Annotated in this window: 44 protein-coding genes (1 of these 44 running past the window's edge); 22 read left to right on the forward strand and 22 right to left on the reverse strand. The window is 64.9% G+C overall.

The window, feature by feature from the left end:
• Positions 1-165: 165 nt before the first annotated feature.
• The gene (locus tag WC509_05350; GenBank protein ID MFA5006869.1) at positions 166-561 is read left to right on the forward strand and encodes a cytochrome b5 domain-containing protein; all 396 of its coding nucleotides are present in this window, start codon (positions 166-168) and stop codon (positions 559-561) included.
• Between the two features lie 55 nt (positions 562-616).
• Here the strand turns inward: WC509_05350 and WC509_05355 are convergent, their stop codons facing one another.
• The 17 genes from WC509_05355 to WC509_05435 form a co-directional block, all read right to left on the reverse strand.
• Positions 617-1,099: a hypothetical protein gene (locus WC509_05355; protein MFA5006870.1), complete on the reverse strand. Its 483-nt coding sequence runs from the start codon at positions 1,097-1,099 to the stop codon at positions 617-619.
• Complete coding sequence (gene msrB / locus WC509_05360) at positions 1,100-1,540, reverse strand: peptide-methionine (R)-S-oxide reductase MsrB (GenBank protein ID MFA5006871.1); 441 nt, start codon at positions 1,538-1,540, stop codon at positions 1,100-1,102. It lies immediately after the preceding gene.
• A gap of 88 nt (positions 1,541-1,628) precedes the next feature.
• Positions 1,629-2,873 (reverse strand): MFS transporter, encoded by a 1,245-nt coding sequence (locus WC509_05365; GenBank protein ID MFA5006872.1) that lies wholly within the window; start codon positions 2,871-2,873, stop codon positions 1,629-1,631.
• A 100-nt stretch (positions 2,874-2,973) separates the two neighbouring features.
• Entirely contained in the window at positions 2,974-4,371 is a 1,398-nt protein-coding gene (locus WC509_05370) for an MATE family efflux transporter (GenBank protein MFA5006873.1), read from the reverse strand.
• A gap of 36 nt (positions 4,372-4,407) precedes the next feature.
• Positions 4,408-5,067 (reverse strand): rhomboid family intramembrane serine protease, encoded by a 660-nt coding sequence (locus tag WC509_05375; protein MFA5006874.1) that lies wholly within the window; start codon positions 5,065-5,067, stop codon positions 4,408-4,410.
• Positions 5,068-5,164: 97 nt separating this feature from the next.
• Complete coding sequence (locus tag WC509_05380; protein MFA5006875.1) at positions 5,165-6,898, reverse strand: sialate O-acetylesterase; 1,734 nt, start codon at positions 6,896-6,898, stop codon at positions 5,165-5,167.
• A 115-nt stretch (positions 6,899-7,013) separates the two neighbouring features.
• Entirely contained in the window at positions 7,014-7,901 is an 888-nt protein-coding gene (locus WC509_05385; protein MFA5006876.1) for a metallophosphoesterase, read from the reverse strand.
• Positions 7,898-9,223 (reverse strand): family 1 glycosylhydrolase, encoded by a 1,326-nt coding sequence (locus tag WC509_05390; protein MFA5006877.1) that lies wholly within the window; start codon positions 9,221-9,223, stop codon positions 7,898-7,900. The genes WC509_05385 and WC509_05390 overlap by 4 nt, the downstream gene beginning before the upstream one ends.
• Positions 9,223-10,293, reverse strand: coding sequence for a glycoside hydrolase family 88 protein (locus tag WC509_05395; GenBank protein ID MFA5006878.1), 1,071 nt, complete (start codon positions 10,291-10,293; stop codon positions 9,223-9,225). Before WC509_05395 ends, WC509_05390 begins: the two co-directional genes overlap by 1 nt.
• Positions 10,274-12,106: a hypothetical protein gene (locus tag WC509_05400; GenBank protein MFA5006879.1), complete on the reverse strand. Its 1,833-nt coding sequence runs from the start codon at positions 12,104-12,106 to the stop codon at positions 10,274-10,276. The genes WC509_05395 and WC509_05400 overlap by 20 nt, the downstream gene beginning before the upstream one ends.
• Positions 12,107-12,144: 38 nt before the next feature.
• Positions 12,145-13,581, reverse strand: a complete 1,437-nt coding sequence (locus tag WC509_05405; GenBank protein ID MFA5006880.1) for an MFS transporter — start codon at positions 13,579-13,581, stop codon at positions 12,145-12,147.
• Complete coding sequence (locus tag WC509_05410; GenBank protein ID MFA5006881.1) at positions 13,563-14,345, reverse strand: sugar phosphate isomerase/epimerase; 783 nt, start codon at positions 14,343-14,345, stop codon at positions 13,563-13,565. Before WC509_05410 ends, WC509_05405 begins: the two co-directional genes overlap by 19 nt.
• Before the next feature lies 1 nt (position 14,346).
• Complete coding sequence (locus WC509_05415) at positions 14,347-16,539, reverse strand: hypothetical protein (protein MFA5006882.1); 2,193 nt, start codon at positions 16,537-16,539, stop codon at positions 14,347-14,349.
• Positions 16,540-16,678: 139 nt separating this feature from the next.
• Positions 16,679-17,812 carry a class I SAM-dependent RNA methyltransferase gene (locus tag WC509_05420; protein MFA5006883.1) on the reverse strand — a complete coding sequence of 378 codons (1,134 nt, stop codon included), beginning with the start codon at positions 17,810-17,812 and terminating at the stop codon, positions 16,679-16,681.
• Positions 17,813-17,882: 70 nt separating this feature from the next.
• On the reverse strand, positions 17,883-19,268 hold the full coding sequence (amrA, locus tag WC509_05425) for an AmmeMemoRadiSam system protein A (GenBank protein MFA5006884.1): 1,386 nt from the start codon (positions 19,266-19,268) through the stop codon (positions 17,883-17,885).
• Positions 19,269-19,287: 19 nt separating this feature from the next.
• Positions 19,288-20,160 (reverse strand): AmmeMemoRadiSam system radical SAM enzyme, encoded by an 873-nt coding sequence (gene amrS, locus WC509_05430; GenBank protein MFA5006885.1) that lies wholly within the window; start codon positions 20,158-20,160, stop codon positions 19,288-19,290.
• 114 nt (positions 20,161-20,274) lie between these two features.
• Positions 20,275-22,791, reverse strand: coding sequence for a vitamin B12-dependent ribonucleotide reductase (locus WC509_05435; GenBank protein MFA5006886.1), 2,517 nt, complete (start codon positions 22,789-22,791; stop codon positions 20,275-20,277).
• A gap of 470 nt (positions 22,792-23,261) precedes the next feature.
• Here WC509_05435 and WC509_05440 point away from each other — a divergent pair, with 470 nt between their 5' ends.
• The 13 genes from WC509_05440 to WC509_05500 all read left to right on the forward strand — a co-directional run bounded on the left by WC509_05440 (position 23,262) and on the right by WC509_05500 (position 44,509).
• Positions 23,262-24,500 carry a glucoamylase family protein gene (locus tag WC509_05440; protein MFA5006887.1) on the forward strand — a complete coding sequence of 413 codons (1,239 nt, stop codon included), beginning with the start codon at positions 23,262-23,264 and terminating at the stop codon, positions 24,498-24,500.
• 7 nt (positions 24,501-24,507) lie between these two features.
• A complete protein-coding gene (locus WC509_05445; protein ID MFA5006888.1) occupies positions 24,508-25,467 on the forward strand; it encodes a LacI family DNA-binding transcriptional regulator in 960 nt (319 codons plus the stop codon).
• A gap of 129 nt (positions 25,468-25,596) precedes the next feature.
• The gene (locus WC509_05450) at positions 25,597-27,984 is read left to right on the forward strand and encodes a hypothetical protein (GenBank protein MFA5006889.1); all 2,388 of its coding nucleotides are present in this window, start codon (positions 25,597-25,599) and stop codon (positions 27,982-27,984) included.
• A gap of 40 nt (positions 27,985-28,024) precedes the next feature.
• Positions 28,025-29,524: a hypothetical protein gene (locus WC509_05455; GenBank protein ID MFA5006890.1), complete on the forward strand. Its 1,500-nt coding sequence runs from the start codon at positions 28,025-28,027 to the stop codon at positions 29,522-29,524.
• Between the two features lie 35 nt (positions 29,525-29,559).
• Positions 29,560-32,502: an extracellular solute-binding protein gene (locus tag WC509_05460; GenBank protein ID MFA5006891.1), complete on the forward strand. Its 2,943-nt coding sequence runs from the start codon at positions 29,560-29,562 to the stop codon at positions 32,500-32,502.
• Positions 32,499-33,458, forward strand: a complete 960-nt coding sequence (locus WC509_05465; protein ID MFA5006892.1) for a sugar ABC transporter permease — start codon at positions 32,499-32,501, stop codon at positions 33,456-33,458. Before WC509_05460 ends, WC509_05465 begins: the two co-directional genes overlap by 4 nt.
• Entirely contained in the window at positions 33,455-34,330 is an 876-nt protein-coding gene (locus WC509_05470; protein ID MFA5006893.1) for a carbohydrate ABC transporter permease, read from the forward strand. Before WC509_05465 ends, WC509_05470 begins: the two co-directional genes overlap by 4 nt.
• Before the next feature lie 10 nt (positions 34,331-34,340).
• The gene (locus tag WC509_05475) at positions 34,341-36,371 is read left to right on the forward strand and encodes a YIP1 family protein (protein MFA5006894.1); all 2,031 of its coding nucleotides are present in this window, start codon (positions 34,341-34,343) and stop codon (positions 36,369-36,371) included.
• The gene (locus tag WC509_05480; GenBank protein MFA5006895.1) at positions 36,358-38,637 is read left to right on the forward strand and encodes a DUF5696 domain-containing protein; all 2,280 of its coding nucleotides are present in this window, start codon (positions 36,358-36,360) and stop codon (positions 38,635-38,637) included. Before WC509_05475 ends, WC509_05480 begins: the two co-directional genes overlap by 14 nt.
• Positions 38,630-39,523 carry a sugar ABC transporter permease gene (locus WC509_05485; protein ID MFA5006896.1) on the forward strand — a complete coding sequence of 298 codons (894 nt, stop codon included), beginning with the start codon at positions 38,630-38,632 and terminating at the stop codon, positions 39,521-39,523. Before WC509_05480 ends, WC509_05485 begins: the two co-directional genes overlap by 8 nt.
• Positions 39,520-40,443: a carbohydrate ABC transporter permease gene (locus WC509_05490; GenBank protein ID MFA5006897.1), complete on the forward strand. Its 924-nt coding sequence runs from the start codon at positions 39,520-39,522 to the stop codon at positions 40,441-40,443. Before WC509_05485 ends, WC509_05490 begins: the two co-directional genes overlap by 4 nt.
• A gap of 5 nt (positions 40,444-40,448) precedes the next feature.
• On the forward strand, positions 40,449-41,879 hold the full coding sequence (locus tag WC509_05495) for a glucoamylase family protein (protein ID MFA5006898.1): 1,431 nt from the start codon (positions 40,449-40,451) through the stop codon (positions 41,877-41,879).
• A gap of 59 nt (positions 41,880-41,938) precedes the next feature.
• Positions 41,939-44,509 carry a hypothetical protein gene (locus WC509_05500; GenBank protein MFA5006899.1) on the forward strand — a complete coding sequence of 857 codons (2,571 nt, stop codon included), beginning with the start codon at positions 41,939-41,941 and terminating at the stop codon, positions 44,507-44,509.
• Between the two features lie 59 nt (positions 44,510-44,568).
• Here the strand turns inward: WC509_05500 and WC509_05505 are convergent, their stop codons facing one another.
• Positions 44,569-46,698 carry a glycoside hydrolase family 3 N-terminal domain-containing protein gene (locus WC509_05505; protein MFA5006900.1) on the reverse strand — a complete coding sequence of 710 codons (2,130 nt, stop codon included), beginning with the start codon at positions 46,696-46,698 and terminating at the stop codon, positions 44,569-44,571.
• A gap of 157 nt (positions 46,699-46,855) precedes the next feature.
• On the reverse strand, positions 46,856-47,539 hold the full coding sequence (locus WC509_05510) for a hypothetical protein (GenBank protein ID MFA5006901.1): 684 nt from the start codon (positions 47,537-47,539) through the stop codon (positions 46,856-46,858).
• Between the two features lie 142 nt (positions 47,540-47,681).
• On the opposite strand from WC509_05510, the gene WC509_05515 reads away from it, so the two are divergent.
• Positions 47,682-48,083, forward strand: a complete 402-nt coding sequence (locus tag WC509_05515; GenBank protein ID MFA5006902.1) for a VOC family protein — start codon at positions 47,682-47,684, stop codon at positions 48,081-48,083.
• Positions 48,084-48,180: 97 nt separating this feature from the next.
• Here the strand turns inward: WC509_05515 and WC509_05520 are convergent, their stop codons facing one another.
• Both WC509_05520 and WC509_05525 read right to left on the reverse strand, forming a co-directional pair.
• Entirely contained in the window at positions 48,181-49,191 is a 1,011-nt protein-coding gene (locus tag WC509_05520) for an alpha/beta hydrolase (GenBank protein ID MFA5006903.1), read from the reverse strand.
• A gap of 4 nt (positions 49,192-49,195) precedes the next feature.
• Positions 49,196-50,176, reverse strand: coding sequence for a tocopherol cyclase family protein (locus WC509_05525; GenBank protein ID MFA5006904.1), 981 nt, complete (start codon positions 50,174-50,176; stop codon positions 49,196-49,198).
• A gap of 159 nt (positions 50,177-50,335) precedes the next feature.
• On the opposite strand from WC509_05525, the gene WC509_05530 reads away from it, so the two are divergent.
• A complete protein-coding gene (locus WC509_05530; protein ID MFA5006905.1) occupies positions 50,336-50,755 on the forward strand; it encodes a PPC domain-containing DNA-binding protein in 420 nt (139 codons plus the stop codon).
• Positions 50,756-50,899: 144 nt separating this feature from the next.
• Positions 50,900-51,691 (forward strand): heliorhodopsin HeR, encoded by a 792-nt coding sequence (heR, locus tag WC509_05535; protein ID MFA5006906.1) that lies wholly within the window; start codon positions 50,900-50,902, stop codon positions 51,689-51,691.
• A gap of 47 nt (positions 51,692-51,738) precedes the next feature.
• On the opposite strand, the gene WC509_05540 is transcribed toward heR, so the two are convergent.
• Positions 51,739-52,737: a hypothetical protein gene (locus WC509_05540; GenBank protein ID MFA5006907.1), complete on the reverse strand. Its 999-nt coding sequence runs from the start codon at positions 52,735-52,737 to the stop codon at positions 51,739-51,741.
• Between the two features lie 223 nt (positions 52,738-52,960).
• On the opposite strand from WC509_05540, the gene WC509_05545 reads away from it, so the two are divergent.
• The 5 genes from WC509_05545 to WC509_05565 all read left to right on the forward strand — a co-directional run.
• The gene (locus WC509_05545; GenBank protein MFA5006908.1) at positions 52,961-54,523 is read left to right on the forward strand and encodes an MFS transporter; all 1,563 of its coding nucleotides are present in this window, start codon (positions 52,961-52,963) and stop codon (positions 54,521-54,523) included.
• Entirely contained in the window at positions 54,520-55,665 is a 1,146-nt protein-coding gene (locus WC509_05550) for a hypothetical protein (protein ID MFA5006909.1), read from the forward strand. Before WC509_05545 ends, WC509_05550 begins: the two co-directional genes overlap by 4 nt.
• Before the next feature lie 112 nt (positions 55,666-55,777).
• On the forward strand, positions 55,778-56,734 hold the full coding sequence (locus WC509_05555) for a DMT family transporter (protein ID MFA5006910.1): 957 nt from the start codon (positions 55,778-55,780) through the stop codon (positions 56,732-56,734).
• Positions 56,735-56,823: 89 nt separating this feature from the next.
• A complete protein-coding gene (locus WC509_05560) occupies positions 56,824-57,201 on the forward strand; it encodes a RidA family protein (GenBank protein ID MFA5006911.1) in 378 nt (125 codons plus the stop codon).
• A gap of 137 nt (positions 57,202-57,338) precedes the next feature.
• Positions 57,339-57,671, forward strand: the 5' portion of a protein-coding gene (locus WC509_05565; GenBank protein MFA5006912.1) for a PAS domain-containing protein. 312 nt of this gene lie beyond the right edge of the window; only the first 333 of its 645 coding nucleotides appear in the window; it begins with the start codon at positions 57,339-57,341; the stop codon falls past the right edge of the window.

The raw sequence follows: 57,671 nt of genomic DNA on the forward strand, positions 1-57,671 counted from the left end.
TCTCGCTTCGCATGCCGGAGACCGCCGCGGAGTACGAGGCGGTCGCCGGCGCCGCGGTCGGCTTCTCCGTGGTCTTCGAGCGCCGTCCCGCCTGAGCGTCCGCTGAGCGTCCCGAAACGGGTTTCGCCGAATTCGTTTTATAATGGATACGAAGAGGTGAAATCCATGAAATCACGCATCGTCCGCAGCCTCGCGCTGCTTGTCGCCCTGTCCTTCCTCGCCGCATGCGGCGTCGAAACCACCACCGCCGCCACCACCGCCGCCACGACCGCATCCACCGGCACCGTCACCACGACGTCCGGCTCGACCGCCGCGGTCACCACCACGCTCCGCTCGTTCACCCTGACCGAACTCGCCCAGTACAACGGCAACGGCGGCTCGACCGCCTACATCGCCGTGAACGGCATCGTCTACGACGTCACCCACGTCAGCGAATGGACCAACGGCTGGCACAAGGGCATGCATCTCGCCGGCACCGACGCCACCGCCGCGTTCGCCGACAGCCCCCACTCGGCCTCGTTCCTCAACCAGCTGACGAAGGTCGGCACCCTCGCCAGCTGACGAAGGCGCAAGAAAAAGTCCGGATTCCCGCAAGGGATCCGGACTTTTTTCGCTTTCAGCCGTCCTTCCGCCGCACGCGGCAGCGGCCGCGACGCACCTCGAGGACGAGCAGGACGACGCCGAGGACGACGATCCCGAGGGCGATGAGCTTGTATGGAAGTCCCGCGAACGGCAGGACCGCGACCGAGAGGGCGATCCCGATCGCCGCGAAGAACGAGACCACGCACGAGGTGCAGCCGTACGTGAGCATTCCGAAGAAGACGGCCGCGGACCCGAGGAACGTGCCCTTGCCCTCCCGGCCGGAGAGCTTCACGTACGCCGTCGAAAGCGTCATCATGAAGGCGGTGAGCCCGGCCATCGCGACGTTCAGGGCGACGTTCACGGCGACGAGCCAGCCGCCGTAGGCCGCGGCCATCGCCGCGTAGCCGCCGTTGAGCCGGTCGAGGACCAGGTAGATGACGGAGAAGAGGATGAAATAGGCGGCCGCGCCGAGGACCATCGGACGCTTCCGCATCATCGCCATGGCTTCACGGAGCATTCATTCCCCCTCCTTCTTCCCGAAGAGGCCGCGGTACGCGCCGTAGCCTTCGGCCTCGAGACGGTCTTCGGGGACGAAGCGGAGCGCGGCCGAGTTGATGCAGTAGCGCCGTCCGCCGCGTTCTTCGGGGCCGTCGTCGAAGACGTGCCCGAGGTGCGAGTCGGTCCCCCTGGCGCGCACTTCCGTCCGCACCATGAAGAAGGACCGGTCGGTCCTCGTCGTCACGGCGCCGAGCGGCTTTGCGAAGCTCGGCCAGCCGCAGCCGTGGTCGAACTTGTCGAGCGAGGAGAAGAGCGGTTCGCCGGAGATCCGGTCGACGTAGATGCCGGGGGCGAAATGGTCGTGGTATTCGTTGCGAAACGGCGGTTCGGTGCCGTTCTCGCGCATGACGCGGTATTGCAGCGGCGTCAGGACCTCCCTGAGCCGACGTTCGTCTTCCATGTCGATCACCCCTTCCATGATAGCACGGATCGAAACGGAATGCGGCCGTGACGCATCGGGGATGGACGCCCGGCCGTGTCGGCCGTCTTCAGGCTTGCGCGCCCTCGCGGCCGACGGCGTTGTAGATCTTCCGGAACGAGGCGCGCATCCGGATCGGGAACAGGAAGATCGCCGTGACCGAGACCAATGCGACCGAGGCGATGATCGTGCGGTAGCCGATGCCCGAGAATTCCGCGACCATTCCGACGGCGAGGCAGCCGACGATCGTGCCGACGTTCATGAGGAGGCCCTGCGCGGCGTTCAGCCGTCCGCGCATCGCGGCCGGCAGGTACGCCTGCGTCGCCGACATGCGGATGTTGAAGGAGGTGACCGCGAGCAGGCCGGAGAGGAAGTACATCCCGACCATCACGGGATAGGGCATGAAGAGGAAGCTCGCGCTGATCGCCTCGATCGCGAAGTAGACGGCGACGGCGATCGCCAGCCGCCGCTTCGGCGGATAGACGAAGGCGTAGTGGACGATCCCGCCGACGATCCGTCCGATCGAGCTCGCGGTGATGAGCCACGAGAAGTGCTGGAGCGTGAACGTCTCGTGGGTCATGAAGTACGGCATCAGAAGCAGGTCGGGTCCCGCCCACGCGATCGAGAAGAACATGAAGAGCAGCCCGATCCCGAGCAGCCCCCGGTCGGTCTTGTAGAAGCGGAATCCCTCGCGCGCGTCATGGATGAACTGGAAGCGTTCGACCGGCTTCTCGTTCAGCGTCTCGCGGATCCGCATCCGTGTCTCGAAAATCGCCGCGGTCAGGTACGTCGCGGCGTTGAACGCCATCAGGATCGCGATCCCGTGGACGTAGGTGTCGACCATGTAGGCCGCGATCGGCGTCATCACCGCGGCCGTGACCGGCCAGATCAGGCTCGAGATCGAATACGCCCGCGCGAACTGACCGTCCGGGATCGTATCCGGAAAGAGGCTCATGAAGGCGAGCTGGTAGACGGTATCGATGATTCCGAAGAAGGCCGCGAGGAGGGTGAAGACGACGACGTCGAAGAAACCGAGGAAGAGGATCAGGGCGACGAGGGTGAAGCAGGTCGCGGAGAGGAAGTCGAGGGAATAGATGATCTTCGCGCGCGAGTGGCGGTCGACGAACGGTCCCGCGAGGAACGACGTGAGCATGCGAGGGACGATGTTCGCGACCGTGAAGAGCGCGAGCGTGAGCGGCGACCCGGTCTTCTGGTAGACGAGGAAGCCGAAGCCGATGCCGGCGCAGGCGGCGCCGAGGGCGGAGATGAACGATCCGAGGGTGAGGATCGTGAAATTCCTGTTCCAGAGGCGCATCGTCCTCCCCCCTTCCTTCCGTACCGCTCTCCATTATACCGCGTTCTCCCGCGGAAACATCCCGGAACCAGGAAAAAACCGTCCGGAGACGGTTTGTCGTTCAGACGTCCGAAAGCGACATCTCGCGGTAGCCGAAGTTTTTCACCCGGCGGTGGAAGAGCGCGATCATGAAAAGCGCGATCAGGGCGGTGCCGGTGTTGGAGACGAACATCGCGTAGCCGAACGCCACCGGTCCGACGCCCAGCTTCAGGGCGACGAGGAGGGTCGGGATGCGGAGGAAGAACAGCCTGATCAGGTTCAGGATGAACGTGACCTTCGTGATCTTGAAGCCGAGGAAGAAGCCGGCGGTGATGACGATCACGGCGGAGGTCACGACCGAGAACCGCTCCCACGCGAAGATCGTCGAAACGAGCGGGACGAGGCTTGCGTCGCCGCCGGTGAAGAGAAGGGCGAAGTCCTCGAGGAAGAACGTGAGGACGAACACCCCGGCGAAGCCCAACAGGGCGGAGAGCGTCATCGCCACCCCCCACGTCGAGAAGGCACGGCGGAGCTTCCGCGCCCCGAGGTTCTGGCTCGTGATCGCGGTCGTCGGATCCTCGAACACGGATGCGAGCGATCCGGCGGCGCTGCCGGTCTTCATCGCGAGCGAGAAGGCCGCGAGCGCCGAGGTGCCGTAGGCGGTCCCGATCGCGTTCACGAAGACGCGGCCGAGGCTGAAGAGCATCTTCCCGCCGATGACCGGCAGGGCGACCCGGAAGATCGGGAGCGAATAGTCCTTCGCGTAGCGGACGTCGCGGGCGCGGACCGCGATCGAGTTGCCTCGGCGGAATAGGGCGACCGCGGCGAGGATCGAAAGCAGTCCCTGGGCGATCAGGGTCGCGACCGCGACGGCGGTCATCCCGAAGCCAAGGCCGAGGACGAACCAGGCGGACAGGGCCATCTTGACGAGCATCGCGACGACGTTGAGCGCGAGGATCATGGCGGTGTTGCCCTTGGCCCGCTCGACGCCCATGTAGACCGAGTTGAAGGCGAGGACGACGGTCGAGGCCATCTGCACGAGATAGTACCCGAGGCCGCTTGCGACGACCTCGTCGGGCGTGCTCAGGACCGCGAGCAGGGGCTTCCAGAAGACCATCACGACGATCGCGAAGACGGTGCTCGCGACGAGCGAAAGCCAGAGCATCGCGCCGGCGTGGCGGCGCGCCTCCTCGTACTCGCCGGCGCCGTAGTGGCGCGCGACGAAGACCGTGCCGGCGGCGGCGATGCCGATGCCGATCGCCGAGACGACGGCCTTGATGTCGTCGAAGATGAGGAGCGACGCGACCGCGTCGGAACCGATGCGTCCCGCGAGGATCGTGTCGAAGAAGGCGTAGAGGTAGTTGAAGACGGCGTAGACCGCGAGCGGGAAGGTGATCGTCGCGACCACGCCCCAGAGGTTGCCGCTCAGGATGAAGGATCGCCGTCGCTCTTCGCGCGGCGACAGGTTCGTCGAATCCATCGGGGCCTCCTTTCGATCGCGGGTCGGGGGGGGGGATCAGGCGGACGGATACCCGTCGTCGTCATCGTCCTCCGGTTCGACGCGCCGGCGGCGCGCGAAGTAGGGAACCTTCGGAATCAGCGCGACGGCCGCAAGCAGGCCGCAGCCGAAGCCGGCGAGATGGCCGATGACGCTGATGTTGGGGATCAGGAAGGTGATGGCGAAGTTGATCACGATCATCCGGCGGATCGCCGCGACCGACCCCGGCGTGTACCAGTGCGGGCGGACGAGGGTGATGTAGAACATCGCGGCCATGATGCCGTAGAGGGCGCCGCTCGCGCCGATCGTGAGGACGTAGGGTTTTCCGAAGAAGGCGATCACGAGGTTTCCGCCGATGCCGGCGAACAGATAGAGCGCGAGCTGGCGCGTCGGTCCGAGCGCGCGTTCCATCGCCGTGCCGAGATAGTAGAGCGCGACCATGTTCATCGCGAAGTGGAGGATGCCGCCGTGGAGAAACATCGCGGCGAGGACCCGGAGCCATTCGCCGCCGTCGGTGACGTAGGCGGGTACGAGGCCGCCGAGGCGGACGAGGTTCTCCGTCGAGAAACCGCCGAGCAGAAGCGTGGCGACGAACATCGCGACGTTCAGGACGATCAGGTCGGCGGTCACCGGCGTCTGCCGGAACAGGCGTTTCAGGAATTCGAAGATGCGTTCCATGTCATCCTCCTTTCGCGCGACCATCGCGCGACAAGAACATTATACTACGAAGCGAGCGCCGATGCACGCGCACGCTCCGGAACGCGTCCGGCCGCGCTCAGGCCAGCGGCAGGCGGAAGGGCAGCGCCGGGATCCCGTAGCCCGAGGCGAGGTTGGCGTCCTCGTTGCGGCTCCGGTATCCGTACGCCACGGCGGCGACCTGCGTCGTGTCGATCCCCTCGATGCGGATTTCGTCCTTGTCGAGGATCGTGCAGGCGACGTCCGTGCGGATGCCGTTCTTCAGGATCACCTCGACGGTCGCGACGGAAGCGGCGCTCCCGATCAGCCTGAGGCCGCGCGCGACGTGGTCGAACGCGATCGTGATCGTGGTCGCGTCGTACGCGATCGAGGCGACCGTCGGCGGCAGGAAGTCGACCGCGCCGTAGAAGAACGCGGTGTAGGCCTCCTTGCCGGCGCGTTCGCCGACGGGGATCTTCGCGACCGGATGGATCGGATCGGCCCAGGCGAACTGGCCGGCGGGAACGTTCCACGCGAGGCTCACGTCGTGGATCGGCACGAGCACCGTCGTCGCCGCGTAGCGGGGGTCCATGAGGACTTCCAACTGGGCCTGGCGGTGGTAGGCGAAGAAGACCTGCTTCGGGTTGGCGGCGGGTCCGAGGGTCGGATCGGCCCCGTCGTAGGGGGCGAGCTGGATCATCGCGAACGGCAACAACGTGCCGTCGCGGTTGAACCCGGCGCTCCAGGACTCGATCAACAGCGGGATCATCGCCAGGGAGGCGTCGTAGACGGGATCGCTCTCGCCCTGGTACCAGAGCACGCCGCCGATCGCGAATCCGAGAAGCGGCGCGATCTTCTGGTTGTAGAGCGCCGACGGCTGGTTGTAGTTGTCCCAGCCGAATTCGTTCCAATGCGCGCGCGAAAGCGTCCATCCGAGGTCGTCGATGCGATCGAGCGCGGCTTCCGAAGCCTGCATCGTCTCCCGCGGGAGCCACGAATGGAGATACGATCCGCCCTTGGCGGTGTTCAGGATCGCGACCGGCATGTCGAGGTGTTCCTCGCCGAGGAGCCGCTTCAGCTCGCGGGCGAAGGCGTAGCCGATCGCCGAGCAGTCGAGGACGCCCGCGGCGGAATCGGCGACGGTCCAGGCGCCGCCCGCGACGTCGGCCGCCGGCGAAGACGGATACGACCCGTCGTGGTCGCCGATGGCCTGATCGAAGATGCGGATGCGGGAATCGTCCGCGGCGTCCGCGAGCGCGACGCCGCCGTCCGCCTCCCGCACGGTCATGGCCATGTTCGACTGGCCGCCGGCGATCCAGACCTCGCCGACGAGGACGTCGACGATCCGGATCTCGCGGACGGTGTCGGAGACGGTGAGGACGTAGGCGTCGAACGATCCGGGGAGCGCCGCCAGTTCGAGCGCGAAGGTGCCGTCGGCGGCGACGATCGCCGCGGCCGTCTCGAAGACCGACGGATCCTGCGCAAGGACGAGCTTGGCGAGCGCGATCCCGCCCGGGGTTCCGGTCCCGAAGACGCGGATCGGCTTGTTCCGCTGGAAGACGAGATGGTCCGCGAAGATCGAGGGCAACGCGATCGGAACCGTCGGCGCGAGGTAGTCGTATTGCGAAAGGTCGAAGTCGAGGGCGATGTCGGACGTCTCGTCCGCGCGGGTCGTGCGGACCGTCGTCGACAGCGCCGTGGGAAGCGTCGTGGTCGTCGCGACCGGCGTCCCGATCGTCGTCGATGCCGTCGTCGTCCCGAGGGTCGTCCCGGGGACGCAGGCGGAAAGGGCCAGGACCAGGGCGGAAAGCGCAAATGCCAGCAGTCTTCTCATGATGTGCCTCCGTGCGCGCCGTCGGACGCGCCGCTTGTTCCATTATACCGCGAAAGCGGCGGTTGCGCGCCTCTGATTCGACGCGAAAGAAAGGACGGACCGGAGTCCGTCCGCATCACCGCGATGCGGCGTCGCGGTGCTGGAGGATGAAGGTGTCGACGGACCCGTCCTCGTGGAGGTCGACGATCCGGCCGCCCTTGGGAAGGACGGGGGCGCAGTAGTCGTAGTCGCCGGTGCAGCGGCCGAAGGCGTATTCCACGCCGTCGCGCTCGAAGGCGAAATCGTTCACGTGGTCGTGACCGTAGAAGACGGCCACGGTACGGCGGCGGACGAGCGCCTCCTCGAAGCCGAAATCGACCGGCGTGCAGGAGACGTTCTCGTTTCTCTCGCCGTGGAACCGCGTCGACCCCGGCTCATGGAACCGGCGGGCGGCGACGGGTGGAATGTGCTGGAAGACGACGCTTCCGACCGCGGTTCCGGCGGCTTCGAGGACGTCCTCGAACCATTTCACCTGATGAGGACGGACGCCGTCGTAACCCCAGGTCGGCTTCCCGTCGATCGCATAGGTCGCGTCGACGCGGGTGTCGAGCCCGAAGACGATCCAGCGCGACCCGACCTCGAGGTAGAAGTCGGTTTCGCCGCGCTCGCCGTCGACCGCGGCGACGCGAATGTTCTTCGCCCGCGCGGCGATGTCGAAGAGCGCCTTCCGCGAGACGCCGTGCTCGGCGTCATGGTTTCCGAAGACGAAGGTCCAGGGGACGCCGAGGGCGTCCATCGCGTCGGAAAGCCGCGCGTAGACGACCCTTGAGGATGCGGACATCGCCTGGTCGCCCGTGAGGAAGACGAGGTCGGGCTTCGCGAACGCGACGAGGTCGCCGATCCGGGCGAGGACGGCTTCGTCGCCCGAAACGTCCATGAGGTGCAGGTCGGTGAGCTGGAGGATGCGGAAGGGACGGCCGACGGGTGGATCGAGCCGGCCGGCAAAGCCGGGACGGACGTTCATTCCTCCACCCCCCGGCGGCGGATCACGTCGGCGTACCAGCGCCCGCTCTTCTTGACCGAGCGTTCCAGGGTGGCGAAATCGACCTTGACGATCCCGAACTTCATCTCGTAGGAACCCCATTCGAAGTTGTCGAAGAGGCTCCACGCGTAGTAGGCGGTCACGTCGACGCCATGACGGATGGCGCGTTCGAGCGCAAGCAGGTTTCCTTTGTAATAGGCGAGGCGGTCGTCGTCCCGGACGATCCCGTCGACGACGTTCTCGTCCTTGAAGGCGGCGCCGTTCTCGGTGATCTGGACCGATAGGCCCGGGAACCGCGCCTCGAGGTCGACGAGCAGGTCGTAGAGCGATTCCGGACGGACTTCCCAGCCCATCTCGGTCCGGACCGCGTCCTCGGGACAGGCGTCGCGGCTGTTCAGAAAGGGATCGTCCGGGTCGTACGCCTGGACTCCGCGCGAATAGACGTTGATTCCGAGGAAATCCGACGGATGGTCGGAAAGAAGCGCCATGTCGCCCTCGGCGACGGGCGGCTTCGCGCCGAGTCGCGCGTAGCGTTCGATCATGTCGGCGGGGTAGCGTCCCCGCAGGACGGGATCGAGGAACCAGCGGTTCAGGAAGCCGTCGACGTTCCGCGCCGCCTCGACGTCGCGCGGATCGGGGGACGCCGGATACTGGCGCGCGAGATTGAGCACGATCCCGATCTTCCCGTCGCCGTGCGGCGAGCGGCGGTAGGCCTGCACGGCGAGCGCGTGGGCGACGAGCAGATGATGCGCGATCGCCAGCTGGCGGGGCAGCGGACCGTCGTTCAGGAAGGACTCGCACCACGGTTCGTTATGCGTGTACCAGGTCTTGACGCGGTCGCCGAACCGCTCGAACAAAAAGGTCGCGTAGGCGACGTAGCGGAAGATCATGGCTCGCTCCGCCCAGCCGCCGTTCTTGGCGAAGGCGTAGGGGAGATCGCCGTGCCAGATCGTGACCGCCGGGACGATCCCGGCGGCGAGGAGTTCGTCGATCAGGGCGTCGTAGAAGGCGACGCCCTCCTCGTTGACCTTGCCTTCCCCTTCGGGGAAAATCCGGACCCATGAGATCGAGAAGCGGTAGGTTTCGAGGCCGAGCTCCTTCATCAGGCGGACGTCCGAGCGGAAACGGTGGTAGTGGTCGCAGGCGACGTCGCCCACGGGGCCGACGATGTTTCCGTCGGCGTTACGGCCGCGTTCGACGTCCCAGGCGGTCCGGCCGCGGCCGCCTTCCGCGAAGGCGCCCTCGATCTGATAGGCCGAGGTCGAGGCGCCGAACCTGATGCGTGCGGGAAACGATCGAAACATCATGCGTCCTCCCTGGCCGCCATCGTGGCGGCGCGGTCGTACTCGACTGCCGCGAAGAGGGTCGCGGCGATCCCGTAGGACCAGTCCCGATGGCGCGGGACGAGCGCATATCCGAGGTACGGGAACAGCGGCAGCGGAATCGTCGGATCGCTCACCTCGGGAAGCGAGGGTCCCGACGGCGTCTCGACGAAGGCGCCGACGACCGCCTCGAAGGCGCGGGCGCCCGCGTCGCGGTAGCGTCCGTCGAGCAGGCCGAGGCGGCTTCCCGCGAGGAAGCCGGAGGCGAACAGGGCCGTCGCCGACAGTTCGCGATAGGTGTGCGGGTGGCCGAGAACGGTCGAAAACGTGCCGTCGGACCGCTGGAACGGGAGAACCGCCGCGCACGTCTTCCGGAAGACATCTTCGATCGTCGCGCGTTCGGGATGGTTCCCGACGGTTTCGAGGATCATCGGCAGCGCAGCCACGACCCAGGCGTTCCCGCGCGCCCAGAAGATCGGCCGGCGCGGGTAGTGCGTCTTTTGCCGCACCCAGTAGCTGTGGTACCAGAGACCCCGGTCCGGATCCATCATGTACTTGGCCATCACGCGCGGCTGGCGCGCCGCGATCGCCATCAGGCCGTCGTCGCCGGTATCCCGGGCGACGATCGCCGGGAACACCGAGAACATCATGATCGAGTCGACCCAGATCGACTTCGGGTAGATCTTCCCGACGAAGCTGTTTCCGAGGTGGTTGACCGAATCCTCGATCAGGCGCGGTTCGTTCCTGACGTAGTCGAGGACCTTGTCGGCGAGGGCGCGGTGACGCTGATCGCCGGTCTTCTTCGCCACCGCCCAGGCGATCAGTCCGGGAGCGGCGGTGTCGCTCTGGTCGACGATGGGCGGGTGCGCCGCGTAATGGTCGCAGTACGCCTTCAGGAACGCGGAAAACTCGTCCGTTTTGGCATGCTCGTCGAGACGCGCGAGGGAAAACCCGAGGAGGGCTTCCCCCCACATCCATTTCATCTTCGGCGGAAACGTGTCGCGGACGCGTCGCGCCAGCGCGACCGCCCGTTCATAGTGACGATGGTCCATCGAGGGGTTCCTCCTTGCGTGTTCCGTGTATGAAATCGAGGGTGAGACGGTGGCCGCCGGCGGCGACGGACATCGTTTCGGGTTTTCTCGGCGCCGACCCGTAGGGGGACGAAAGACGCGGATAGCGGTGATCCTGCCTTACGCCGTCCACGCGCAGGCCGCCCCGACGCGACAAATCGAGCACGGGGCCGTCCGGTCCGCGCCGGAAGGTCGTACGACCGCCGCGGACCACGAGCGTCGCGGCGCCGATCGCGGCGCGGAACGCCGCGAAGGAACCGTACCCGTCCACATCGCCGACGACGACCGCGAAATGCGAACGCCGGCCGCGGAAGATCAGGTCGTGGTCGTCGGCGAACGCGCCGGGAACGTCCGACCGGATCGCCAGATAGGCGTCGCCGAGGCGGCCGATGAACCCGCGCGGGGTCGTTTCGGACTCGTCGAAGCGCGTGCGCGGGACGTGGAAGTGGACGAAATCCTGCCGCTTCCGCTCGAGGTACCCCCGCCGGACGCGCAGGTCGTAGGCGAGGAGGACGACGTCGCCGGTCGAGGCGACGTGCGGGTTGATGCCGTTGCCGACCCAGTAGGAGGGGCTGAAGTTGCGCGCCGGGTCGTCGAACATCGGACTTCCCGGGTGCGTCGAGAAGACCGCGACGCCGCCCGGCAGGGTGGCCTGCCAGAGATGCTGCTGGTCGCCGAAGAAGCCGGGTCGGTATTCCTGCGCCGCGGAGACCATGAAGCGGGCCGTCCGGTAGGTGAGGGTGTTCGCGCGCTCGATCGCGACGCCCTGGGTCGCCGGGTTCAGGATCCGGACCAGGAGCGGCAGAAGCCCGAGTCTCCTGAGGATCGGGATGTCGATCGTCTTCAGGTCGCGGAGGAAGTTGTTCTCGCGCAGGTTCCAGGCGGAGAACATCGCCATCGTCGTCGCGATCGACTCGACGTTGGTGAAGGCCTCCATCGCCCAGAAGTAGAGGCCGAGGTCGTCGAACGCCCTGTTCTTCAGCTCGCGCCGGACCTCGCGGAGGGAGAGCCCCATCGAGTCCGTCACGCGGACCGGCCCGCGATCGTTCGCAATCGCGCGGACGGCCGCGGGAATCCGGTACGACCGCGTCAGGAAGAAGAGCGCCGACAGCCGGGTCCAGTCGGGGTCGACCCGATCCTGCAGGAGGGCGTCCATCAGATCGTTCACGTCCGCGGTCGCGGGATCGCGCTTCGGTAGCTCGTAACAGCGGCCGCTGGCGGCGACGAACCGTCCCTCGAAGGAATGCAGGGCCATGTCGAGGAAGAGCAGGTCGAGGACGATCCCGGCCCGAGCCGCGACCTCGCCGTCGGCGTGGTCGGAGAGGACCGAAAGCGGTGCGACGTCCTCCTCGTAGTAGGTGTTCGAATGGAACTCGTTGAAGCCGTAGGTGAAGCGGTATCCCATCCAGCGGAGGAGCAGGACCCGCGCCTTCGCGCGGTGGACCGCTCCGGTCCGGCCGTCGTTTGAGAACGTCCGCTCCGGGAAGAGGCCGCCGGCGAGGTATTCGCAGGCGGCGAAGATCAGCTGGTGGTTCTCCGACCAGAAGCACATCCCGTCGGTTCCCGGCTCGTCCATCGCGTACTTGAAGGAAAGGATCGACGACTCGATCCGGGCGGCGGTCGGCGCGGACAGAAGGGCGCGGTAGTCGAGGAAGGTCTTGAGGAGGACGATCATGCGGAAGTCGGCGCAGTCGTGGCGGGCGTCGACGAAATCGCACAGGTCGAGGACCTGCGCTTCGTCGATCGGCTTCCCGGCGGCGAGGTCGCGGATGCCCGGGAAACACTTCGAGTTCATCTTGACGGCCATCCCGACGTCGTCGCGGACCGCCACTTCTAGAAGAGGACCTTTCCGAGTTCGGCGAGTTCCGCCTTCTCGACGGTCGAGAGGCCTTCCGGACCGACCCGGTTGCGGACCTTGAGGAGTTCGCGGACGCGCCTGCTCAGGGCGTTGGTGAGGACGTAGCGGCGCGCGAGGAACCAGCCGAGCCCCATCAGGAGGATGAAGCTGCCGGCCATCGCGATCCGGATCCCGATCAAAGCCTCGGGCAGCTGGTCCGGGATCGGGTTCGTCTCGGTCGGGTTCTGGTACCCCGTGAGTGAGAGCATCAGGCCGAACACCTGGATCGCGATCGCGGAGGAGATCTTGCGGATGAAGGTCATGATCCCGCTGTAGGAACCGGTGGCGCGGTCGACGTCCTTGAGTTCGCCGACGTCGACGGCGTCCGGGAAGATGATCCAGCTCACGAGCTGGGCGCCCGCGAAGCCGATCGCGGTGACGGCGGTGAGGGCGTAGGCGCCGGCGATCGGCCAGGCCGCCGGATAGAGGCCGACGCCGGCGAAGCCGACGAGCGCGAGCGGCAGGCCGAAGGAATAGATCGTCTTCTTGTCGACCCTGTCGACGATCTTGTGGATGATCGGGAACATGATCAGCTGGACGCCGATGAAGATCCCGAGGAAGACGGTCGAACTGCCCGACTGGAGCACGTACTTGGAGAAATAGATGATGCCCGAGCCGAGGATGTCCATCGAGATCGACTGGCAGAGATAGAGGTAGACGAGCCCGCGGAAGGCCTTGACGCGGAGCGGCCGTACGAACGCCGCCACCTCGATCTTCGTCTTCGTCTCGGTGATCGCGGCGCGTTCCTTCGTGAACAGGCCGATCAGCACGAGCGGGATCACGAAGAAGATCCCGAAGCCGACGGCGATCAGGACGTAGAACGTCGAAAGGCCGATGGCGCGGTCGGTGTAGGCGTCGAGGATCATCGTCGGCACGAGCGTGCAGACGGCAGAGGCCACCGTCGAGAAGGCGAGGCGGAGGATGTTCACGCCGTTGCGCTCGTGGATGTCGGTCGAGATCTCGGCCGAGAGCGAACTGTAGGGGATCGCCACGAAGGTGTCGACGGTGTTGTAGAAAAGCAGGGTGAGGAGCGCGTAGGCGCCGCGCGCGGCGACGCTCGTCCAGCCCCCGGTCGGCACCCAGAGCAGGCAGAAGCCGATCAAAACGGCGATCGAACCGAAGAGAATGAACGGACGGCGCCTTCCCATGCGGGTGCGGGCGTTGTCCGTGATCGCGCCGACGAGCGGGTCGCAGACCGCGTCCCAGAACTTCGAGACCATCACGATCGCGCCGGCGAACGCCGGATCGAGACCGACGATGTCAGTCAGGAAGATGAGGTAGAGGACGCTGATCAGCGCCTGCGCGCCGCCTCCGAAGACGTCCCCCCAGGCGAAGATGAGCTTCTCGCCGGTTTTCATGCGTGCGTTGTCCATCGTGAAACCTCCTCAGGGTCGATGTGCGGATTGCCAAGGGTGCGAAGATGGGCGATGCTCTTCGCCAGGTCGGCGAAGGGATCGGAACTGTTCTGTTCGATCGCGGCGTAGGCCGCGTGCGGTGCGGCCGCATCGAGCACGGCCGTGAAGTCGACGATCCCGTCGCCGAGCGCCGCGTCGACGGTGCGGATCCCGCGTTCCTCGGCGCAGTCGCGCAGATGCAGACCGGCGAGACGCGGACCGAGCCCGCGGATCCATTCCGCCGGATCGACGCCCGACCGCGCGGTCCAGTAGGTATCGACGACGATGCCGACCGCCGGTCCGGTGCGCTCCAGGAGCAGGTCGAACTTGCGTTTTTTCCCGATGCGGGCGAATTCGAAGGAATGATGGTGGAAGGCGAGCTTCAGCCCCTGGGCCGCATAGAGTTCCGCGAGGCCGTTCAGGAATCCCGCGAACCGTCCGAGCGCGGCCGCGCCGCCGAGGATCGCGCCCGTCGAAAGGACGCTCGCGACGATCAAGGGACAGCCGACGTCCTTGGCGAACGCGGCGATCGCGAAGGGATCCTCGCGGAGCCGCGACGGCTTGACCTGCATCGAGGTCACGGCGAGGCCGCTGTCGACGACGAGGCGGGCTTCCGCCGGAGTGAAGCCGATGCGCGCGAGCTCGACCGCGCCGACGCCGAGGCCGCGGATGCGGCGGAGGGTTCCGGCGAAGTCGTCCATCAGTGCGCGGCGCACGGTGTACGTCTGGATCGAGAGACGCATCTCACTCATCCTCGGTCCGGAGGTTCTCGGAATAGTTCAGGGTAAGCGTGTGGCCGCCATAGGCGAAGACGATTTCGGTAGCCTTGCGTGCGATCGATCCGCCCTGGACGTAGGCGCTCTCGAAGCGGTCGTACTCGAGGTCGACGGTCCCGCCGCCGACTTGGAAGGATGTGCCGTAGACCGCCTCGAGGAGGGTCTCGGAAACGTCGCCGTCGAGGATCGTCGCGTAGGAGACCGACGCCGCGTCGAGATCGACGGAAAGGTCGTTTCCGGCGACGCGGGCCTTGAACGCGGAGAACGTCTCGACGTCCGTCGACGAGAGTTCGATCACGAAATAGTGCATCCCCGGTCCGGACTGGACGAGGTCGTAGTCCGTCGAAAGCACGTCGGCGGCCGAGCCGCGGACGAGCATGTCGTCGCGGTTCCCCTCTGCGTCCGAGGTCGCAAAAGGAACGAACGCGAGCGGATGGCGGGAACGGATCGCGACGTGGGTCGCGCCGACGTTCCCGAAGACGAGGCCCTCGTCGAGCATCGTGAGGTCGACCTCGTCGAAGAGTTCGATCGGGAAAAAGGCGTGGGTCGTCTCGGGAATCACCATCAGCTCCATGAAGCCCGCCTTTTCGGGCGGGAAGTAGATCGCGATCGAGACGTTCTTCTCCTGGACGGCATAGGGGTTGCGGCCGTTGCCGGTCCAGTAGGTCGGGGTGCCGCTCCGGCGCGGGATCTTCGCCGGCTGGGTGGTGAAGATCGACAGGTCGTTGGTGAGGTTGATCGACTGCACCGCCTGCTGGTCGGCATAGCCTCCGGCCTCGTGGGCCTGGGCGGTGTGCATCGAGTAATGGTCGTTCACGTAGGTATAGACGTTCGCGCGTTCGATCGCGACGCCGTCGGTCGACGGCTTCAGGAGACGGCTCACCGAATCGAGCAGCCGGAAGGCGCGGAGCACCCAGACGTTGACGAGCTTGAAGTCGTTCAGAAACTCGTTCGTGAACATCCCGTGCTTCCCGATGTAGGCGATCGTGTTATCGATCGCCTCCGGATTGGTGAAGGCCTCCATCCCGAACTGCATCATGATCTGCTTGTCGGCCTGCCCGAGCAGACCCTCGCCGGCGAGTTCGGAGACGTCGAGCGACTGGCTCGACTTCACGACCTTCGCGCCGGCGGGGGCGTCGAAGATCGAAAGGATCGCGGCCGGCACGCGGTAGAACGGATGGCCGTCGCCGTCGACGGCCTCCATCATCTGCCGGAAGCAGTTGAAGAAGCCGTTGGTCGAGGTCTTCCAGCCGCCGGCGAGGTCTTCCGTCGCGGCCGGTTGGACGACGTAATCGACGTAGTTGCGCATCCGGTTCCCGACATCGTCGGAGACGCGGTTGTCGGAATACATGCGGCCGCTCGAGGAGAGGAACACGTAGTAGGTGCGTGGGTCGCCCTCGGCGTCTTCGCCCTCGTAGCGGTAACTCTGGCTGGCGAGGTCGTACCAGAGGAGGTCCATCACCATCTTCATGCGGTTGACCATCGTCGGGTCGTCGGCGAACTGGATGAAGTTCGCCATCGGTCCGACGTCCTCGGGATAGTAGTTGTTGGAATACCATTCGGTGAAGCCGTAGTCGAAGCGCAGCTCCATCCACGCGTTCACGCGCGCCGCCGCCATCGCCTGATGCGCGGCGCCGGTCTTCCCGTCGACGGCGAAGACGCGGTCGGGGAAGGTCTGTCCGACCAGATATTCGGAAACCGAGAACAGGATCTGGTGGTTCTCCGACCAGTAGCACATCGAATCCTCGCCGCCCTGGTCCATCCAGTACTTGAAGCCGAGCAGGACGCGTTCGAGTTCCGTCCGTGACGATGCCGGCAGAAGATCGCCGTACGCGAGGTACAGGCGGACGAGGGTGTTGACGCGGAAGTCGGCGACGTCGTAGCGCGCGTCGACGTAGGCGATCGATCCTTCGAGCTGCGCGTTCACGAACGTCTCGGTCAGTTCGATCCCCGCCGGCAGTCCGTCGCCGTGTTCGCGGGCGTCGTAGTAGGAAAGCAGGCGTTCGCCGCCGCCGGTGTCAAACGACGTCTCCGGCCCCGAGGGGAGGGGATCGATCCCGAGGTTGACGGCGACCTGGATCCCGACGCTGGCCAGCACCAGGACGAAGACGAGGACGAGGGAGAGGACGATGCGCTTGACGGTCTTGCGGTTTCGCTTCATGGACGGACTCCGTTCACGCGCGCCCTGCGGACTCGGTCCCAGGCGCGCCTGAGGACATTCTACCACAGGTCGAAACGCTTTCAAAGGGTGCGCGCGGAAAATGCGCGCGGAAAAAAGGGACACGCCGGCGACGTGTCCCTCAGGCGCCCGGTTTCGGGCCGTAGTACTGGTAGTAGTGGACTTCGATGTTTCCGTTGTAGAGCTTGCGCTCGCGGTCGGGCTGCCGCTTCATGAGACCGGAAAATCCCGGGTGCGAGGTCAGGATGTAGAGCGACCAGGACCCGAGCGGACCGAACACCGTCTTCATGTCGCGATAGAGGCCGTCCTGGTTCGGATCCCCGGCGAGGCGCTCGCCGTAGGGCGGATTCGAGATCAGGACATGGCGCTCGCCCTTGAAGGCGACGTCGCGGAAGTCGGCGACCCGGAAGACGATGTCCTCCGCGACGCCCGCCGCCGCGGCGTTCCGGCGCGCCGCCTCGACGGCAGCGGGATCGATGTCCGAGGCGAAGATCGAAAGGGGCGAAGACCGGTCGACGGCCGCCTCGGCCTTCGCGGTTTCCTCATCCCAGAAACGGGGGGCGAGCCAGGGCCAGTGCCGGAAGGCGAAATCGCGGCGGAGTCCGGGGGCGACGTTGCGGGCGATCATCGCGGCTTCGATCGGAATCGTCCCGGAGCCGCAGAAGACGTCGTAGAGGACGCGGTCCTTGCGCCAGTAGCTGAGGAGGACGAGCGCCGCCGCAAGCGTCTCCTTGAGCGGCGCGGCGACGGGTGCGACGCGGTAGCCGCGCTTGTGGAGCGCGATGCCGCTCGTGTCGACGGTGAGGGTCGCGACGTCGGAAAGGAGCGAGACGAGCACCTGGAAGTCGGCTCCCGTCTCGGCGAAGCGCTCGACCGGGTGGATCGTACGCAGACGTTCGACGATCGCCTTCTTGACGATGCCCTGGCAGTCGGAGATCGAGAAGAGCTTCGACTTCACCGACTTCCCGTCGACCGGGAAGCGCCCGTCGGCGGGAATGAACGTCTCCCAGGGAAGGGCCTTGGTGCGTTCGAAGAGCTCGTCGAAGGTCTCGGCGCGAAACGTACCGACTCGGAGGAGGATGCGGTCGGCGGTCCGAACCCAGAGGTTGGCGCGGACGATGCCGGCGGCGTCGGCTCTAAAGACGACCTTGCCGTTCTCGGTGGAAAGGATCTCGAAGCCGAGGTCGAGCAGTTCGCGCTTGGCGACGGCCTCAAGTCCGAAGGTGGTGGTGGCGATCAGTTCGAAACGGTCCATGGGATGTCCTCGTACGGATGACGTATCTATGATTGTAACACGAACGGACGGTTTTCCCTTCGCGTTTCGATCAATGGTGCCGGACGACCTCGAAGCGCTCGAGGGCGTAGCGTTCGCCCGGATCGATCCCGCCCTTGCGGAGCGCGATCGCGACCTGGTCTGCGACCGTGTCGACGCCCTCGAGGTCGGGGAGCAGGAGTCCGCTCCGTCCGCCCTTGCGGACGATCACGCCGTAGCGCTTCGGGTCGAGCGCCTCCGGACCCGGGATCGGCTCGGAGGGTCCGAGGACGTCGACGCCGTAGACGAGCGACGGCAGTTCGGCTTCGTTCACCGGGTCGAAACGCGGATCGCGGGTTCCTGCGGAAATCGCGTTCTGGATGATCTCGTCGGCGATGCAAGGGGTCGTCGGCGCCGTCGTGCCGATGCACCCGCGGAGCCTCCCGTCCTTCTTGAGGGTGACGAAGACGCCCGCTGCGCGGTCGGTCAGACCGGCAGGCAGAGGGTTCGGGCGCGGGATCCGGCGTCCTTTGCCCACGTACGCCTCGAGGGTTTCGCGCGCCAGCCGGACGTAGGGATCCTCGCCGTCCTTGACGGCGGCGAGCCGAAGCGTCTCGGAGCGTGCGAACGCGTCGCCGAAGGCGCGGGCGGGATCGTCCCCGACGACGTCGTAGGCGGCGACGGCGTAACCGACGCCGAACGGACCCTCGTAGGAGAGCAGTCCGCCCTTGACGGCCTTGCGGTCGAGCGCCCCCGCCATGATCAGAAACGAGCGGAGTCCACATTCGCCGGCGGCGTCGCAGAGCGAATCGTCGAACGCGAGAAAACGGCCGAAATCCGCGGATGCCATGGCTTCGGTCACGGCGTTGTCGAAGACCGGTCCCTCGGGTGCGAAGCCGTAGGGCCCGTCCTCCTTCAGCTTGTGCGAGAGGTCGCCGCTCGCGATCAGGACGACGTTTCTGCCGGTCGCCTCGACGGCGTCCCGGACGCAGGTGCCGAAGCGGTAGTGCTCGAGCGGAGACAGTCCGGAAAGCGAGATCCGGACGAGACGACAGCCGGGGTACGCGCGGTCGACGAACCAGAGCGGCACCATCGTACCGTGGTCGAGCGTCCGGCGCTTCTCGCCGAGTGGACCTGCAGGAATCCCTTCTTTCGAGGCGGCGGCGCCGATCGCGGACGCGAGCGTTTCGTCGTAACTGACGCGGAAGCGGACCGATTTGGCGCCGAACTGGCCGAGGTCGCCTTCGGCTTCGGCGCCGGGCGAGACATGGATGTAGTCGGCGTAGTTCACCGAATGGGGCGAGATGAGGACAATCGTCTCGGGTTTCAGACGTGCAATCCTTGACGCGACGTCCCCGTAGCCGGCGACGGTCGACGCGATCTTGGCTTCCTCCCCCCTCCCGACGGCGGGGACGATCAGGGGCGGATGCGGGACGATGTAGGCGGCAAGCAAAGGCATGGGGTTTCTCCTTTCGCGTTCAGACGTTTCCGAGGTGGATCGTCGTGAGGCCGGCGGCGCGGCCGATCGCCTCGGCGCGGCGGAGGGTCGCAAGCGGCGTGGGCGGCGTCGCGAACATCTTCCACGCCGGGAAGAAGCGCGTGACGTGCCAGGGGATCGCGGGGCCGGCGGTACGGACGAGACCGTCCGCCACGGCCTTGAGGTCGGCGTCGGAATCGTTCACGCCGGGGACGACGAGGGTCGTCGCCTCGACGTGCACGCCGGCCGCTCGCATCGCCCCGACGACGTCGAGGACGGGTTCGGCGGCGGCGCCGCAGTACTGCTCGTAGACGCGGGAGGCGGGTCCCTTGACGTCGACGTTGGCGGCGTCGAGCCACGGCAGGATCGCCGCGAGCGTCTCCGGCGTCATGTAGCCGTTCGTCACCCAGACGTTCCTGAGGCCGGCCTCCCGGGCGAGCTTCATCGTGGCCAGGGCGTATTCGACGAAGATCGTCGGTTCGGCGTAGGTGTAGGCGATCGAGGGACATCCCGCCGCCAGCGCGCGGCGGACGTGTTCCGCGGGTTCGACGGGTTCGCCGGCGATCGGACGGGCCGGCTTGGGGTTCTGCGAGAGGTCCCAGTTCTGGCACCAGGCGCAGCGGAGGTTGCAGCCGACGGTGGCGAAGGAGTAGATCCGCGTTCCCGGCAGGAAATGAAAAAGCGGCTTCTTCTCGATCGGATCGACCGCGGCGGCGGCGGTGAGACCGTAGTTGAGCGCATCGAGCGTCCCGCCGCGGTTCTCGCGCACGCCGCAGACGCCGCGCCGGCCCTCCGCGATCGTGCAGCGGTGCGGACAGACGCCGCAGCGGACGGATCCGTCCGGCAGTTTATCGTACAGCATCGCTTCGACCATCGTCCTCGCCTCCCCCTCCATTATAGCGCGGCCGACGCCGTTTTCAACCGTCCGGACGGAAATGCGCCGACATGGTAAAGAAAGGCGGGAAGTCCGAAGACTCCCCGCCGCGGTTCACAGGCCGCACTTGAGCTGCGCGTTGCAGTTGGAACAGGTGTTGCAGCCGCCGATGTCCTCGACGGTCCCCTCGCCGCAGATCGGGCAGATGTCGCCGATCTCGACACCGATGTTCCTGCCGGCCTTCGAGCGGAGATGGATCTGCGAATCGGATTCGACGGGGACGTCGCGCTTTTCGACCTGCACGCCGAGATCGGCGAGGTCGAGCTGGACGTTCTGCGGTTCGTCCTTGTAAAGGGTGAGGACCTGGGCGTCGCGACTGCCGTCGACGTAGACGGTGCCGCCCTTCGCGCCGTGCTTGTAGAGGTAGGTGTAGAGTTCCTCGACCTGTTCGACGCTGTAGCCCTTCGGGGCGTTCACCGTCTTCGAGATCGACGAGTCGACCCAGCGCTGGATGATGCACTGCACCGTCGCGTGTTCCCTGGCGGAGAGTTCCATCGCCGAGACGAACGTGTTCGGCAGCTTCTTCCCGCGCCATTCGGGGTGGAGGGTAAGGTAGTGCTCGACGATCGGCGCGTCGACTTCCATGAACTTGCCGAGGCGTCCGCTGCGGAAGTACTTGAAGGCGAAGTACGGTTCGAGGCCGGTCGAGACGCCGACCATCGTGCCGGTCGAACCGGTCGGGGCGATCGTCAGGAGGTGGCTGTTGCGGATGCCGTACTTGAGGACGCCCTCGCGGATCTCCGGCGGCATCCGCCGCATGAATCCCGACTCGATGAACTTCTGGCGCGAACCGTACTGGTCGAGGAACGGGAAGCTGCCCTTCTCGCGGGCGAGCTCGATCGAGGTCCGGTACGCGTTCACGGTGATGAAGCGCATCAGCCGGTCGACGAACTCGTTGCCCTTCGGACTGCCGTAGCGGACGTCGCAGTAGATGAGCAGGTCGTGGAGACCCATGATGCCGAGGCCGACGCGGCGTTCGCCGAGCGCCTGCTTCTTGTTCTGCGCGAGGAAGTAGGTGGTGCGGTCGATGACGTTGTCCTGCATCCGGACGGAGACGGCGATCGTCGCGGCGAGCCTGTCCCAGTCGACGTCGCGGGTTTCGTGGTTCGCCATGTTGGCGAGGTTGATCGCGGCGAGGTTGCAGACGGCATAGGGGGCGAGCGGCTGCTCGCCGCACGGATTCGTGCATACGACCTTCTGGCCGTAGCCGACGGCGTTGGTCATGTCGTTGGCGTTGTCGATGAAGAAGATGCCCGGCTCGGCCGAATAGGTGGCGCAGATGTTGATGAGATTCCACAGTTCGCGGGCGCGGATCGTCTTGTAGACGCGCACGCCGTAGCCCATCTTCGCCCATTCGCGGACGTCGCCGACCTGATGCCACTTCTCGTCGTACGCGGCCTTCTCGCCGGCCGAATAATGGTCGATGTCGGGATAGCGCAGGTCGTAGTCGAGGTCCTTCTCGACGGCTTCCATGAAATCGCGGGTGATCGCCACGGAGATGTTCGCGCCGTTGAAGTACTCGGGGTTCTTGACTTCGTAACGGCCGCCCGCAAGGTACAGTTCCCGCACGCGGTTCGCGGTCGCGGGCTTGAGGCGTCCGGCCGATTCCTGCTCGACGTCGCGAAGCGTCTGGAACATCTCCATCTCGTCGTCGGTGAACGGGATGAACTTCAGCTTGTTCTTCGCCTCGCGGACGATGTCCTCGTCCTTGATGTTCTTGATCAGGAAGTGGAGGATCTGGACATTCTGCATCTTCGAAACGATGAACTCGATGATGTCCGGATGCCAGCAGGCCATCATGATCATCTGCGCGCCGCGGCGCGAGCCGCCCTGTTCGACGAGGTTGGTGAGCTGCGAAAGGTCCTGCAGCCAGCTGACGGCGCCGGAGGACTTGCCGTTCACGCCCTTGGCGAGCGAGTTCTTCGGGCGGAGCGTCGAACCGTTCGTGCCGACGCCGCCGCCGCGGGACATGATCTCCATGACCTCCTGGCGGTGTTCCGAGATGCCAGAGCGGGAATCCCGCACGTAGGGCATCACGAAGCAGTTGAAATAGGTGACCGCGCTCTGCGAGCCAGCGCCGAAGAGGACCCGGCCGGCAGGGACGAGGTTGAGTTCGGCGATCTCCCTGTAGAAGGCCTGGAAGGATTCTTCGGTCTCGCCCTGGCCGAGATTGGCGGCGACGCGTTTGGCGACCTGCTCGAAATAAAGCTCCATCGGCTTGTCCACGGTGTTCTTGAGGCGGACGACGTCCCCCGCCTCGTTCGCGTCGATCGCGATCGGCGCGTACTCGTCTTCCAGACGGATGTGGACGTGGTCGCCCTCGATCCGGGTGACGAAGCCGATGCCACGGGTCGGAAACTTCGGATCGTCCTTGACCACGCAGACGACGAGGTCGCCTTCTCCGAGGGTGATGTGGTTGATGTCCTTCTGGGTGTAGCGGTCGAGCATCACCAGGCGCGACACGCCTTCGAAGGTGCGGGACATCGACGGATCGATCAGGAAGAGATGCGGAAAGAGCGCACGGATGTCGCGGTTCAGTTTCTCGATCAGGGAGGCCGGGTACGAGTGCATGGTTGGGTTCCTTTCCAAGGCGGCGTGGTTTGGGGAGCGGCGTCGTGGTCGCTATCCGTGAATTGAGGAAAAGGCGACCTTTTTTCGCACGTCGAGATCGATGAATGGAGGGTGCTCGTCGACGGTGGCGGGCGTATGGATAGAATTATACTACGACCGTTCAACGGCGACAACAAGAAAGCGCGAAAAAAGCCGATGAAACAGAAGACAAAAAATACGGATGCCCTCTATAAGAGGCATCCGTCGGAATCCGACTGGTGTGCCCACCGAATCCCGTCCGCGAAAGGTCACGATCGCGGTGGCGGCCGGTCCCGCCCCCTCCTCATCCGCATGTCGTCCGTCGCGTCGGGACGGACGGCATGTCGTCGGAACGGGGAGCGCGCGAATCGCCCGCATTCTCGTCAAGGTAGTTGCCGTCTTGAAGAAAATGGAGTAGAATGAAAGCATCGAAACGTTTCGGAGGCCCTCACATGAATCTGATCGAACGCGAACTCAGGCAATCCTTCGACTTCTTCTGGGAACAGGCGAATCGCGATCCCGACAGTCCCGGTTACGGACTCGTCGTCGACGACACCGGCAAACCCGACATCGCCTCGATCGCATCGGTCGGTTTCGGGCTTTCGGCGATCGTGATCGGCGTCGAGAACGGCTACATCACCCGCGCCGAGGGTCTCGACGCGGCGCGTCGGACGCTTTCGACCTTCGTCTCGACGATCCCCGAATTCAAGGGGTTCTTCATGCATTTCACGATGATCCGGACCGGTCTTCCCCGCCGAAAATGCGAGTATTCGACGATCGATACGGCGATCTTCCTGAACGGCGCCTTGACATGCGACGCCTATTTCGACGACGCCGAGATCCGTCGCCTCTTCCGCCTCGTCTATGACCGCGTCGACTGGAACGCGTTCGTCTTCGACTACAAGGGCAACCCGACCTTCCGCATGGCCTACAACCCCGAGGAGGGCGGGGACTACCGCCAGCACAGCCGCGATCCCTGGATCTGGCAGTGGGAAATGACCGCGGAACAATTGTCGCTATACTTCCTCGCCGCCGGGTCGGACGCCGTTCCGGCGACGCTCGCCAAGGCCCTTTACGACGGCTTCCGCAAGCCGCGCGGCAGCTACGCCGGCATCGAGTACGTCTATTCGCCCGGCAACGCGCTCTTCGTCTACCAGTATTCGCACGCCTGGATCGACTTCTCCAGGATCCTCGACGCCGACGGCTTCGACTGGGCTGAAAACACCCGCCGCGCGACCTACGCCAACCGCGAATGGTGCATCCGCCACGCCGACCGCCATCCGATCTTCGGCGAGGACATGTGGGGCATCACCGCCTGCCTCACTCCGAAGGGATATCGGAACCAGGGCGCCCTGCCGACGGACCTGCTCGACCATCCGGACGGACATACCGAAGGCGTCGTGCCGCCGTCGGGTCCCGCGGGATCGATCTGCTTCGCTCCCGAAATCGTCATCCCCGCCCTCGAGCACATGGCGAAGACGTATCCCGCCGCCCTCGGACGGTACGGCTTCACCGACGGCATCGCCCTGACGAAGGACGGACCCTGGGTCGCGAAGGACTATATCGGCATCAACAAGGGCATCACCGTCCTGATGCTCGACAACTACCTCCACGGCACGATCTGGAAACTCACCATGAACCATCCGCTGATCCGCCGGGCGATCGCCAAGCTCGGCTTCACGGAGCGGTGACGGCGCCATGGCCACGATCAAGGACGTCGCGAAAGCGGCCGGAGTGTCGATCTCCACGGTCTCCTACGCCCTCAACGCCGACCCCCGCATTCCGGAGAAGACGGCCGCCGTGATCCGCCGGATCGCCGGCGACATCGGCTATTTTCCGAGCGCCGCCGCGCGCAACCTGAAGAAGCGGACGACGCAGACGATCCTCGTCGCGATCTCCGACTTCGGCGGACCGGTCTACCACAACCTCCTCGACGGGATCCACCACGAACTCGCCAAATCGAACTACACGATGATCGTCTCCACCGGCGTCTCCTCCGAGAACCTCCTCAAGGAACGCTCGGCGGACGGCGCGATCATCGCCGACATCCACATCGCCGACGAGACCCTCGCCAAGGTCGCGATGAACTTCCGCCCGATCATCGTCCTCGACCGTCGCATCGACGTGCCCGGCATCGTCGACATGACGATCGACAACGAACGCGCGATGGCCGACCTGACGCACGAGGCGATCGCCCGGGGCTACCGGCGGATCGCCTACGTCCACGGCGTCCGCGAGACCTACGACGACACCGACCGCTTCGCCGGCTTCCGCCGGGCGATGCGCGCCGCCGGCGCCGGAATCTTCGCCGAATACTGGGGAACCTTCACGAAATCGTCCGGCCACGAGGTCATCGCCGCCCTGCTCGAGGCGAAGGCGACGCTGCCCGACATGTTCGTCTGCGCCAACGACGAAATGGCGATCGGCATCATGGACGGCCTGTCCGAAGCAGGACTGCACGTCCCCGAAGACGTCGGCGTCTCCGGCTTCGACGACATCGAACTCGCCTCGTATTACCGCCCCGGTCTGTCGACGATCCGCATCGACCATTCCGCCTGGGGACGTGCGATCGCGGCCACCGCGGTCGCGATCCTGCAGGGCAAGGACGCCGACGTCCACAAGCAGCAGGGCGTCATCATCCTCCGCGAATCCTTCTGACCGGCTTTTAAAAAGCCGGTGTTTTTTTCGTTTGAAAAGCGTTGAAAGCGCTTGTAAATCTCCAATCGATATGTTATAATTTAATCGAAATGTTATCGAAACGTTTCGATAAACGAGGAGGCAAGGACATTGCTCGCGAATAAATACGGCCACTTCACCGCCGACGGGAAAGAATACGTCATCGTCAACCCCAGGACGCCGAGACCCTGGGTCAACGTCGTCTCCAACGGCGACTACGGCTTCGTCGTCTCGCAGACGGGCGGCGGCTTCTCCTGGCGGGGAAACGCCGAGCAGAACCGCCTGACCCGGCTCTACCAGGACCTGATCAAGGACAACTACGGCAAGTACTTCTACCTTCGCGACCGCGACAGCGGCCGCTTCTGGTCGCTTTCGTGGATGCCGACGCAGACGCCTTACGAGACGTTCTCGGTGCGTCACGGCGTCGGCTACTCGGTCTTCGAATACCAGGTCGAGGAGGTCCATTCGACGATGCGCTTGTTCGTCGTCCCGAACCAGCCGCTCGAGATCGTCGAGATCGCCGTCACGAACCGGTCGTCCCGTCCGAAGCGCCTGGATCTGACGAGCTACTTCGAGTGGGAGGCGGCGATCCATCCCGACGCCCATCGCGAATTCCACAAGCTCTTCATGGACACCGCCTTCGATCCGTCGCTGAACGCGATCAAGCTGAAGAAGTACATGTGGGGCTTCGGGGACAAGAAGGGCCTCCACAACAACGTCGACTGGGACTACACCGGCTTCCACGCGGTCTCCGAACCGGTCTCGTCGTTCGATACGGACAAGGAATCGTTCCTCGGGATGTACGGCCGCGAGGATTCGCCCAAGGCGATGCGGGAAGAACGGCTCGCGAAGAACCAGGGCCGCTTCGGCGATCCCGTCGCCTCGCTGCGAAACGACCTCGCCCTCCAGCCGGGCGAGACGAAGACGATCGTCTACACGATCGGCTGCACGACCCTCGGGAAAAACGAAATCCCGGGGATCGAGTCCGTCTTCGAGGATCCGGATCCGCTGATCCGCAGATACACGAGCGTCGAGGGGGCGCGAACCGCTTTTTCCGAACTCGAGGCCTTCTGGGCCGGACTGCTGGGCGGCGACGAGGCGAAGACCCCCGACCCCGCCTTCGACATCATGACCAACACCTTCGCCAAGTACCAGGCGATCTCCGGACGCCTGTGGGCCAAGACCGGCTATTACCAGACGTCCGGCGGCTACGGCTTCCGAGACCAGCTCCAGGACTGCCAGATCTTCCTCGAGGCGACGCCCGAACTCGCCAAGAAGCAGCTCCGGATGCACGCCGCGAAACAGTTCCAGGCCGGCGACGTCTACCACTGGTTCGTCACCTTCCAGGGATGGGGCCCGCGCGGGAACTGTTCCGACGACCTCCTCTGGCTGCCCTTCATCCTCGATTCGTACCTCGAGGAGACGCTCGACTTCCCCTTCCTCGACGAGAAGGCCCCCTTCCTCGACGGCGGCGAGGCGACGATCTACGAGCACGCCAAGCGCGCGATCCAGAAGTCGCTCACCCGCTTCTCCGCCCGCGAGGTCCCGCTCATGGGATCGCACGACTGGAACGACGGCCTTTCCGCCGTCGGTCCCGAGATGAAGGGGGAATCCTTCTGGATGTCGTGCTTCCTCTACATCATCCTGAAGCGTTTCTCCCGTCTGTCGACGATGCGGGGGGATGACGCCTTCGCCGCCGAGATGCTCGCGAAGGCCGAGACGATCCGGCGCACCTTCAACGAGTTCGCATGGGACGGAGAATGGTACCGGATGGCGACCACCGACGCCGGTCTCGTCCTCGGTTCGAAGGACAACGACGAGGGCAAGATCTTCCTGATGCCGAACGCGTGGGCGATCATCGGCGAGCTGATCCCGGCCGATCGCCTCAAGACCGTCGTCCGGTCGATGGAGAAGCTCCTGCTCCGCGACTATGGCACCGTCCTCAACTATCCCGCCTTCACCCGGCCGCGCACCGACGTCGGCTACGTCACCCGGTACGCCCCCGGACTCCGCGAGAACGGCGGCGTCTACACCCACGCCGCCACCTGGGCGGTCACGGCCTTCGCCAAGGCGGGTCGCAACGACCTGGCCTACCGCGCCTTCCGCGGAATCTGTCCGCCGAACCGCACCGTCGATCCCGACCGCTACGTCGCCGAACCCTACGTCACCTGCGGGAACTCCGACGGACCGATCTCGCCCAACTACGGACGCGGCGGCTGGACCTGGTACACGGGCTCCGCGCAATGGCTCCATCGCGTCGCCGTGCGCGACATCCTCGGCGTCAAGGCGACCTACGAAGGCCTCGCCGTCGAACCGCACGCGCCTTCCGAATGGAACGAGTACCGCTACCGCCGGATCTTCCGCGGGGCCGTCTACGAGTTCCAGTTCGTCCGCGGCCTGAAACCGTCGATCGTCGTCGACGGCGCTCCCGCGGACGGGATCCTGCTCCCCGATTTCCGCGACGGCCGGACCCATCAGGTCCGCGTCGTCTTCAAGTGACACAGCGGCCGTTTGGCACGCGTAAAGGAGAATGAAGCAGATGAAACGCATCCTCAGCCTCGCCCTCGTCATCCTGTTGTCCGCCGCCGTCGTCGCCTGCGAGACGGCCACCACCCTCCCGACGACGCAGCCGGCCACGACCACGAACGCGACCACGGCGGCGACGACCACGGAGTACCACGAGCCGGTCACGCTCTCGTATGCCGCGTGGAACCTCGGTGCCGCCATATCACCGAATCCAAACCTCGAGCGGCTCATGCTCGACGCCTTCGAGGTCGAGTATCCGTGGATCACCGTCGACATCCTTGAGCGCCCGAAGGTTCCGGATCAGACCGGAACCGGCGAGATCGACCAGAACTGGAACGAGTTCCTCGGTGCGAACGCGACCCTCGGGACCCTGCCCGACGTCTACTTCACCGACTCGGTCGAGACGACCATCATGAACAACTGGTCGCTCGACGTCGCCGACCTCGTCGCCGACGACCCCGAATACCTGAACATCTCCGAAGACCTCCGCAACGCCGCCAACTTCGGCGGCCACGTGATGGCGGTCCCCTATGCCGTCTACTACTTCGGCTACTTCATCAACAAGACCCTGTTCGAGGATCAGAACGGCGACCAGCCGCTCTTTACGGACACCTGGGACGAGTTCGCCGCGAAGGTCGCCGACGTCGCCAGCCAGAACGTCACGACCGGCAACGGCATCGCCGGCATCTGCGGGATCGACCGTCTGCCCGAATGGTTCCCGGCGCAGCTGAACGGCGATCTCGGGTGGTACACCTACGACGGTTCGCTTCTGCACCTCGACGGACCGGAGTTCGAGGACACCCTCGACATGTACGAAGCGCTGATGGCGAACAAGAACTACGTCTACGACGCCCTGACCGCCGACGAGAAGATGGCCGCCTTCGGGACCACCGGCACCTGGGAGACCTCGAAACTGCTCGCCTACTGGGAGTACACCCCGATCATCGGCTCGATGATCGACCTCGGCTTCGACGTCGACTTCATCGGTACCCCGGGCACCGAAGACTCCCACAAGATTCCGGTCGTGCTCGACCTGATGTGCCTCTCTTCGCAGACCGACCATCCCGAGGAGGCGTACCTGCTCGCGAAGTGGATGAGTTTCGGCAAGGACGGATATCTGAAGCGCATCGAGATTTCCAATGAACAGGTGGAAATCGCGCAGAACGATGACGATCCCGCCACCAACTTCCATCCCCTGAACATGACGCCGCTTCAGCCCGACGAGGAGATGCTCGACGCCTTTTTCGGAATCTACGACACCTTCGACGAGTTCCGCAAGGTCGTCGAATACAGCGACTACATCATCGAACCGAACAAGTACGTTCCCGGATACATCAAGGCCCGCTGGACCGGCGTGTACAACGCCACGACGACGCTCGGCGACGTCTTCAGCGGCGTCATGAACGGTTCGCTCAACTACGCCGACGTCAAGACCGTCTGGAACCAGAAGGCCAACGACGCCCTGACGAATGCCCGCGAGGCCGTCTTCGAACAACTCGGAATCGTCGGATAAGGAACCCAAACTAAGTCCCACCTTCGGGGTGCGCCGTGACCAAGAAATGCCTGTCGATGTTCCTACTGATCCTCTTCTGCGCCCTCGGCGCCGGTTCCCGGACCGGCGTCGTTTCGGCGTCCGAAGGGGGCGCGGGGATGCCGGCGACGGACTTGGCGGGCAGCTATCTCGAAGCGCTCGAGGAACGGGAGGCGGACGTCTACGCCGACAACTCCGGATTCGCGGTCACGATCGCCCCGGACCTCCTTGAGGGCGCCGTCGCGGCCGCCGACGCACACGGCTACCACGGTCCTGCGGCGACCTGGGGGGAGGACGGAGAGGTCGCGTTCGACGTCGCCGTTCCGAGCGACGGACTCTACCGCTTCGCGCTCGACTTCTTCCCGCTCGACGACGACCACCTCGACTACGAGCTGGCCGTGTCCGTGAACGGCGTGCAGCCGTTCTCGGAAGCGGGTCAGATCATCCTCTACAAGATCTGGGACGGCGGTCAGACGTTCGCGGTCGACCGCTACGGCAACGATTTCTACGCATCGCAATCCGTCATCGCCGAATGGACGCGACAGGCGTTCCAGGACCCGATGGGCTTCTATACCGAACCGCTCTCCTTCTTTCTGGAAGCCGGGACGAACGTGGTGACGTTCCGGCTTCTGAAGGGGGAGTTCCTGCTCGGCGACGTGACCGTGACCGGTCTCGCCGATCCGATTCCCTACGCGCAGTACGCCGCCGGCGCGGCCCTCGCCGCGACCACGGACGTGATCCTCGTCGAGGCCGAGACCCCCGAGGCGAAGAACTCCTCGTCGATCCAGGCGGGGGTTTCCCGCGACCCGGGCGTCACCCCGTTCGAAGTCTCGATCCTGAAGCTGAACATCCTCTCCGGCACCAGCTGGAACTCGGAACGCGAGACGGTGACCTACGCCGTCGACGTCCCCACGGCGGGATTCTACCGCCTGACGTTCAAGGCGCGGCAGGCGACCTACGCCAACGCCGCCGCCTTCCGGACGATCCGCATTAACGGCGCGATCCCGTTCGCCGAGGCCGTCGCGATCCCCTTCCCGTACAGCCGCGGTTGGACGAACGTCACCCCGTCGGACGCGACCGGAAATGCCTACCTCTTCCGTCTGGACGCGGGACGTAACGAGATCTCCCTGTCGGTCGACCTCTCCATGTACCGCGCGACCTACGCGACCATCCAGACGATCCTCCGCGAAGTCAACCAGCTCTCCCTCGACGTCCGCAAGCTGACCGGCAACCAGGTCGACGAGGACCGCGACTGGTCGATCGTCGACTACATGCCCTCGGTCGAGTCCGACCTGCGGGCGATGGCCGCGGCGCTGTCCGCGGAAATCGGACGCGTCGACGCGATGAACGGTTCGACGCGCCGGTCCGAGATCGAATCTTCGCTGGCCATCTGCGTGCGCAACCTGAACGTGCTCGCCGACAAGCCGGACGAGATCCCGAAGAACATCACGATGCTCTCGGCCTCGTCCTCCTCGATCGCCTCGATCCTCGGCCAGGTCGTCGCGATGCTCGTCGACAACCCGCTCGATCTCGACCGGATCTACGTCCACGGCGCGGCCGAAGTCCCCGCCGCGGAGGCCGGATTCCTCCAGAAGGCCTGGCTCGCGGTGCGCCGCTTCTTCCTCTCGTTCTTCGAGGACCGCTATTCCGACCTGCCCGCCGAAGGCGAACTCGAGGTCTGGGTGAACCGGTCGAAACAGTACGTCGACCTCATCCAGAAACTCGCCGACGAGCGGTTCACGACCGCGACCGGCATCCCCGTCAAGGTGTCCGTGATGTCCTCCGAATCGAAGCTGATCCTCGCCAACTCCGCCGGGCGCAATCCCGACGTCGCCCTCGGAATCGCCTCCTGGATGCCCTACGACATGGGCATCCGCGGCGCGGTCTACGACCTTTCGGCGTTTTCGGATGATCCCGGATTCGCCGAGACGCTTTCCCTCTACCATCCCGAAGCGCTGATCCCGATGGTGTATGACGAAGGCCTCTACGGTCTTCCCGACACCGAGAACTTCTACGTGCTCTTCTACCGCGCCGACATCCTCGAATCGATCGGCGTCGGCATCCCGGACACCTGGGAGGACGTCACCGAGATCCTGCCGGTGCTCAAGCGCTACGGCCTCGACTTCTACATCCCGCTCTCGGGCGCGACCTCGCTCAAGGCGTTCGACGCGACCCTGCCGTTCCTCTTCCAGTACGGATCGAGCGTCTATGACGCCGATGCCTTCGGCAGCGCGATCGACGATTCCGCGTCGATCGGGGCGCTCACGATGATGACCGAACTCTACACGATCTATTCGATGGACGTCACCGTCTCGTCGTTCTACAACGACTTCCGGCTGGGCACCTGCCCGATCGGCGTCGGCGACTTCGGGATGTACGTGACGCTCCTGAACGCCGCTCCCGACATCCAGGGGCTCTGGCGGATCGCGCTCCTTCCCGGCGTCGAGAAGAACGGCGGCGACGTCGACCGGAGCGCCCCCGGGGCGGCGACGGCGAACATCGTCTTCAAGAACACGGAATCCCCCGACGAGAGCTGGGCGTTTCTGAAGTGGTGGGCCTCGACCGCGACCCAGGTCGAGTTCGAGAGCCTGCTGCTGTCGACCCTCGGGCGCTCGTACCTCTGGAACGCGGCGAACCAGGAGGCCTTCATGGCCGCCGGCTACGCCGACGCAGACGTCGCGGTGATCGCCGCGCAGTGGGACTGGCTCCGCGAACTGCCCAAGGTCCCGGGATCGTACCAGGTCGAACTCGAAATCTCCAACCTCTGGAACAGCGTCGTCCTCGAGCGCGCCAACCTGCGCGTCGAACTGAACGACGCGGTCATCCGCGCCGACAAGGAGATCCGGAAGAAGATGGCCGAATTCGGATACATGGACAAGGCGGGCAACGTCCTGAAGCCGTACGTGAAGGCCACGCGGTCGCTGATCGACGCGTGGCGCGGGGGAGGCGGAGACGCATGACGAACGCCCAAGCCGTCCCGACCCGTTCCCCGCTCGCGGAACGCGGTCTCCTCTTTTCGCGCCGGAAGGTTCGCGACTCCCACCCCGTCGCCTATCTGTTCGTGCTCCCGTATGCGCTCATGTTCACGATCTTCATCGTCGTGCCCGTGTTCGCCGCGATCCTGCTTTCGTTCACCTACTTCGACACCGTCCGCTTTCCCGAGTGGGTCGGCTTCGAGAACTACATCAACATCCTCACGAACGACGTCGAGTTCATGCAGTACGTGGTTCCGAACACGCTCCGCTACGCCGTCGTCGTCGGTCCCGGCGGATACATCCTGTCCTTCCTGATCGCGTGGATGCTCGCGCAGCTCACGCCGAAGGTCCGCACCGTCCTCGCGCTCGTCATCTACTCGCCGTCGCTCACCGCCGGCGTCACGATGACGGTCCTCTGGAAGGTGATCTTCGCCGGCGACGAAACGGGATACCTGAACATGTTCCTGATGAACCTCGGCGCGATCAACGAACCGATCGCCTGGCTCACCTCGGCCGACACGCTCATGCCGATCATGATCGGCGTGACCCTGTGGAGTTCGATGGGCGTCGGCTTCCTGGCGATGCTCGCCGGCATCCTGAACGTCAACCAGGACCTCTACGAGGCCGGCTACATCGACGGCATCAAAAACAAGTTCCAGGAAATGATCTACATCACGATCCCCACGATCAAGCCGCAGATGCTCTTCGGCGCGGTCATGGCGATCGTCGGCACCTTCGGCTCCTCCGGCATCGGTGTGGCGCTCTCGGGGTCCAACCCGACGCCGCAGTACGCCGGCCAGCTGATCGTGAACCACATCGAGTACTTCGGCTTCAACAAATACGAAATGGGCTATGCGGCGGCGCTTTCGGTCATCCTGCTTCTCTTCATCTACGCGGTTTCGCGGTTCGCGTTCCGCCTCTTCGGGAGCAAGGACGAATGAGCTCCCGGTTCCAGGCGACCAAGATCAACCCGAAGCGCTTCCACCCCGCCCAGCTGCGCTACCTCGCCGTGCTTCTGCCGATCGCGGCGTTCATGGTCCTTCCGCTCCTCTTCATCGTCAACCACGCCTTCAAGCCGTTCGACGAGCTCTTCGCCTATCCGCCGCGCTTCTTCGTGACGCGGCCGACGCTCGCGAACTTCGCCAACCTCTTCGCCGTCACCGGCACCTCCGGGATCCCGATGTCGCGCTACCTCTTCAACTCGATCGTCGTCACCGCCCTCGTGATCGTGGCGAGCGTAATGATCGCGACGATGGCCGGCTACGCGCTCTCGAAGCTCCACTTCAAGGGCAAGCGCGCGATCAACGAGATCAACACGATCGCGCTCATGTTCGTCGGCGTCGCCGTCACGATCCCGCGCTACCTCGTCGTCGAGAAGCTCGGCCTGATCGACAACTTCGCGATCCACGTCCTGCCCTACCTCGCGGTCCCGGTCGGCCTCTTCCTCGTCAAGCAGTTCATCGACCAGATCCCGAACGAGCTGATCGACGCCGCCCGCGTCGACGGCGCGAACGACTGGCAGATCTACCGGAAGATCGTCGTCCCGCTCGTCAAGCCGGCGATCGCGACGATCATGATCCTCTCCTTCCAGTCGGTCTGGAACTCGGCGGACACGTCCGCGACGTACATCAACCGCGACACCCTGAAGACGTTCGCCTTCTACATGGGGACGCTCACGACCAACACCAACGCCGTCGCCGGCCAGGGAATGGCCGCCGCGGCGTCGCTCATCATGTTCATCCCGAACCTCGTCATCTTCATCATCATGCAGAGCAAGGTCATGGACACCATGGCCCACTCCGGGATCAAGTGAGGACGCCGATATGAAGAAGACCCTCCTCGTCGTCCTCGTCCTGCTCTCGTCGCTCGCCTTCGTCCCGCTCCTCAGGGTCGAGGCGGACACAGCCTTCTGGCACGACCACTATCCCTACGACACCTACACCGTCGACTACCGCGGCACGCTCACCTACACGCAGACCGCGTACGTCCCGCTCGGCGTCCTGAACGAACCCGGGACGCTTCTCACCCCCGAAGACCTGTTCATCAAGGACGGACTCGTCTACGTCGCCGACGGCGGCCACAAGCGCGTTGCCGTCTTCGACGCCGACGGAACCCTCGTTGCCGAGATCGGCGCGGACGTCCTCGACGTCCCGACGGGCGTCTTCGTCTCCGACGAATTCGTCTACGTCGCCGACAAGGGCGCCGCGCTCGTCTTCAAGTTCGCGCTCGACGGCACCCTCGTGCGCACCTACGGGCGTCCCGTCGAACCGCTCTTCGGCGCCTCCTCGCTCTACGTCCCCGCCAAGGTGGTCGTCGGCGCCGGCGAGAACATCTACGTGATCGGCGACGGTTCGACCTCGGGCGTGATCCAGCTCAACTACGACGGCTCCTTCCTCGGCTACTTCGGCGTCAACCTGTCGGAGAAGTCCCTGATCCAGAAGATCGCGGACGTCTTCGTGATCGGCGACGAGTACGCAAAGAGCACCCCGCCCTCGCCGACGAACGTCGCGATCAGCGCGAAGTCGCTCGTCTACACCTCCACGCCGAACACCGCGCGGGCCCTCAAGAAGCTCGACGTCAACGGCAACAACATCCTCACGATGGCGAACTACGACGTCGAGAACGATGTCGTCGACCTCGCCGTCGACGCCCTCGGCTACCTCTACGCGATCTACGACGACGGGCTCGTCGTCGAGTACGACCCCGCCGGCAACCTCCTCTTCGCCTTCGACGTGACGGCCTCGACCGGAAACGTCGTCGGTCAGCTCGGAAGTCCGACCGCGATCGCCGTCGACGAAGACCGGATCCTCTACTGCCTCGACGGCGCATCCGGCGCGATCGTCGCCTACGCTCCGACCGACTTCGCCGACCTCGTGCATGCGGCGATCGGCCTCTACAACGACGGCACCTATGCCGAGAGCACCGGCATGTTCGAGGCGATCCTGCGCCAGAACGCCAACTTCGCGCTCGCCCGCGCCGCCCTCGGGAAGGCCTACTACCAGAACGGCGACTACGAGGCCGCACTCGCGGAATACCGGCTCGCCAGCGACGTCGCCGGGTATTCCGAGACGTACTGGAAGATCCGCGACGGCTGGCTCAAGCAAAACCTCTCGGCGATCTTCATCGTCGTCATCGCGCTCTCGATCCTCGGCGCCGTGCTGCGCCGGATCGACGCGAAGACGGCCGTCTTCGCGGGCGTCAGGGCGAAGGCCGACGCCTTCCTCGCGCGTCCCGCGGTCAAGCGCTACACGCTCGCCGTCCGCATCCTGAAGCGACCCGCCGACGCCTTCTTCCGCATCAAGCGCCTGCGCGAGGCGACGCCGGGGTCGGCGACGGTCCTGCTCGTCCTGCTCTTCGCCGAATACCTCTTCATGATCCGCACCACCGGCTTCGTCTTCAACCGCTTCCCGGAGGAGGTCAACCTCTTCGCCAGCGCGGCCGTCTTCTTCGGCGCGTTCTTCCTCTACGTGTTCGCCAACTACCTCGTCTCGACGCTGTCGGACGGCGAGGGCTGGCTCCGCGACGTCTACGTGGCGTCCGCCTACGCGCTCTCGCCGCTGCTCTTCGGATGGATTCCGCTCGCACTCCTCTCCAACGTCCTCACCCTGAACGAATCGATCCTGTTCGAACTGTCCCGGACCGTGCTGTACGGGTGGACGGCGGTCCTGGTCTTCCTCTCGGCGAAGGAGATCCACAACTACGAGATCGGCGAGACCGCGAAGAACCTGATCGTCACCCTCTTCGCCGTCCTCATCATCGTCCTGATCGGCTTCATCGTCTATGTCTTCGGTTCGGAGCTTTGGGATTTCGTCATGTCGTGGGTGAAGGAGCTGATCGGCCGTGTCGTTTCGTAACCTGATCAAGAAGGCCCTCGTCGTTCTCTTCCTCGCGGGCCTGCCGACCGCCGTCGCCGTCGCGGCGATCCGGCCGGTCCCGTCCGACATCCTCGCGCCCGATCCCGGTTCGCCGCTCGAGGACACGCTCTTCCAAAGCAACCGCCACACCCAGGTCGACGACTTCACGGAGGTCGAGAACGACCTCGCGATCCCGGGGAACTTCGCGCTCGTCGCCGAGACCGAGGAGCTCATGCTCTACGCGGAGGAGCCCTCCGGGGCGATCCGCGTCGTCGTCAAGGCCGACGGCTACGTCTTCGGTTCGTCCTTCGCCGCCGCCTCCGAGCCGATCCCCCATTTCAACGAAACGTGGGAAGGCATCGTCAACTCGGCCGCGGTGATCGAGTACTACTTCTACAACGAGACCAACGGCGCCTACATCGTGAAGGAGGAGTCGCTCTTCACGTCCGATGCGACGACGATGGCCTACCGGCCCGTCGCCGGCGGCTACGAACTGGCCGCCGTCTACGGCGAATCCGGCATCGGACTCACCGTCCGCGTCACCCTCGACGGCCCGTACCTGCGCGTCGAGGTGCCGTCGGAGTCGATCTCCGAGGGCGAGACGTACAAGCTCCGGAGCGTCAAGTGCTTCCCGTTCTTCGGTTCCGTCTACGGCGATTCCAAGCCCGGATACGTGCTCGTCCCCGACGGCGCCGGCGCGCTCGTCCGCTACCGTCCGATCGATGCCGTGACCGACATCTACGAATTCAACTACTACGGCACCGACCAGGGCATCGTCCGCAGCGCCGGCGACGACGCGCTCCTGCAGTTTCCGGTCTCCGGAATGGTCCAGGGAATCCGCCAGCACGCCTTCGTCGCGATCGTCGAGAGCGGCGACGAGTTCGCCACGCTCGTCGTCTCGCCGGCCAAGAACAACCTCAAGTACTACTATTCGTACAACCGCTTCGTCTATCGCGGCGCCTATCGCGCGCCGGCATCCAAGGCCGACGCGGCCTCCGGGTCCGGTTCCCAGGTGATCCAGGAGGAACGAAACTCCTGCGACGCCGCGATCGTCTACGCCTTCCTCGCGGGCGATGCGGCCGATTATGTCGGAATGGCGAACGCCTACCAGGACTACCTCCGCGGCACCGGCGTCCTCGCCGACATCGCGCTTCCCGCCGGCACCGTCCCCGCCCTCGTCGAGCTGGTCGGCGCCGAACCCGCCCCCGGCTTCCTCTTCGACGAGATGCGGGCGATGACCACCTATGCGGCCGCGGACCGGATCCTTTCGGACCTCGCGACGGCGATCCCGGCCGTCACCGCCGTCTACAAGGGCTGGAGCGCGGGCGGCCTCACCGACGGACGAACCCCCCACGACCGCCACGAACCCGCGCTCGGTACCCGCGCCGAACTCCTCGACATCGTCGAACGCCACAACGCCGGCGCGAACTCGCTTTCGCTCTACGTCGATCCCGCGACCGTCTCCGAGGACGGCTCCTACAGCGTCTACCGCGACGTCGCGAAACGGATCGATTCCTCGCTCCATACGGTCACCGGGATCGAACGGACGATCTACCGGCTGAATCCCCTGCGCACCGTGACCCTCATGGCGGACGCGGTTTCGGGCCTGTCCGAGGACGGCGTCGACGGCCTCGCCGTCGGTTCGCTCGGCTGGCTGCTCTTCTCCGACTACCAAAGCGACGATCCCATCGACCGCGCCGAGGCCGCCGCGCTCTACGGCGAGGCGCTTTCGGATCCCGCGGCGACCTATTCGGTCTATCGCGCCGGGGCGTACCTCCTCCGCTACGCGAAACGCGACCTGGCGATTCCGACGTCGACGTCCGGCTTCGCGATCTACACCGACACCGTCCCGTTCGTTTCGATCCTGCTCGCCGGCGCGATGGAGGCCTACGGCCCCTACGCCAACTTCTTCGCCGACCGCACCGAGGAGACCCTCCGCCTGATCGACCACGGCCTGCTTCCGTCCTTCATCCTCACCGAGGCGTCGGCCTACCTCCTGAACGACACCGAGCTCCGGAGCCTCTACTCCTCGAGCTACGCGACCTGGAGCGGAACCGTCCGCGAGATCTACGGCGAGGTCGCTTCGGTCCTCGCGACGTGCTACGGCAGCCGGATCGAGGCCAGGACCGCGCTTTCTCCCGGCGTCGTCCGGATCGACTACGAAAACGGCGTCCGGGTCTACGTGAACTACACCGGAAGCGCGGCCCAGGACGGGGCCGCGACGATCCCGGCGCGCTCCGGAACGGCGGTGACCCCCGATGCCTGACGGACGTCCCCGCAAGCCGCTCGGACGCGACCGGCGGATGAACCTCGTCGGCTGGTCGATGCTCGCGCCGTGGATGCTCGGCTTCCTGGTCTTCACCCTCTATCCGATCCTGACCTCGCTCCGGTACAGCTTCGCGACCGTCGTCCTCGACGGTTCGGGGATCCGCGTGACCCCCGTCGGCCTCGCCAACTACCGCGCCGCGTTCTCCTCGGCGGCCGGCTTCGACTTCCTCGGTTCGGTCCTCGACTTCGCCCTCGAAGTCCTCTTCAAGGTGCCGATCATCACCGTCTTCGCGATCATCATCGCGGTCCTCCTCAACCAGAAGATCCGCCTCCGCGGGTTCTTCCGGGCGATCTACTTCCTCCCGGTCGTGATCGCCTCGGGTCCGGTCATCACCCAGCTTACCGCCCAGGGGGCGGCGACGATCCCGCTCGTCGAGCAGATGGGGATCCTCGACTTCATCAACGCCACCTTCGCCCCCGCGCTCGCCCGGCCGATCGCCGGCGTGTTCGACGAACTGATCGTGATCCTGTGGTTCTCCGGCGTGCAGATCCTGCTCTTCATCGCCGCCCTCCAGAAGATCGACAGAAGCGTCTACGAAGCCGCCCAGATCGACGGCGCGGGTCCGTGGGAGTCGTTCTGGAAGATCACGATGCCCGCCCTCCGCAGCATGGTCAAGGTCTCGGTCGTGTTCACCATCATCAACCTCGCGACGTTCTCCGAGAATCCCGCGATCGGCCACATCAAGGACAACATGTTCGCCCTCGAGACCGGGTTCGGGTTCTCCTCGGCGATCGCCTGGATATACTTCGTCGCGCTCGCGCTGATCCTCGGAACCGCCGTCCTCGTCCTCGACGTCTTCGGCCGGAAGAAGGCGAGAACATGAAGCTCGACAAGAACGCGCGCATGAAGATCCGCCGCTTCTTCCTCGGCCGCACCGCGGGCGACGGGCTGTTCGGCAGGATCGCGCTCTACGGCCTGCTCTCGATCATCGGCTTCGTCTACGTCTATCCGCTCCTGAAGATGGCGACGGTGTCGTTCATGGACCTCTCCGACCTCGTCGACCCGGTCGTCGAATGGATTCCGACCCGGATCTACCTCGAGAACTACCGGACCGGCCTGATCGTCCTCCAGTACGGCAAGACGCTCCTCTTCAGCCTCGCGGTGACGCTCGTCCCGGCGCTCCTCCAGACCGCCGCGACGTCGCTCACCGGCTACGCCCTCGCCAAGTTCAAAGTGCGCGGCCGGCGGATCGTCTTCGCCCTCATCCTCGTCACCTACCTGCTTCCGCAGCAGGTGTACATGATTCCCAAGTTCGTCCTCTTCGACGCCCTCGGGATCCTCAAGACGGCGTGGGCGATCATCTTCCCGGCGACCTTCGGGCAGGGTCTCTCCTCGGCGATCTTCATCCTCATCTTCTACCAGTTCTTCCGGATGCAGCCGACGGCGCTCGACGAATCCGCCGAAATCGACGGCGCCAACCCGTACCAGGTGTTCTTCAGGATCGGCGTGCCGCTCGCCGCGCCGGCGTACCTGAGCTCCTTCCTCTTCTCGTTCGTGTGGTACTGGAACGAGACCTACATCAGTTCGCTCTTCCTCGGCACCGACCTGTATACGCTCCAGCTCAAGCTCCTCAACTTCCAGTCGCAGTTCAACCTCGCCGTCGGCATCAGCCAGACCGCCACGAACGAAGCGATCCGCTTCGCGGCGACGATCCTGATCATCCTGCCCGTCCTCGTCGTGTACGCGGTCATGCAGAAGGGATTCGTCGAAGGCATCGACCGGACCGGCGTGACGGGGGAATAGGAGGGATGAAAATCGCCAGACTCAGACTGACCGCCCTGCTCCTTTGCCTCACGGCCCTCGCCGGCTGCGTCGCCGCCACGACCCTGCCGCCGACGACGTCGGCCACCGAAGCGCCCACCACGACCGCCGAAACGACCGCGACGACGGAAGCGCCGTACGTCTACGACCCGATCGCGGTCTCCGACGCCGTCCTGACGGAGGAGCGGCTCTCCTTCAAGTTCTTCTGGGAGGTCGCGAACGGCGATCCCGAGAGCGTCGGCTACGGCATGGTCTCGGATCGCTACAACTACGCCTCCGGCACCTACAGCGTCGCCTCGGTCGCCTCGATCGGCTTCGGCCTGTCGGCGCTTCCCGCCGGCGTCGCCAATGACTGGATCAACCTCGAGGAAGGCTATCAACGTGCCCGCGGGACGCTTGAGACGATGCTTTCCCTCACCCGCACGCACGGTTTCTTCTTCCACTTCCTGAACATGTCGAACGGCGGACGCGCCTGGAACTCGGAGGTCTCGATCATCGACACCGCGATCCTCGTCTGCGGCGCGATCACGGCCGGCGAGTACTTCGGCGGCGAGGTCGAGACGCTCGCCGAGGAGCTCGCCTCGACGGTCGAGTGGGACTGGTACTACAACGCCGCCACCGACCTCTTCTACATGGGCTACACGCCCGAACACGGCTTCGGCGGATCGTGGAACATGTACGCCGAGCAGCTGATGGTCTACATCCTCGCCGCCGGCTCCCTCGACCACCAGGTCGGCAAGGAGGCCTACGACAGGATGAAGTCGCTTGCGACCCGGAAGTCGTACGGAACCTCCGGGGTCTTCTACAACTCCCCCGCCGGCACGCTCTTCACCTACCAGTTCTCGCACGCGTGGTTCGACTCGGCGTCGATGCTCGACGCGGACGGCGTCGACTGGTTCGAGAACTCGCGGCGCGCCTCGATCGCGGCGTACGAATACGCGGTCGCGGCCTCGCAGTCGTACCGGACCCTCTCGTCGGTCTCGTGGGGGCTCACCGCCTCCGACGGTCCCGACGGCTACAACGGCAGCTACGGCAACCTGCCCTCCAACGGCGGCAACGTCAACGACGGCACGCTCGCGCCGTGCGGCGCGATCGGGTCGATCCCCTTCGTCCCCGACCTCGTGATCCCGGCGATCGAACACTACGCTTCGATTCCCGCCCTCCAGGGCCGTTACGGCTTCCGCGACGCCTACAACCTCGGCCTCACCGAGGCGGCGCTCCCGTCGGTGCGGCGCCCGATCGCGGCGATCCCGGCGAACGGCTGGTACGACACCGACGTCATCGGCATCGACAAGGGCGTCACCGTCCTGATGATCGAGAACTACCGCTCCGGGCTGATCTGGCACCTCTTCATGAAGGACGCCTCGGTCCGAAGGGGGCTCGAGGCCCTCGGCTTCACCGCAAGAACCCAGGCTTGACCATGTCGAAGGACATGCGCTTCTATAGTGATTCAAAAATGAAGATAGGAGGATTTGACATGAAACGCAACATGATTCTGGCCTTTCTGGTCCTGTTCGGAGCCGCGATCCTGATCGCCTGCGACGAGACCACCACCACGGTGCCTTCCACGGCGCCGACCACCGCCACGACCACGGTCACGACCACCCGCGCGACCACCACCACCGTGCCGACCACGACGCTGTCCCCGACGCTTCCCCTCGTCGACGGCATCGACCCGGCTCCGGAGAACATCCTCGGCATCTACGACCTGAGCGTCGCCGAGGGAACCGCCACCATCGTCTACGAGAAGCACGGGCTTCCCTGGCCGAAGATGGAGATCGCGATCACCGAGGACGTCGACCGCTTCAACAAGCTCGTCGTCACCGCCAGCGGCGAAGGCGTCCTGCTCGTCCGCTTCGTCGGCGAATCGGTCTATGAGGTCCGCCTGAACCTCGTCAAGGGCGGATCGACCTACCAGATCGACCTCCGCGACTACGACGACTACCTCGCGACGCTCTCGTCGATCGAACTCGTCGCCGATCCCGGCGTCGCCGATTCGCGCGGCACGATCGTCGTCTCGAAGCTCGAGTTCGACACCGGCACCGCCTTCGGCAGCGTCCTCGAACTGGGGGATCCCGGCTACAACGCCACGTATGAATGGGCGTCCACCGACGAAGGCGTCTATACCTTCACGACCGAGATGGACAACTCCGTCACCATCGGCTTCAACAAGGTCGCCGGCCAGGAATGGTCCTGGGCGGGCCGCCTCTACAGCACCGACGAGACCCAGGGCTACAACATGATGACCGTCGTCATCCAGGGAACCGAGGGCACGCAGTTCCTCGTCAAGCCGAACGACAACGGCGCAATGGAGAAGTGGATCAATCTCGACGGCACCGTCCAGACGGTCCAGATCCCGCTCGTCGCCGACCTGTTCCGCCTGGTCTGCTTCGCCCAGCCGAACGTCGCTCCCGCCAGCGGGACCGTCTCCCTCAAGAGCATGGTCCTCTCCTACGTCGAACCCGCTCCGGCGGACGTGAGCGCGTACGAGACCTATGACTTCGAGGACGGCTGGGTCGGCGCCGACGCCGGCGTCTACACGATCGGCTATGCCGACGGAAAGACCACCGTCACCTGGGCCGACCGCACCAACGCCTGGTCCTTCATCAAGAACGAGTTCGCCCTCAACCTCGCCGACCACAACACGGTCACGATGGTCGTGAAGGGCACCGCCGGCCAGCAGCTCATCATCAAGCCGAACGACAATGGCGCCTACGAGCAGACGATCACCTTCGACGGCACCGAGCAGACCTTCACCTTCACGCTCGCGACCAAGCCGACCAAGGTCCTGATCTTCGTCGACCCGATCGCCGGCTCCGCCGCCGGATCCTTCGAGATCATCTCCGCCGTCACCTCGTTCGTCTCCTCCGGCACGAACTTCAACGTCGGCTGGGCCGAGAACGATCCGGACACCTACGACATCACCGTCGAACCCAGCGGCCTCGTCCACGTCGACTACACCAAGATCGCGGGCCAGGAGTGGGCCTTCATGAAGACGGACTTCGACGCCGAGGACGCGGCGGGCAAGAACGTCATGCTCATCGTCCTGCGCGGCGCCGCCGGCAAGCAGGTTCTCGTCAAGCCGAACGATTCCGGCGCGCTCGAGACCTGGATCACCTTCGCCGACGACGAACCCGTCTCCCTCTGGGTGACGGCCGAATCCTTCACCAAGGTCATCCTCTTCGCCGAACCCAACGCCGCTCCGGCGACCGGATCCTTCGAGATCCTCAAGCTCGAACTCCTCTATGAGGAACCGGACGCGGTCGAACGCGACGTCGTCTACGACTTCGAGGAAGGCTGGATCGACAACGACGGCGGCATCTTCACCTTCACGCGCATCGCCGACGCCACCCGCGTCGAGTGGAACAAGCCCGTCGTCAACGACTGGCAGTTCTTCAAGAACACCTTCACCGACAACCTCGCCAACCACAACACGATCACGATGGTCGTCCAGGGCACCGTCGGCCAGCAGATCCTGATCAAGCCGAACGACAAGCAGGCTTTCGAGAAGACCGTCACCTTCGACGGCACCGCCCAGACCGTGACCTTCACCCTGACCGAGGCGCCGCTGTTCGTGATCGTCTTCGCCGATCCGTTCAACCACGGCCTCACCGGCACCTTCGACATCCTTTCGGCGACCGTCTCCTACGAACCGCAGCCGTATGAAATCACCGACGGCTGGGCCGAGAACGACGCGGGCACCTACACGATCGACCAGGCCAACGAGGACGGCTCCGTCGTCGTGAACTACGCCACCACCGACACCTACCAGTTCATGATCAACAACTTCGACGCCGATCTCGCCTACGGGAACAACACCCTCACGATCGTCGTCCAGGGCACCCTCGGGAACACGCTCCTGCTCAAGCCGAACGATTCCGGCGCGCTCGAGCAGACCGTCACCTTCGACGGCACGGAACAGACCATCGTCATCACCGCCGCCGCGTTCTCGAAGCTCCTCCTGTTCGCCGCCCCCGGCACCGCCGGCGGCCAGACGGGCACCTTCACCCTGGTCAGCGTCACGCTCACGTACGTCGCGGGCGAATGACCTAAGCGCATCGCAAGCATCAAAAAAACGGCATCCGAGCGATGCCGTTTTTGATTGCGCTATTCATTCCTCAGGACGAAGTCGGATCCCTTCAGCCGGACCGAATCGGGCCCGACGAAGACCGTGAAGCGTCCGGGATCCCAGACGACGGACCCGTCGGAAAGCCGGTAGGTCCAATCGGAGAGGCCGAGCTCGAACCGGATCGTCCGCGTCTCGAAGGCGGCGAAGCGGACCCGTTCGAACGCCTTCAGCTCGAGGACGGGACGGCTCACGCGCGCCGCCCGATCGCGCAGGTACAGCTGCACCGTCTCGACGCCTTCGACGGCGGATTCGTTTTTGACGTCGACGGCGACGGTCAGGCGGTCGCCGGGGCCGATCGAGGGCGCCGAGAGGACGGGTTCGCCGTACGCGAAGGAAGCGTACGAGAGGCCGTAGCCGAACGGGAAGCGGGGCGAGTTGAGCTGGTCGATGTATTTCGTCACGTATTCGCGAGGGTGGAGTTCGTGATGGTTCGGACGACCCGTCGGGAGGCCGTCGTAATGGACGGGGATCTGCCCGACGCTCCGCGGGAACGACATCGTGAGGCGACCCGAGGGATTCGCGATCCCGTAGAGCAAATCGCAGACGGCTTCCGATGACTTCGTCCCGAGGAACCAGGCCTCGAGGATCGCGTCGGCGGCGAGGATGTCCTCGAGGACGAGCGGACGCCCGTTCTGGAGGACGACGACCGCAGGACGCCCGAGCGCTTTCGCGAACCCGACGAGTTCCGCCTGGGTTCCCGGCAGCGCGATGTCCGCCCGCGCGTGGGCTTCGCCCGACTGGTGGGCGTTCTCCCCGAGCATGAGGAGGACGACGTCGGCCGTCCGGATCCGCTCGACGTCGGCGGCGTCGTAGGCGGAAGCAGATTCGCCGTCCTTGGCGAGGGTGACGTCGACGCCGCGGCGCGCGAGGACCTCCGCGAGCGATTCGTTCTTCGCGCCGTTGCCGTGCCACGACCAGGGACCGTTTGTCTCCCTCGAAGTCGCGAACGGGCCGATCAGGGCGATGCGGAGGCCGTTACGAAGCGGCAGCGCGCCGTCGTTCTTGAGGAGCACGGCCGATTCCAGGGCGACCCGCTTCGCGAGCGCCAGGTGTTCGTCCGACATCATCGTCACCCGCTCCTGGTCGGGATCGGCGTTCCGGAAGGGATCGTCGAAGAGACCGAGCTCCCGCTTCAGCTCGAGGATGCGGAGGACCGCCTCGTCGATCAGGTGGACGTCGACGATCCCGTCGCGGACGAGGTCCTCGAGGTGGTTCACGTAGTCGGTCGAAGCCATCTCGACGTCGAGACCCGCGAGGACGCCCTTACGGGCGACGTCGCGTTCGTCCTCGGCGGCGCCGTGGGCGAGGACCTCGTGGAGCGAGTCGTAGTCGGTGATCGTGATCCCGGTGAACCCCCAGCGGTCGCGCAGGACGTCCCTGAGCAGATAGCGGTTGATCGTGCAGGGGACGCCCTCGATCACGTTGAATGCGGTCATCACGCCGCGGGCGCCGGCTTCGACCGCCTTGCGGTAGCCTTCGAGATAGCCGCCTTCGAGCGCCTGGCGGGAGAGGTCGACGGTGGCGTACTCGCGGCCCCCCTCGGGAGCGCCGTAGCCGGCGAAGTGCTTGACGCACGACGCGACGGAGCCTTCGCCACGGTGGTCATCCCCCTGGAAGCCCTCGACCGAGGCGGCGGCGAAGAGACCGAGGAGGTGCGGGTCCTCGCCGAAACTCTCGACCACGCGTCCCCAGCGGGGGTCGCGGACGAGGTCGGCCATCGGCGCGTAGGTCATGTGGACGCCGGCGGTCGCGGCCTCGGCCGCGGCGACGCGGGCGGCGATGCGGGCCGCATCCGGGTTCCACGTGCACGAAAGCGCGAGCGGAACCGGAAAGATCGTGCGGTAGCCGTGGATCACGTCGGCGCAGAACATGAGGGGGATCCCGAGGCGGTTCTTGGCGAGGTACTTCTTCTGGACCTCGATCATCTCGCGGGCGTCGCCGATCCCAAGGGCGGTGCCGGCGGAAAAGATCTTCGCCTCGTCGAGGCGGAGGTCGCGGATCGGACCGGCGGCTTCCTTCTCCAGGTCGGCGACGAAGAACCACGGCGACAGCTGCATCATCTGGCCGATCTTTTCAGGAAGCGTCATGCGGGCGAGCAGTTCTTTCATGGGAGATTCCTTTCGCGTCGCACGAGGGCGGTGGTCCCGATGGCGACTGAGCCCATTGTATCATAAAATGATACAAAGGACAATGCGTGAGCAAAGAAAAGACGCGCCGTCAGGACGGCGCGCCGAAGGCGGTGTGAAGAACGGGGGAAGTGTCCGCTCAACCCTTCGCCCGATGCGAGGCGATCCGTTCCCAGGCGAAGAGGAATCCCGCCTGGAGGACGAGGAAGATCGCGCCCAGCACCCACCACGTGAGCGGCGTGCCCGCGAGGATCGGGGTGTAGATGTGCATCGCGTCGTCGTAGCCCAGGACGGTGATCAGGAACAATCCGTAGACCATGTACATCGACAGGCCGCAGGGAATCGCCGGCCATCGCCTGAGCGCCGGCTTCATGAAGCCGGTCGCGATCATGACCGTCGCGAGCAGCAGCGCCACCGAGTGGTGCACGAGCCCGGAGATCGTCATCGGATACCAGATCGTCGACGCCTGACCGATGAAGTCGGGATAGAGATGCGTGATCAGCGCGCCGATCCAGGCGACGTAGACGATGCAATGGAAGGCCGGATGGTCCCGCTTGAGGACGAGTGCGGCGACCGCGAGGAACAGCGAGGACGCCCCGCAGAAGGATCCCGGCAGGAAGCTGTCCCAGCCGTCGCGCAGGGTCGCGATCGCGATCCGGTTCCAAATGATGCAGAGAAGCAGGATCGCGCCGCCGATCCGGACGATGCGATCGACGTCGCGGTCGCTTCGGACGTTCTTCTTGACGAGGTAGAGGACGACCGCGGAGACCGACAGGAAGACCGCGAGATAGAGGATGTGTTCGATTCCGTAGACATGGGGCATGGGGTATCCTCCCGCTTGACGCTTTGATATGATGATACCACGAGAACGGGCCGCTGCCAATCCCGGTTCCGATGGATTCGCGCCTGAAAACGGGCTTTCATGGTACAATGGACGGTGAAGTCGTCATCACGGAGGATTAGTCATGGTCATGGGCATCGCGCATCTCGCTTTTCGCGTCACCGACATGGAGCGGTCGGTCAGGTTCTACGAGACGGCACTCGGTTTCACGCGCAAGTTCGAACTCCACGATCCCCAGGGAGCGCCGTGGATCGTCTACCTGCAGGTGAACGAACGGCAGTTCGTCGAATTGTTTTGCTCGCGCGACGCGGTCGCCTTCGACGGCGTCCGGTCGGGTTACCAGCACCTCTGCGTCGAAGTGACCGACATCGAAGGGCTTGCCGCAGGACTGGCCGCGAAGGGCATCCGGATCGTCCATCCCGTGATCGTCGGGCTCGACCACAACAGGCAGTGCTGGATCGCCGACCCCGACGGCAACCCGATCGAGCTGATGGAGTACGGCAGGGACGCCCTCCAGCTAAGGTGACACGTCCGTTTCTTCGTTTTGCGCCGCGAAGAGCGCCGCATGGACGCATGTGCGAAAGGATCCGCCGGTTCCCGTGGAATCGGCGGATCCTCTGTCTTCAGAACGGCAGTTCGCCGAGAAACGTAAGCAGGTCGGCGGCGGTGGCAGCGGGATCCTCCTCCATCGGCACGTGTCCGAGGCCGGGATAGACGATCACGCGGTCCGCCGCCAGATCGAGCGAGGTCGCGAACGCCTCGGCGAAGGCGGCGTCGATCCACGAATCCTCCTCTCCCCACAGCACCAGGACCGGAATCCCCGCGTCGCGGATCGCATCCAGACGCGCCGATCCGTCGGGTTCCTCCTCGGGGTGCGTGAGCAGGACCGCTTCGCGGTTCCCATCCTTGCGGAGGAGGTCGTAATAGCGGTCGAGGATCCCTTCGGTAAGCATCGAGGCGGACCCGTAGACGTCCCCGAGGATCCGCTTCAGCAGGAAGCGGGGGGTGAGGTGCGAGAGGAATCCCGCGAGCCGGGGGTGCGATCGAAGCCCTTCCGCGCCTTCCGGCGCACCGGATCCGAGGTCGGGATGGACCGCGTCGATCAGGACCAGGCCGGCCACCGCGAACCCGTCGACGCCGTGGTGGGCGCCGGCGAGTTCCCAGGCGACGCCCCCGCCCATCGAGTTCCCGGCAAGGACGCAGGTTTCGACGCCGAGGAGATCGAGGATTCCCTTGACGGCGGCGGCCGAGCGGCGCCGCGATCCGGCGCCATCCGAAAAGCCGCCGCTCAGACCATGGTTCGGCAAATCGACCGCGACCACGCGGTAGCCCGAGGCGAGCAGTTCGACGATCCAGGCGTCGAAGGTCCCAAGCGACGAGAACATCCCGTGCAGGAGCACGACGACGGGATCGTCGGGGCCCCCGACGTCGCGGTAGTGCAGGTCGATCTCGACGGGGTTTCCGTCGAGGTCGTCGACGGTGACGGTCGCATAATGGGATTCGGCGGTGTAATAAGTCTCCTCGAGGCGTTCGCGCGACAGGTCCGGACGGTACGCGAGCAGCACCAAGGCCGTCGGCAAGAGGAGAAGGACGGTCAGAAGAACGAGGAGCACCTTGAGCAGGCGGTGGCGCATGGGCTCACCCCTTGCGCGGCGCGCGCATGATCTCGATGCCCGCATGGGCGCCCTCGTCGGCGAAGAGGACGCGCTTCCCGCACGTCAGCCGGACGGCGACGATTCCGGAGAGCCCTTCCTTGATGGTCTCCACCATCCTGCCCTCGCGCGGCGAGGGCAGTCCGACCGCCATGTCGGAACGGGCGTCGATCTCGAGGAGAAGACGACCCTTGCGCAACTCGTAGGAGACGGTTCCCTCGCCGATGTCGGCGCGGACGACGCGCGCCAGGTTGTAGGAGGCGAAGCGATATTCCCGCCCGCCGGCGACGAGGTTGGCGATGAGGCCCTGGAAACGCATCCCGAGAAACGGGATGTCGGCGTGGGAGAACATGAGCGAGGCGTCTGGCGCGGTGAAATGGTTCGACTGGATCCAGACGTAGGATCGCGGGAAGGATCGTCCCCAGTCCTTCTCGACGTAGCCTTTCCCGCCGTCGAAGACGACTGGTTTACCGTCGAGGAGTAGCGTTCCGGAAAGCGCGTGGGTCATCGAGTAGACGCCGTGGTAGCACTCGAGGAAGCCGAAATAGCCGAAGAAACCCATGATGCTCGGGGCGAAGAGGGTCTTCCGGATCGGCGTGACGGCGGAGAACCGGACCTCGCCGGACAGACGCATGCGTCCGTCGCCGAGGTCGACCGAGAGGCCGCCGCCGTCGAAGCGGCAGGTCCCGACGGAAATCGAGAAGGCCGCGGCCGACGCCGAGAAGGCGGACCGGTCGAAACGCACGTAGGCGGTCCGCAGCTCCGTCGAGGCGTCCGCGCGGCGCGAGACGAAGACCTGCACGAACGCGTGCGGATCGTCGCGGTTCACGCTCACGCCGGGGATGAGGGCGATCGTATGCGAACCGTCGGCGGTCACGAGCTTGTAGTACCAGCCTTCGAAATATCGGTCGTATTTACGGGCACCCTGGAAATATTCGGGGTGGATCACGTTTCTGAGCGGGGGCATGGCTCCTCCAAGGCTCGGCTCTTTGCGGCCGTCGTCACCTCTATCATAACACGGTCGTCCGCCGTCGTGGAAGAGGACGCCCGAAACGAATCGGCGAAACCTGTGATATAATGGTCACGACGGGACGCGGAGCGACTTGCGCCCATGGGAGGAAGAACGATGGAATACAGACGGTTCGGTCAGGTGTTCGTGATCCGGCTCGGCGTCGGCGACGAGGTCGTCGCCCGCCTCGGGGAGGTTTGTGCGAAAGAGAACGTGCGGCTCGCCTCGGTCAGCGGCATCGGCGCGACCGACCGGGTCCGGATCGGCCTCTTCGACCCGACCAAACGGACTTACGACGAGACGGTCCTGACCGGACCGATGGAGATCGTATCGCTGCTTGGCAACGTCACCGAGAAGGATGGGGCGCCCTTCCCCCACCTGCACGTCGCCGTCGCCGACGAGCGCTTCGCCGTCCACGGCGGACACGTCTTCGAATGCCGGATCTCGGTGGCATGCGAGATCGTCCTGACGTCGATCGACGGCCGCGTCGGCCGCCGGATCGATCCCGAACTCGGGGTGAACGTCCTGGATTTCTAGGATGACCGCTTCCTCGGCGCGCCGTTGCGCTCCTTTTTTCATGGAGCGCGCCGCGGTGAGCGTCGCGGGAGCGTCGTACGCGGCATCCTTACGCAGACATGGTACAATGATGTCGAGATCGGTTCACGATCCAAGGAGAAGAACATGAACGACACCAAAGTCCCGAAACTCAGAAAGTTCAACATGATCATGGGGGCCCTGCATCTCGTCCAGGGCATCGCGATGCTCTTCCTGGCCACCGCCGTGATCCAGAACATCGCCGAATTCACCCCGACCATCACCCAGCTGTTCATCCAGTACAACCCGGCGACGCAGTCGCTCGAAACCGCCAGCAAGGTCCTCTTCGACCTGCCGTTCGGCATCCTCGTCGCCGTCTTCCTGCTGTTGTCGGCCGTCGCCCACGCGCTCATCTCGATTCCGAAGAAGACCTATGCGATCTACGAGGCCGACCTCGGCAAGGGCATCAACCGCTTCCGCTGGTTCGAATACGCCCTCAGCTCGTCCGTCATGATCGTCCTGATCGCCACCCTGTTCGGGATGCACGACATCGTCACCCTCGTCCTCATCTTCGTCGTCAACGCCTCGATGAACCTGTTCGGGCTCGTCATGGAGCAACTGAACGTCGGAAAGGACAAGAAGGGCGTCAACTGGGGCCCGTTCGTCTGGGGTTCCGTCGCCGGCATCGCCCCGTGGGTCGCGATCATCGTCTACATGACCGGCAACCCCAACCTCGACATGGTCCCGTGGTTCGTCTGGGCGATCGTCGGCACCTACTTCGTCGCCTTCAACGCCTTCCCGATCAATATGATCCTGCAGTACCTCAAGGTCGGCAAGTGGAAGGACTACCTCTACGGCGAGCGCACCTACATCGTCCTCAGCCTCGTCGCCAAGTCGATCCTCGCCTGGCTCGTGCTGTTCGGCGCGATGCAGCCGTAAGAAAACGCGATACAAGAACGAAGGCTCCCCGCGAAGGGAGCCTTTTCTCATTCGACCGATTCCGGCGCGTAGAACGAGAGCGCCGCGAGCGCCTTCAGCGTGATCCATCTGGACGGCTCGCCCTTCCGTTCGATCCGGAGCCTGGTCTTCCCGTTGTAGGTGTTCTCGAGCGTCCAGGTCCCGTCCGCGTTCCGCTTGCCGGCGACAAGCGCGACCGCGTCGTCCAGGCGCGGATCGCGGATCCCCAGGGAAGCGAAGATCCCGAGCAGTTCGAGCGCGTCGGTCTGGTACATCAAGGGGAAGCCGAACTTCGTCCATCCCGGCTTTCCGACCTCGTCGACGGCATGGCTCTTCTTGTACAGGCGATGGATCAGGAAGTACTCGGAGAGGACGGCGATCTTGTCCTTGACGGCGTCGGACCGGCGGTCGGCCGGGATCGCGGCCAGCGCCTTGAGCGCCTTTGCGACGCCCATGTGGCACGAATGCTTCCCGAAGCAGGACGTGAGCCGGGCGATCGACGTCGGTCGCGGTCCGGCGAATCCACCGTCGTCGGCCTGCTGGTTCGCGACGATCCAGCCGATCGCCGCCTGCGTCCGCGGATCGTCGAGGAACCCTAGTCGGATCAGGGCGTAGACCATGTTTCCGGTGAGGCAGGGGATCACGTACCCCGGAACACCGGTGTGCGTCCGCGCGCTCTCTTCGACCGAGAAGGCGCCGCTTTCGGGTTCCTGCGCGTGAGCAAGGACGTATTCGCAGGCCGCCTTGACGCCGGGATCGGTGGAATCCGCTCCCAGTTCGGCGAGGATCAGAAGGGTCCAGACCGAACCGACATACTTGTCGCGGTAGAAGCGACCGGGTTCGCCCCATGAACCGTCGAGGTTCTGAGCGGACATGAGCCGGCGGATGTCCGCATCCGCCATCATCCGCCTTCTCGCCTCGATGACGGCGGCATCGTCCGCCGGTCGTCCGAGCAGATCCGTCAAGGCGGCGAGACGGACGGCGGGATCGGTTTCGTCGAGCAGCCATGTGCGTATCTCGTCAGGCATGGGAAAGCACCTCCCGTGGCGCCCGCGGGCAGACCGCGATCGCCTTCGCTACGATTATACACCCTCGTGGGAGGGAGGAAAACGCCTCCGTCGTAAAAATCGCAGGATGAAGGAGGGGAATCCGAACGAATTGCGCGTCGGATCGTTCGGATCGGCATCCTCCGCGAGGTCATCATGATGTATAATAGAAGTCGGATACGACTAGCGACAAGGAGCGAACCCGATGCAGGAATCTCCCCGGCCGACCGCCGGAGTCACCGTGAAAACCAAGATCTTCTACGCGCTGGGGGACTTCCCGTTCTCCTTCTCCTCGACGCTGATCGGCTTCTTCCTGATGATCTACCTCACGAACACGATCGGCATCTCCGCCTTCTGGGCGGGGGCGATCATCTTCGCCGGGATCGTCTGGGACGCCGTCACCGACCCGATCGCCGGCTACCTGAACGACAACGCCAGGAGTCCGCACGGAAGACGGCGCAAGTTCATCCTCGCCTACCTCGCGCCGATGGCGGTCACCTTCGCGATGCTGTTCTCCGTCCCGGCGCTCGTTCGCTCCGGATCGGAAGCCGTCAAGGTCGCCGTCACGCTCGCGGTCTACCTCGTCTACACGACCTTCATCACGCTCGTCGCGACGCCGTTCAACGCGATCGTGAACGACCTCTCGGACGACTACGACGAACGCACCTCGATGATGACGTTCCGCATGATCGGCTCGGTCCTCGGCACGCTCCTCTCGATCGCGATCCCCGAGGTCCTGGGGCTCTCGAACGCCTCGCAGGACAACACCGCGGGATACGTCGCGATGGGCGTCGCGTTCGGGTTCCTGATGCTGGTCTTCGGATTCTCCTCGGTGCTCAACCTGAGGGAGCGGAACAAGGGGGCGGACCGATCCCGCGTCCCGTTCGCGTTCCACAAGTACTTCGTCGCGTCGTGGAAGAACCCGCCCTTCCGGCAGGCCTGCCTGATGTTCGCGCTCTCGATCGCCTGCATGAACTTCATCCAGGGAAACCTCGTGTACTTCCTCAACTACAAGATGCTCCTTCCCTCGCTCTTCCTGCCCGTCGCCGGGGGCGTGATGGTGCTCGCCGTGCTGTTCATGCCGGTCTGGACCGCAGTCAGCAAGAAGACCTCGAAACGCACGGCCTACATCCTCTCGATCGCGGTGCTCTGCGTCGCCCTCGCCCTCATGGCGTTCGCGCCGGCGTTCGACTACGAGGCCGCGGGCGTCGTCGCGCACGTCGCCGCCGACGCCGACCTCGTCCCCGCCTATCAGGGAAGCGTCATCCGCTACATCGCCGACATCAACGCCGACTACGGCACGGTCCTGTCGGTGCTCTGGCGCACGATGCCGTGGATCTACCCCGTCGTCGTCCTGTTGTCGCTCGGGTTTGCCGGACTCCAGATGGTCCCGTTCTCGATCGTGCCGGACGCGATCAACTTCGCGACCGGTACCGGCGAACGCGAGGAAGGCGCCTACTACGGCGTCGTGACGTTCGTCCAGAAGCTGGGATGGGCGGTCGGGATGCTCCTCACGGGCGCGGTCCTGAACGCCGCGGGATACCTCGAACCCGCCAAGGCCTTCACCGCCGAAGCGCAGTCGTCGGTCCTATCGGGAGCGATCGTGCTCCAGTCGCCGTCGGCGGTGGATGCGATCGCGGTCCTCTTCTCGGTTCTGCCGATCGCGTTCGGCATCCTCGGGATCCTTTCGCTCCTTCGTTACCGCGTCGACCGCGACGCGCTTCGGCGTCGGGTCGCGGAAGCCGCCGCGACGGAGGCGGACCGATGAACGTCGTCGTCCGTCCGGTCGGGAACCGGTCCGACATCCGCCGTTTCATCGCGTTTCCCGATCGGCTGTACCGCGGCGACCCGCTCTACGTCCCGGCACTCCGTTCGGACGTTCGCAAGGGCCTTGTCGCGCAGATCCTTCGAAATGCGTCGGATCAGCCGGCGGCCGCCTTCCTCGCGGAACGGGACGGGGAGGTCGTCGGCCGGATCTGGCTTTCACCCTTCGTCGCCCGTCCCGGGACCTCGACGGAACGACTCCAGGGTGCCTTCAACATGTTCGAATGCGTCGACGACCAGGCGGTCGCGGACGCCCTCTTCGAGGCCGCCGACGCATGGTTTTCCGCACGTGGCATCGACTATTACTACGGCAATCTGAACCCGAAGGATCCGGACGATTCCCGCGGCGTCCTGACCGATGGATTCGACGTCGCGCCGGTGACGATGTGCGTTTACAACAAACCGTACTACCGCCGCCTGTTCGATACCGCCGGATTCGGGATGGCCGAAGACTTCGTGAGCTATCGGCTCGCACTCGACGACGTTCCCTACGAACGGTACCAGGACACGATCGACGCGATCAAGAAACGCTTCCGGTTCACCGTCGACGACGTCGATCCCAGGCGGGTCGACCGGGAGGCGCGCGACATCATCGCCTGCATGAACAACTCGATCGCCGACGACTGGGACCAGCGGCCGCCGGAACCCGAGAAGGTCTACGAACTCCTCGACAGCTGGAAGAGGTTCCTCGACTTCGACTACATCAAGATCGCCCGCACGTTCGAGGGCGAACCGATCGGATTCACGATGGCGGTCCCCAACTTCAACGAGATCCTGGTCCGCCTCCATGGGCGGCTCGGGCCGATCGGCCTTCTGAAACTGCTCTATTACCGCAAGCGCATCCGGACCGTCCGGGCGATGATCCAGACGGTGACGATCCCGTACCAGGGGAAGGGCGTCATCAACGCGATGTACGCCGCCTACTTCGACCTTCTCAAGCGCCGCGGCGTCACCTGGGTCGACGCTTCGACGATCGGGATGGAGAACCACAAGAGCCGGAACGCGATCGAGAAACTCGGCGGAAGAATCTACAAGGTGTTCCGCCTGTACGATCGGGAACTGCCAGCGAAGGCTGTGGAAAGATAGGATAATCCGATTACCGTAAACGGCGATCCGGCGTTCTTTTCTTCGCCTCGTCGAAACGATAAATCGCATCACGAAAAGGGGTTCCGGACGCGCGTCGTCCGGTATGCGAGCCATGAAGAAAGCGGTCCATCTCGCCGGCGTCGGTTACGCCGTCATCTTCGGTTTCACCTTCCTGTTCTCCAAGACGGCGCTCTTGTACGTAAGTCCGATCGGACTCATCAGCTACCGCTTCCTGGTCGCGTTCCTCGCGTTCGAGGGCCTGCGCCTGTTCAAGGTCGTGAAGATCCGCTTCCTGCGCGGGGCCTGGAGGCTCTGGCTGCCGGCGGCGCTCTGCGAGCCGATCCTCTACTTCCTGTTCGAATCCTTCGGCCTGTCGCAGGCGACGAGCGGGGAAGCCGGCATGATGCTGGCGATGATTCCGATCTTCGTCGCCCTCCTGAGCATGCTCGTGCTGCGCGAGCGGCCGCGTCCGATCCAGATCTTCTTCATCCTCCTGAGCGTCGCCGGCATCCTCCTCATCCAGTTCCTCGCGCCCGGGAGCGGCGACGGCGGCCGGATCGTCGGCTTTTTGCTTCTGTTTGCCGCCGTGCTCGCGGCCGCCTTCTTCAACATCGCCTCGAAGAAGGCGCTCGCCACGCTCACCCCATTCGAGATCACCTACTTCATGATGATGTCCGCGGCGATCGCCTTCAACGCGATCTATCTCGTCCAGCTCGCCTTCGGGGACGGACTCTCCGGATACGTGACGGCCCTCTTCCATCCCGAACTCGCCGCTCCGATCCTCTACCTCGGGATCGTCGCCTCGATCGGCGGCTTCTTCCTCGTCAACGTCGCCCTGAGCAAGCTGCCGCCGCACGTCTCCTCGATCTATTCGAACCTGTCGACGGTGGTCGCGATCGCCGCCGGCGCGGTCTTCCTCGATGAAAGCATCCGCTACTACCATCTGATCGGCAGCGCGATGATCCTCGTGGGCGTCTACGGGACGATCCGCTCGCAGGGCCTCGCGCGTTCCGGGAGCGATCCCGCCGCCTCCTCGCCATTGTCGCCGGGCGAGAAAAATTTATTATAAAATAATAAGCCGCCCGGCGGAAGGATGCACCCTTGCCAAGCCGGTTGCGGCGCGCTATAATGAGTCGTGAATCCAAGGAGGTCCATGCCATGACCCAATTCATCAAGACCGAACACGCGCCCGCAGCGATCGGGCCCTATTCCCAGGCCGTCCTCGCCGGGAACACGCTCTACGTCTCCGGCCAGATCCCGTTCGTCCCCGAGACGATGAAGGTGGCCGGCGACGACGTCGCGAGCCAGACCCGCCAGTCGCTTCAGAACGTGAAAGGCATCGTCGAAGCCGCCGGCTTCAAGGTCGCGGACATCGTCAAGTGCACCGTCTTCCTCAAGGACATGAACGACTTCGCCGCGATGAACGCCGAGTACGCCGCCTTCTTCGGCGACCACAAGCCGGCGCGCGCCGCCGTCGAGGTCGCCCGTTTGCCGCGCGACGTCAAGGTCGAGATCGACGCCATCTGCGTCCGATAGCGCATCAGGTCCTCCAACCGTCTTCACCGACGGTTCTTCTTTTGCCCATCGATGATAATTTTTTCTCATTTGCCTCTTGACAGCGATAAATTTTTCTCATATACTGTCGTTGTAAGCGCTTTTAAGGAGGCCCAGCCATGGACAACAGATCCCTGCTTGCGAAATACTTCCCCGTCGCCGACTTCATCGCACAGATCAACGGACCGACCTGCGAAGCGATCGTCCACGACCTGAGCGACCTGCAGCATTCGATCGTCTACATCGTGAACGGACATCTTTCCGGCCGTGCGGTCGGCGGATCGATCACGAAGTACGCGTTCGACCTGATCATGAAGAACGAGGACAAGAGCCGCGACGCCTTCATCAACTACACCGGCACGAACGAGAGGACGGGTAAGATCCTGCGCTCCTCGACGCTGTTCATCCGCAACGAGCGGCGCGAGACGGTCGGCCTGCTCTGCGTGAACGTC

The sequence above is a fragment of the Candidatus Izemoplasmatales bacterium genome, from assembly GCA_041649275.1.
Classification (GTDB): Bacteria; Bacillota_I; Bacilli_A; order Izemoplasmatales; family Hujiaoplasmataceae; genus UBA12489.

Excerpts from the sequence above, each read along its gene's own strand:
- WC509_05350 (MFA5006869.1), top strand. The coding sequence starts at position 166 with ATGAAATCACGCATCGTCCGCAGCCTCGCGCTGCTTGTCGCCCTGTCC.
- WC509_05355 (MFA5006870.1), bottom strand. The coding sequence starts at position 1,099 with ATGCTCCGTGAAGCCATGGCGATGATGCGGAAGCGTCCGATGGTCCTC.
- msrB (MFA5006871.1), bottom strand. The coding sequence starts at position 1,540 with ATGGAAGACGAACGTCGGCTCAGGGAGGTCCTGACGCCGCTGCAATAC.
- WC509_05365 (MFA5006872.1), bottom strand. The coding sequence starts at position 2,873 with ATGCGCCTCTGGAACAGGAATTTCACGATCCTCACCCTCGGATCGTTC.
- WC509_05370 (MFA5006873.1), bottom strand. The coding sequence starts at position 4,371 with ATGGATTCGACGAACCTGTCGCCGCGCGAAGAGCGACGGCGATCCTTC.
- WC509_05375 (MFA5006874.1), bottom strand. The coding sequence starts at position 5,067 with ATGGAACGCATCTTCGAATTCCTGAAACGCCTGTTCCGGCAGACGCCG.
- WC509_05380 (MFA5006875.1), bottom strand. The coding sequence starts at position 6,898 with ATGAGAAGACTGCTGGCATTTGCGCTTTCCGCCCTGGTCCTGGCCCTT.
- WC509_05385 (MFA5006876.1), bottom strand. The coding sequence starts at position 7,901 with ATGAACGTCCGTCCCGGCTTTGCCGGCCGGCTCGATCCACCCGTCGGC.
- WC509_05390 (MFA5006877.1), bottom strand. The coding sequence starts at position 9,223 with ATGTTTCGATCGTTTCCCGCACGCATCAGGTTCGGCGCCTCGACCTCG.
- WC509_05395 (MFA5006878.1), bottom strand. The coding sequence starts at position 10,293 with ATGGACCATCGTCACTATGAACGGGCGGTCGCGCTGGCGCGACGCGTC.
- WC509_05400 (MFA5006879.1), bottom strand. The coding sequence starts at position 12,106 with ATGAACTCGAAGTGTTTCCCGGGCATCCGCGACCTCGCCGCCGGGAAG.
- WC509_05405 (MFA5006880.1), bottom strand. The coding sequence starts at position 13,581 with ATGGACAACGCACGCATGAAAACCGGCGAGAAGCTCATCTTCGCCTGG.
- WC509_05410 (MFA5006881.1), bottom strand. The coding sequence starts at position 14,345 with ATGCGTCTCTCGATCCAGACGTACACCGTGCGCCGCGCACTGATGGAC.
- WC509_05415 (MFA5006882.1), bottom strand. The coding sequence starts at position 16,539 with ATGAAGCGAAACCGCAAGACCGTCAAGCGCATCGTCCTCTCCCTCGTC.
- WC509_05420 (MFA5006883.1), bottom strand. The coding sequence starts at position 17,812 with ATGGACCGTTTCGAACTGATCGCCACCACCACCTTCGGACTTGAGGCC.
- amrA (MFA5006884.1), bottom strand. The coding sequence starts at position 19,268 with ATGCCTTTGCTTGCCGCCTACATCGTCCCGCATCCGCCCCTGATCGTC.
- amrS (MFA5006885.1), bottom strand. The coding sequence starts at position 20,160 with ATGGTCGAAGCGATGCTGTACGATAAACTGCCGGACGGATCCGTCCGC.
- WC509_05435 (MFA5006886.1), bottom strand. The coding sequence starts at position 22,791 with ATGCACTCGTACCCGGCCTCCCTGATCGAGAAACTGAACCGCGACATC.
- WC509_05440 (MFA5006887.1), top strand. The coding sequence starts at position 23,262 with ATGAATCTGATCGAACGCGAACTCAGGCAATCCTTCGACTTCTTCTGG.
- WC509_05445 (MFA5006888.1), top strand. The coding sequence starts at position 24,508 with ATGGCCACGATCAAGGACGTCGCGAAAGCGGCCGGAGTGTCGATCTCC.
- WC509_05455 (MFA5006890.1), top strand. The coding sequence starts at position 28,025 with ATGAAACGCATCCTCAGCCTCGCCCTCGTCATCCTGTTGTCCGCCGCC.
- WC509_05465 (MFA5006892.1), top strand. The coding sequence starts at position 32,499 with ATGACGAACGCCCAAGCCGTCCCGACCCGTTCCCCGCTCGCGGAACGC.
- WC509_05470 (MFA5006893.1), top strand. The coding sequence starts at position 33,455 with ATGAGCTCCCGGTTCCAGGCGACCAAGATCAACCCGAAGCGCTTCCAC.
- WC509_05475 (MFA5006894.1), top strand. The coding sequence starts at position 34,341 with ATGAAGAAGACCCTCCTCGTCGTCCTCGTCCTGCTCTCGTCGCTCGCC.
- WC509_05485 (MFA5006896.1), top strand. The coding sequence starts at position 38,630 with ATGCCTGACGGACGTCCCCGCAAGCCGCTCGGACGCGACCGGCGGATG.
- WC509_05490 (MFA5006897.1), top strand. The coding sequence starts at position 39,520 with ATGAAGCTCGACAAGAACGCGCGCATGAAGATCCGCCGCTTCTTCCTC.
- WC509_05495 (MFA5006898.1), top strand. The coding sequence starts at position 40,449 with ATGAAAATCGCCAGACTCAGACTGACCGCCCTGCTCCTTTGCCTCACG.
- WC509_05500 (MFA5006899.1), top strand. The coding sequence starts at position 41,939 with ATGAAACGCAACATGATTCTGGCCTTTCTGGTCCTGTTCGGAGCCGCG.
- WC509_05505 (MFA5006900.1), bottom strand. The coding sequence starts at position 46,698 with ATGAAAGAACTGCTCGCCCGCATGACGCTTCCTGAAAAGATCGGCCAG.
- WC509_05510 (MFA5006901.1), bottom strand. The coding sequence starts at position 47,539 with ATGCCCCATGTCTACGGAATCGAACACATCCTCTATCTCGCGGTCTTC.
- WC509_05515 (MFA5006902.1), top strand. The coding sequence starts at position 47,682 with ATGGTCATGGGCATCGCGCATCTCGCTTTTCGCGTCACCGACATGGAG.
- WC509_05520 (MFA5006903.1), bottom strand. The coding sequence starts at position 49,191 with ATGCGCCACCGCCTGCTCAAGGTGCTCCTCGTTCTTCTGACCGTCCTT.
- WC509_05525 (MFA5006904.1), bottom strand. The coding sequence starts at position 50,176 with ATGCCCCCGCTCAGAAACGTGATCCACCCCGAATATTTCCAGGGTGCC.
- WC509_05530 (MFA5006905.1), top strand. The coding sequence starts at position 50,336 with ATGGAATACAGACGGTTCGGTCAGGTGTTCGTGATCCGGCTCGGCGTC.
- heR (MFA5006906.1), top strand. The coding sequence starts at position 50,900 with ATGAACGACACCAAAGTCCCGAAACTCAGAAAGTTCAACATGATCATG.
- WC509_05540 (MFA5006907.1), bottom strand. The coding sequence starts at position 52,737 with ATGCCTGACGAGATACGCACATGGCTGCTCGACGAAACCGATCCCGCC.
- WC509_05545 (MFA5006908.1), top strand. The coding sequence starts at position 52,961 with ATGCAGGAATCTCCCCGGCCGACCGCCGGAGTCACCGTGAAAACCAAG.
- WC509_05550 (MFA5006909.1), top strand. The coding sequence starts at position 54,520 with ATGAACGTCGTCGTCCGTCCGGTCGGGAACCGGTCCGACATCCGCCGT.
- WC509_05555 (MFA5006910.1), top strand. The coding sequence starts at position 55,778 with ATGAAGAAAGCGGTCCATCTCGCCGGCGTCGGTTACGCCGTCATCTTC.
- WC509_05560 (MFA5006911.1), top strand. The coding sequence starts at position 56,824 with ATGACCCAATTCATCAAGACCGAACACGCGCCCGCAGCGATCGGGCCC.